Below are 57,671 nucleotides of genomic sequence, written 5' to 3' on the forward strand. Positions count from 1 at the left end.
AAGATATCGGTGCAAATCTTCAATTCTGGCCTGCGTATCTTTTATAAGGTCGTTGCTGATCACGGTTTTTTATTTCTTTACTGCAAAATTAAGGTTAAAAACTGAGAGTTTTCTCTTTTTGAAATGACATCATATCATGGTTTAATAAGGGTCCGGCTAAAATCTCTTTTATCCTACATCTCCTTCATTATGAGAAAAACCAATGGATTTTCTTGGCTGCTCGACCGATTTGTAACTTTCGAGTTCCTTTTTTAAATTCTCAATTCTGCCTTTAAAATCATCAAAATTATAGGTTGCGACATCGATTAAGAATTTGGTCATCTGATCAAGATATTCCCGCGTGAGTTTGGCGGCGGAATCCCGAAGCGCACTTTCCAGGAGTTCGGCGTCTATCTTTAAACTTTCATTATGATTTTTCTGATACAGATTCTTGATTTTCTTTCGGAGACTTTGTGTAAAATCAATCAGCATCGTATTGCTGAAAGCTTTCATTCTTTCTGCAATCGGTTTCCAGAAAGGTGTTTGATCTGCTTTGTTGTTTTTTAAAATCTTCATCAGCAAAGAATCTGCCTCGAGATTTTTGGTCATCGCATGACGGATGAGTTCTGCACGTTCATTCGCATTTGGCGGAAAAACCGGAATAAAAACGTCAAATCTTCCCGGCGCCAGCATTTCGTTATCGATATCAGCCAGCGAAATCGCAGAACCTACCATCAGCACATTCTCTTTGGTAAATCTGCCAATCTGATGCATGACCGACGACTGAATTTCCAAATTGCAGGCTTCCACATCACTTTCGGGTTTACGCTCCATCATAATCTGATCAAAATCATCGAGGAAAAGCAAAACTTTGTCCTCTTTCAAAACCGTATTTAAATAATCATTAAAGTCAGTTTTGCCGCCATCCACAAACGAGGTTCCAAGAAAATTGCGCTTTACTTCCTCAAAACGGTAACCGATGATCTTCGCAATTTTTTCTGACCAGAAAATTTTTCCGCTTCCGGGCGCGCCGTAAACGATGATGCCCGCAGGTTTCGAAATTCCCCAGTCTTTCACCTGTTTAGGATCTAAAAACGGCTCCAGCATTTCTGAAATATAAAAATACAGATCGCGGTAACCCACAAAATCGATGTGTTCCAACGGGGTTTTCTGATCAAAATAACGGTAAACGAAACGGTAATCGCCACCGAGATAATGATCAATCCCATAGCTGGAAACCGATGTTTTAAAAAAACCATTCTCCAAAATCGGAAAGTTTTTATCTTTTGCCGCTTTTTCCACCAGTTCTTTCGGCTGACTTATCTTTTCAGCCAGTTGGTCTGCTGTTTTTTTCTCGCCGAGATCTTCTTCATATTTTTTAAGGAAATCGATATTGTCCGTTGCAAATGCTTCAAAATGAGCGGCCACAGAATCTTTTTCAGCATTAATTCCGTACCGTCCGAGTTCGAAATCCTGAATAAACTGTTTCATGCTTTTCGTAGAAACCTGAATCTGTTTGGCGAGTTTGGTAAGCTTCATAAGTCGTCTTTACGGTAAATTTAATGAATTTTATATTTAAAGGAAAACCCCGCGAAGCACAAATTTTGGTTTTTCAATTACTATTTTACCCAATCAATAACTCTTAACTGCCCGTTTTCTCTTATAAATTTCGAAACTTCTGTAAGAATTCAAGAAAAAGGGAAACTTACCTGGCTTACAATAAAAAATAGATGGAAAAAATTTTATCAGTTAAAAATCTGACTAAAAAATTCAAAAGAGTTGTTGTAAACAACATCTCTTTTGATGTAGAGAAAGGCAATGTCTACGGACTTCTCGGGCCAAACGGCAGCGGAAAATCCACAACCTTCGGAATGCTTCTTTCCACTATAAATCCTACATCAGGCGACTGGTTTTGGTTTGGAAAGAAAGGCACCGATACCGATACACTGAAAAGAATCGGCGCAATTATCGAGCAGCCCAACTTTTATCCGTACCTCAGCGCAGAAACCAATCTTAAAATCGTCGCGGAAATCAAGGGAACTCCATATTCACGAATTGACGAAGTGCTGCAACTGGTCGGTCTTTCAGAAAGAAAAAAAGACGCGTTTAAAACTTTTTCTCTGGGAATGAAACAGCGTCTGGCAATCGCTTCGTCGCTTCTGAATAATCCTGAAGTTTTAATTTTAGATGAACCGACTAATGGTTTGGATCCCGAAGGGATTATTCAGATCCGTGAAATCATCGGGGATATTTCCAAAAAAGGAATCACCATTATTATCGCGAGCCACCTTTTAGACGAGATCGAAAAAATCTGCAGCCACGTCATTGTTTTGAAAGAAGGAAACGCACTTTTCTGCGGCCGTGTCGACGAAATGACGGCCAACGCAGGATTTTTCGAACTGAAAGCCGATAATAATTCTGCTCTATCAGCTGCTTTAGAAAAACTGCATTGGTTTTCGTCGGTGAAAACCGAAGGAGAATTTATCAAAGCAATTGTTCGCGCGGATGCAACAGTTTCTGCATCCGGATTAAATCAAAAACTTGCAGAAAAAGGCATTTTCCTTTCGCATCTTTCCAGGAAAAAAGAATCTCTGGAAAGCCAATTCCTCGAACTCGTAAAAAACAACAGATCATGACCAAACTTTTAAAACTCGAATATTATAAAAACCTGAATTATTTACCTTTCAGAGTTTTCACGATTCTCTATTTTGCCATTTTAATTATTTTACTTTTCATCGGGCTTGCCGATCTCAACGTTTTCGGCGGTTCTGTCAATCTGAAACAGCAGGGAATGTATGATTTCCCGGGAATATGGAATTTTACGACGTACATCGTAGGACTTTTGAAAATATTTCCAGGCCTGATTATCGTTTTTTCTATCTCGCAGGAATTCAGCAACCGGATGTTTAAGCAAAATCTGATCGACGGATTGAGCCGCGAAGAATTTATCAGTTCAAAACTTCTTACAATAACGATTTTTACTTTAATTTCTACGGTTATTGTTTTTGTAATCACCTTATTTTTAGGAAAGTCGTATTCGAAAGTGACCGATTCGGCAATGATTTTCAAGGAAATATTTTTTGTCGGAAACTATTTCATTAAACTTTTTTCATTCTTCTGTTTCCTGCTATTCCTCTCGGTTTTACTGAGAAAATCGGTATTTGTTTTTCTGGCTTTTTTCGTTATCTGGATTGGCGAATCCATCATCGGCAGCGTTGAAACGTGGACAAAAATCTCTGCGACAAAATCTCCTGAAAATATACAGATGGTAAAAAGTCAGTTTCTGTACAGCAAACTTCTGCCTTTGAAAAGCATGTCGAGCCTGATTCCCAACCCGATATTAAGACTGAATATGATGAAAGCGATGGGCGGAAAATACGAATTTACGTACCCGACAGAAAGCCTTATTGCATGCATCGTCTGGTGCGTGATTTTTATCTTAGGTTCTTACTGGATTTTAAAAAGAAGAGACTGGTAATTTTTCCTATGATTAAAGGATTAAATTTAAGTGGCTCGGTTTCGGGTCACTTTTTTAATTAATTTTAAACCAATGATTTCAGGAAAGAATATATTTGTTCCCGAGGTTGACCAATGCCTTGCTGATCCATCTTCAGCATTAAAGGTTTTTAAACTAAAAAAAGCTGCCTTCCGGCAACTTTTCTTTTCTATTTTTTCGCTTTTGGCGGGTTTGCTTTTTTAGCTTCTTCGAACAATCCCGGTTCGATGTGGCAATATCCGCCAGGGTTTGCATTCAGATAATCCTGATGATAATCCTCAGCTCTGTAGAAGTTTTTTAAAGTTTCGACTTCTACTACCACCGGTTTAGAATAATTTTTAGCCAGCTTCTGCACCTCAGCTTTTACGATGGCTTCTGTATTTTTATCGGTAAAATAAATTCCGCTTCGGTAATTGTCGCCTACATCATTTCCCTGACGGTTTAACGTCGTTGGATCAATCGATTTAAAATAAAGACCGATCAACAGTTTCAAATCCACTTCATCGGCATCATATTTTACCTTTACCGTTTCTGTAAAACCCGTGCTGTGGCTGATCACTTCTTCGTACGTAGGATTTTTGGTTTTCCCATTAGCATAACCCACTTCTGTTCCTACGACGCCTCTCACCTGCTGAAACAGATGCTCGGTTCCCCAGAAACATCCGCCGGCGAAATAAACTTCTTTTACATTTTTAGACTCCATCATTTTTTCATTTTCTTTTTTGGGTTCTGTTGATTTAGTTTTTGCTGAATCTCCGCAGCCTGCTGCAAAAACAGCGATACCGAGAAAGAGCCCGAATAGCATTAAAATATTTTTCATTTTTTCTTTATTATTATTTTTCATTTCAGTTTACATTTTCCGTAGACAAAGTTTTAGATGCAAATTTCACGCAAAGATTAAATCTGATCTGAATCTCCTTTAATTATCTAAATCTCCTTTTATATACGAAAAGTACGGTGAAAAAGTTTGGTAAGTGACATGATGCAATTTAAGTTTAAATATTTTCCCGTTGTTTCCTTCTCAAACATTGATATTGCCATCAAGTGTAGCCTTTCAATCACTTAAAAATATTAAATTTGCCCATCAAAAAAAGCTGAAAGCCAAAAGCAATTAGCCAAAAGCAACCACTATGACTTCACAGGAAATAAGACAACAGTTTTTAGACTATTTTAAAAGTAAAAACCACCTCATCGTTCCCTCAGCGCCGATTGTGCTTAAAGATGATCCAACGCTGATGTTTTCCAACTCAGGAATGACGCAGTTTAAAGATTACTTTTTAGGATATAAAGAGCCTAAAGCCTCAAGAATTGCTGATACTCAAAAGTGTTTAAGGGTTTCCGGAAAGCACAATGATCTGGATGATGTAGGTCGTGACACGTATCACCACACGATGTTTGAAATGTTGGGGAACTGGTCTTTTGGCGATTATTTCAAAAAAGAAGCCATTACCTGGGCTTGGGAACTGTTGACGGAAGTGTACAGAATTCCTAAAGAAAATCTTTACGTGACCATTTTTGAAGGGGACGAAAAAGAAAATCTTGAAAGAGATACCGAAGCTTATGATTTGTGGAAACAATTTGTTTCTGAAGACCGAATTATCAACGGAAACAAAAAAGATAATTTCTGGGAAATGGGTGCCAGCGGACCTTGCGGGCCTTGTTCAGAAATTCATGTAGACTTGAGAACTCTCGAAGAGAAAGCTAAAATTTCCGGTTTGGAATTGGTGAATAATGATCATCCTCAGGTTGTGGAAATCTGGAACTTGGTTTTCATGCAGTTCAACAGAAAAGCAGACGGTTCTCTGGAAAATCTTCCTGCAAAACACATCGATACCGGAATGGGCTTCGAGCGTCTCTGTATGGCTTTACAGCAGAAAGAATCCAATTACGACACTGATGTTTTCACACCTTTGATTGCTAAGGTTGAAGAACTTTCAGGAAAAAAATATACAGGAATTTTAACGGATGAAAAAGACATTGCCATCCGTGTTGTGGTAGACCACATCAGAGCGGTTTCGTTTGCCATTGCAGACGGACAGCTGCCTTCCAACGGAGGTGCCGGTTATGTGATCAGAAGAATTTTGAGAAGAGGAATTTCTTACGCTTACCGATTTTTAGACAGAAAAGAACCTTTCCTTTTTGAACTGGTTGCCGTTCTTCAAAACCAAATGGGGAAATTCTTCCCAGAGCTTGAAAAGCAAGGTAAATTAGTTACTGAAGTCATTAAAAGCGAAGAAGAATCTTTCTTAAAAACCATTGAAAACGGTTTATTGAGAGTTGAAAAATTAATCCAGCAGACATTTGCTGATGGTTCTAAAGTTTTACCAAGTGTAGAAGTTTTCGAACTGTACGACACTTATGGTTTCCCGGATGATTTAACGAGAATTATCGCAGAGGAAAAAGGTTTGACCATTGATGAAGCCGGTTTCGAAGCTGAAATGGCAAAGCAAAAACAACGCTCCAAAAAAGACTCTGCTTCAAAAGTGTACGACTGGGTTGTTTTGGAAGAAAAGCCTGAAAACTTTGTAGGTTACGACAAAATTGAATCTGAAACTTACATTACAAGATACAGAAAAGTAGAAAATAAAGACGGCGAATTTTATCAAATCGTATTGAGCAACTCCCCTTTCTATCCCGAAGGTGGTGGACAAATTGGTGATAAAGGCGTTCTGGAAAATGCCGTTGAAAGCTTCGAAGTTCTGGAAACTAAAAAGGAAAACGGATTAATTATTTCCCTTATTAACGGACTTCCGAAAGATGCCGGAGCAGTTTTCTATGCTAAAGTAAATGCAAGCGAAAGGAAAAATTCTCAGGCCAATCACTCTGTTACGCACTTATTGCACGAAGCTTTAAGAGAAGTTTTGGGAACTCACGTTGAGCAGAAAGGTTCATTCGTCGGTCCTGATTACCTTCGTTTCGACTTCTCGCATTTCAGTAAAATGACGGAGGAAGAATTGACTTTAATTGAAGAGAAAGTCAATGCTAAAATTAAAGAAAATATTGCTTTGCAAGAGTTCAGAAATATCCCGATTCAGGAGGCGATTGACAAAGGTGCAATGGCATTGTTTGGCGAAAAATATGGCGACAGTGTGAGAATGATCCAGTTTGGAACTTCTAAGGAACTGTGTGGCGGAACGCATGTGAAAAGCACGAGCGAAATCGGTCATTTTAAAATCAATTCTGAAAGTTCAGCTGCGGCAGGAATCAGAAGAATTGAGGCGATTTCCGGAGACCAATCTGAAGAGTATTTCAAGAGTCTGGAAAAGCAGGTTGCTGAACTTTCTCAATTGCTGAAATCTAAAGATATTGTCAAATCGATTGAGAAATTAATCGAAGAAAATTCAGCTTTAAAATCTGAAGTGGAATCTCTGAAAAAAGAAAAAGCAAAAGGCGAAATCGGCGACTGGAAGACCGCGTACGAGCATAAAGGCGACAAACAGCTTCTGGTAAAGAAAACATCGCTGGATGCGGCTTCGGTGAAAGATATTGTGTTTCAGCTGAAGAGAGAAATCCCGACTTCGGTAACGATTGTCCTGTCGGATTACGACGGCAAACCGATGATTACGGTGGGCATTTCGGATGATTTGGCTACAAGTTATCAGGCAGGAACCATTGTGAAAGATTTAGCCAAAGAAATTCAGGGCGGCGGCGGCGGCAATCCGGGTTTTGCTACGGCTGGAGGAAAAAACCTCGACGGTTTGGAGAATGCGTATCAGAAGGCGCTGAATGTGTAGCATACTTTATTAATATCAATATAAAATCCCTTTCATTTTTTGAGAGGGATTTTTTGTATGTAAAGTATCAGGGAACACATTTAAATTGTTTTTCAGTACATTTTTTTACCGTGTAAATATATTCCGTGAAAGCTTTCTTTTTTAATTTTCCGGATGTTACCAGTTTGCTGTTGAGAAAAGATTTTTTGGTCCTGCTCTGAAAATCGTTGATTATGACTGAATCACTTTCTAATTTCCCTGAACGGCCGGCGGTTTCTCCACCATCATTACCCTCAAAAATCTCGATATGTTCAATGATTTCAGATATCGAATCATCTTCAAAATAAATTAAACTTTCTGTAGAGGTCAGTTCTCCATGGCTTTTAATGCTTAAAAATTTTAGCTGACAACCGACAAAAAAGGAGGTTTGCGGCATCAAACCATCGAACTGATATTCAAATTTTTCAGCTCCTGTATTTTTTGCTGCTGAATAAAAGTCATCTTTAAATTTACTAAATATGCTTTGCTCGTTTTTGGCACATGAGTGCAATAGATTCACTACAACAAACAGTTTAAGTATATCTTTCATTAGTTCCGATCCATGAAATTTCTTATTCATTTGTTTAAATTCTTAAACAAGATCATTCTTTTATCACATGCGATTTTATGGAAATTATTTCCTGCCCTTTGGCGTTTTTAAAAATATAAAAATCTGAAAAGGCATATCGCTCGCCACTGGTCATCAGTTTTACACCACATACTGCGCCTTCTTTACCGTGTGATAAAATCTGTTCAATTATGAGTTCAGAAATTTCCTTATCAGCCTTCGTTTTTATCACCGATAAAAATTCATTTTTACCTTTAATTTTTTTATCACCAACCCATGTGCATACTACATCTTCAGAAATACAATCAGAAATAAAATTATGATCCTTTTCCGCGATGGCGATGGTCAGGTTTTTTAAGACTTCCATTTTAGGAGAATTTCCGCAATTTATTTTTTTGATAATTTTCATCATTTCACCTGTACTTAATCAGTTTTAAATAAAGATAAAATTACCTTTAAATTCCCATAGTTTCACCGGTAATAAGTGAATATCTAAAAGAAACTTAATCTTAAAAAGATCACTCCAATACCACAAAAACTCACATTTTCTGCAATAACACCACTTTTGGAATAATTAGTGTTAAACAGATTACATCTTATCACAAGTTTTTACAATAAACTAGTAAACTTAATATAAACTAAATATCCTAAAATTATGAAAAAGTCAAATTTTCTTTCAAAAATCCAAGTTGCAGTACTTGCATTAGTGACCAATTTTGCTGTCGTGATGGCGAATGCTCAGGAAAAAGCTGCGGATCTGAATGTCGACGTTAATGTAGATAAAGGAGGCTCCGCAGGCTGGATTTCGAATCCGATTGTGTGGATCGCGGGCGTGATCATCCTAGTTCTGATTGTTGCTCTGGCAGCGAGAGGCGGCGGAAGTAAGGCGTAAGAAATTTATATTGATACATGAAGGTTGTCTGAGAGATTGGGCAGCCTTTTTTGTTTGGTGTGTTTCCGTTTGTGGAAGTGCTCAATATATTTTTCTTTGCTGTATTACGAAAAACACGCGAAGTGACGAATTGTTGAATTTTAACAGTCTTTAACAAAATTTCTTAAGCTAGATCACTACTTGCCAGAGCTAGATCACTACCCGCCGGAGCAAGATCACTGTTCGCAGGAGCGAGATTACTACTCGCCGGAGCAAAAACACTACCCGCTGGAGCAAGAACACTACCCGCTGGAGCAAGAACACTGCCCGCCGGAGCGAGATTACTGTTCGCCTGAGCAAGATTACTATCCGCACAAGCAAAATGTCTGATTGCTGGAGCCGGATTTCTGTTTGCGAGTGGGATTTTCAGCGTCTGATTGGCGGCCTCCCGGTAATAAATAACAACGTGTTACCTATACTATGATTTAATAAAAGGGTTGCCCAATGACTTAAGCAACCTATTTCGGTCTGATGTATTTTCTTTTTTACAGATTACTCCTTCAGTTTCATAGATGCAGCAATCCATTCGTGTTCGATATCGGTCATCAGCAAAGCGTTGTCAAACTGTATGCTTCCTGCCGGAAAAATTTCGGGATCCTCAAAAAAGCTCGATTTCACAGACTGTACATTCAGCGGACGCACTTTCCAGCTGTATGCTTTCAGTCTGAGCCCTTCGAAGGTATTTCTGTTTGGTGAATACCCCAGATCACCGCTTTCAAAAAACTGAGACGCGTTATCCAGCGTTTTGAATACAGATCCGGAAGGAAATACATCTGTTTCTGCGGCATCGATCACAATCTGCGTTCCGTCTGTACTCGTAAAGCCGACATGATATTTTCCCTCAGCTTCTTTCACCTCAAAATCTGCCTGCTCATGTTTGCCGGGAAATATGCGGCCACCCACCAGCGCATTCAATTTCAGTGACGTATCGCGGCGCGGTATATAGACACCTGTTTTAGTTTCGCCGTCTTCATCCCACTCTACGGCAATCCGATGTGCACCGTTCTCAGAGTTTATGCCCATAAAATCGGGGAAACCTTTCGGCTTTATATCTTTCAAGCGAATGAGGCATATTCCGACAATGGCTTTGTTATTAAAGAGTTTCGGACGAAATGGTTTGGGAAGAATGTTTTGCACTACGTGCGGCTCGGCGGTGAAGTTGATTAAAATTCTGCGCTCGATGTAGCCGTGTATTGTCGGGATTTTCATGGATGTTTTTTTACGATTTAAATGTTAACGTTAAATCACAGACAGATCATTTTTTAATCAGCGAAATCTGTCCCGGATGATAATAGCTGTGCTCAATCACGCCTTCGTATTGCGCAGGAATTTTCCTTATTTTGCATCGATAAACGGTTTATCGAAATCTTCTTCGTAGTCAATATCTAATTACTCCAAAGCGACAGCATTTTTAACCTCACTGATCAGTTTATCATAACACATGCTACAGATTCTGTACTGTGGAATCATAACCTTTCCGTAACTAAGTGTTTTAGACTTTTCGTTTTTCCAGTCGTATACATAGATTTCTTCGGACTGCTTATAGGGTTTAGATTCCTCACCACTTTCCCGATTATAGGTGATCACCGCATCTTTCTTTTCTAAAATAAAAATTGGTATATCATTTTTCAAATACAAAGTGGTCGTTCTCTTCCATAGGCGGTAGCCTATATTGATCTCCTCATACTCCATTTTTACAATCCGCTCTTTCTCACGGTAGATTCTGTATCTTTTTTCATCGGCAGTGCTTCCCAGATTAAAATCTTCTCCACGAATCTGTATAACGCTGTCTTTCTTTAGATTTTTTAAATGTTCAATTCTCTGATATTCTTTCAATATTTCCTTATCTGTATTCTGCGCATACGCAACGGAGAAAATACCGATTACAAACAAGAGAAAAAAAATATATAATGCTTTTGACATACGGTAAGATTGGATAATTCTGTGATCGATCTGACTTTTGATAAAAGTATGAAAAATAAAAATTCAGCTATCATTAATTTAGCCAAAGACATTTGCTGTTATTAAGCATCAACATAAATAGATTTTGTAAAGCAGTCTTTCAGTTTAAGAAGTTATCCAGATTACTGTGATTTATTTTAACAAAACATTATACATTCACCACATCGATTGTATCGGGCGTTTTGATAGTTTTGTGCGAAACTAATCTACTTTCATGAAAAAACTTTTATCCGCTCTTTTTCTTTTGTGCGTCGCGCTGGTTTTTGCACAGAATCAGCTGAAGGTGGTGCACAAGAAAACGGGGAAACCGGTGTACAATGCTGCCGTATACTGCGATGATGCGCTGCTGGGAAAAACCAATACGGCAGGCACTCTGAGCTTTAAAACGAAATGCGGCAAAGTGGAAATCATTGCCAGCAATTTTGCGGATGCCATCGTGGATGTGAAGAAATCGATGGAAGTAGGACTCAGTCCGCTTTCGGAGAAACTCGACAACATCGAAAAGGTCATTATTACCGATAAAAGCGACCCGCGCGCCCTGAAGATGCTGGATGAGGTGAATAAACGCGCGAAAGAGAATTCCCCAAAATCGCTGGAGTCGTATGATTTCAAATCGTATTCTAAACTGTCGCTTGATGTAGACCAGGATTCTGTGGATGCCTACACCACGTTTCTCGCGCGCAGGAAAGATTCTCTGACGGCGGTGAAAAGGGAATTTAAACAGGATGCCAAAGAGAAAAAAGACTCGCTGATGGGCGAAGAACTGTTGACATCGGTAGAGAATGCGCAGAAGTTTCTCTGGGAACGCGCAACAGAGCATAAATTTTCCCAGAAATACGGCGAGAAAACCAACATTATAGACAACAGAATGTCGGGATTAAAAAATCCGGTTTATGAAGCACTGGCTCTGAATATTTCGAGTCTCAACCGGGTTCCGCGACAGCTCCGCCCGGAAAACAGGAAGCTCTATCATTATTACATGAGCGACACGATACAGCTGGAAGGCAGAAAAACATACGTGATCAAGTTTAAAGAAATCACCGATCAGAAAAAGCAGAACCCCAGAAAATTCAACGGGAAAATCTATGTGGATGCCGAAAATTTTGCACTGAAAAAATTTGAAAGTACGAGCAAAAAAATCAACGACGGAAACATCGTCTCTGTATGGAAACCCATCGAAAACAAATGGTTTCTGGATTACGAAGATCTGCGCCTGAAAGTGGGCTCTGATGCTTTTGAAACGTCAAAAAAAGACAGCATAAAACCGGGAGAAAAACCGAAATTCAACAGGAAAAAATTCGGAAACTATCTGTACGTAAAAAACCGGTTTTTTGATTTTAACCCGAACAGCGAGCAGAAAGCCGCCGACTATAAAGGCTATTCTCTTGAGATGAAAAATGCCGACGGAAGCCTTCTAAATCAATACCGAACCGACAGCCTGACGGCCAGAGAAAGTGCCACGTATGTGAATCTCGACAGTTTTGTGGAAAAGCATGATTTTGAAAAGAAACTTTCTTTCTTCACCCAGCTTCTCCGTGGAAATCTGCGCTACAAGATGATTGATTTTGATATTACCAAATTTTTCAGCTACGATAAATACCAGGGTGTACGTCTGGGAGCCGGACTGAAACTGAACGAGACATTCAGCAAAACGTTCTCGCCGGATGCGTATTTTGGGTACGGTTTTAAAGACCATACCTGGAAGTACGGTTTTGGTCTTGATGTGAAGCTTTCGCAGAAGAGAACTTCCATTTTCAGAATCGATTATGTGGATGATGTCTTTGCGGCAGGAAGATTCAGCAATCATCTCTGGGACATGCCGATGAAAATCACCGACCTCGGTTTGGATCTTCACAACGACCGTTTTTACAGCAGTCAGAAATTTGGCGCGTCGTATCTGTATGATGTTTCGAATTCATTTACGGTGAAAATCGCTTTAAACAGAGAAAAACAGGAAGCTCTTTTTGATTATCAGTACCGAAATCTTGGTAATGTTTTTGAGAATGCGAGTGCCACTTTATCTTTAAAATATTCACCGAACGATAAAAACATCATGACGCCGAGCGGGAAATATACCTTTGAGAAAAAGTTTCCGCAGTTTTTTGCCAATTTTGAAAAAGGAGTAAAGGCTTTTGGTAGCGACCTGAATTATTACCGAGTAGACGCTTTGATGATTCATCAGTTTAAATCAAAACTCGGGACGACCAACATCAAACTTTTCGGAGGTCTTTCTTCAGGCACGGCGCCTATCTGGAAGAATTTTGAAATTGCCGGCCAGCGCGACTTCAGCGCAGAAAAAGTGACTGATTATCTCAGCACGCCTTCCAACCTGGGATTTGCCACGATGCCATCGGGAACTTTCTTTGCCGATAAATTTGCCGCGTTTAAACTTTCTCAGACACTGCCCTTCAGATTCAGAACGATCGGAAGAAGTCTCTCCAGCATTGATCTCGAATATCAGGGAGCGATAGGAGATTTTAAAAACAGAACTGACCATCAGTTTACTTTTCGGGCACTGGATCATTATTATCAGGAAGTCGGTCTTGTCTGGAACCGATTTTTGGGCACCAGTTACGGGATCGGATTTTCGTACCGACTCGGGCATTATCAGACGGATGTGTTTAAAGAAAATATCGGTGTGAAAATTAAATTCAATTTCACGAACTAATCGCTACCACATTACATCACACGCCGCTGATTTTTGGTATCTTTCAAAAAAAATTCTATGAAAAACTTTGTCTTTATTTTAATGACTGCCCTGCTGCTTTTCTCGTGTAAATCGAAAGAAGATAAGATCAATGATTTTGTGGCGATGTACAACCGTTCATCCGGCATGATCAACAATCCGATGATTTCTTCGACCAAAGCTGAAAAATCTGCGGACGGCGTGATCGATATCACCATCAACACCACGCTGCAGAAAGATGCGCTGGAAACCCAGTTGGTCGGCTCTTCTATTCCTGATCTGATCGGAAAAGTAATCGAGTCTGACAACACCGGGAAAGAACTGGTAAACGAAGGCGTGAAATTTAACCTGAGAATACGTGATGTGAATCAGAATATCATCAGCGCAAAAACGCTTGACAAAAGCAATATCGAAAAATCAAATGTTGATCTAAAGGCTATCGGAAAAGGTGAAAAACCGACGACGAGCCAGCTGAATGAGCTTCTTGAAACTTTTAATAAAAATCTTCCTATTACAGATCAGGCAACTGGTGTAAAAATCCTAAGCATTAAAGCAGATGCCGATAACAATATCGTTTATACGAATGAGGTTCCTGATGCGATTATCCCCGGCTTGAAAACAGCGGGTGCAGAAAAGATGATGAAAGACGAAATGCTGAGATCTCCGGAAATCCGTAATATTCTGAATAAATCTTCGGTTCTTGGCGTGAGCAAACTGAGATACGTGTACAACGACAGCAAGGGGAATCTTGTGAAAGAAATCGTGATCACGAAAGAAGATCTAAAATAAAAATGGAAAGCAAATCATTCTGGCGAACCGTTCTCACCGTCGGACTTCTGCTTTTCGCGCTCATAAGAATTGCCATGATGTGTGGTAAATCTTCCTACCGCAGTCTTGATCATGATGAAAATTACCAGCGGATGGTAACAAGTTTGCAGGAAGGCAGAAGGATTCAGGAGAAAACTAGAGAGAAGGCATCGAATAATCTTTTTTATCAAAATTATGACAGCATCAGCAAGCTAAATGATTCGCAGATGAATTTTTATAAGGTTATGAAAACAGATAAAGATTCGCTGCTTTCATTAGATTTAACGGCTTCTCTAAAGGTTGATAAAAACAGTTTTATTCAGAAAAATTACGATGACACGCTGAATCTTGCGGTGAAAATGCCGGATAACACGACGATTTTAATGCACAGTTATGAAGGCAGCGGCGATCTTACCGACAATTTTAAAGCCGTAAAAAAGAGCAGAGAACTCAGCAACATCAAAAATATTATTGATAAAAAAGATGTCAAATACATCAGTTACAATTATCTGAATGAAGGCATAAAGAAAACCGGTTTTGCACTTCTCACAGAAACTGACCGCTATTTTTCGTTTATTGAGATTGAAAACAGCCAGATCCCAAAATCTCAGCTGGAGAAGAGAGCCATGCAGGTAATGATGCAGCTAAGCAAGTAATACGTTCATCCAAATAGAAAGCCGACATTTATCTGTCGGCTTTTTTTATTTGAAACCATTCTAATTATTACGATTGGCGTAATGTTCAGCATTAATTTAAGGCTAAAAATTAATTTTATAGTATTGCCGGCGTAAAGTTGTGTTCATATCAGACGTATAGTTTTGCATCAAATTAAAACTATAAAAAGTATATGAAAATTAAGTATTCAGTAGCTGTTTTGTTTTTATCGGTAATAGCGCTTCAGAGCTGTAAAGATGAAACCGAAGTTGCAGAAAGCAACATCAACGAAAACATCAAGTTTGACAATTTCTCTAAAGAGCCGGCTTTTGCCTATCCAATGAGCGGTTTTGAAAGCATGAACATTTCAACGCTTATCTCCAGCTCAGACGTTCTTCCGCAGTCGCCGAATTTTGTCTTTGCCGGTCAGCCAGACGGTATGGGAATCATGAAAGATCCCAACTCAGACGGTTACCTGATGATCACCAACCACGAAATCACCCAATCGGTTTCGCGCGTTTATTTAGATAAAAGTTTCAAGCCTGTAAAAGGCGAATATATCCTTAACGGGATCGGCGGAATGACAAGACTTTGTTCTGCAACTTTGGCTACACCTCAGGAACACGGTTTCAGTGCATTTCTTACGGCAGGAGAATCCGGTGAAGAAAGTATGGTACATGCGATCAATCCTATGTCTCCGGCTTCTTCCGCTTCAGACCAGACGCGCGTAAAACCGGCACTTGGAAAAGCTTCTATGGAAAATGCAGTGCCTTTGCCTAAAGACGTCTCCAACGGAAAAACATATGTGCTGATCGGTGAAGATCAGTCGTACTCTACTTCTCACCAGTCGGCAGGTCAGTTGATTATGTATGTTGCCAACACACAGGGCGATCTTGATAACGGAAAACTGTATTCTCTAAAAAGAACCAACAACAATACAACGGAAACCAATATGACAAAGGGGTCTCAGTACGACGTAGAGTTTGTGGAAATCCCAAATGCCAAAAGTTTAACAGGTGCACAGATCAACCAGAAAAATCTTGACATCAATGCGATCCGTTTTTCGAGAGTTGAAGATGTAGATTACCGCAAAGGTGCCGGAAAAGGAAGAGAAATCTACTTCACTGCAACCGGAGAATCTTCTGACGGTGTAAATCCAAAACCGGGACTGACGATGTGGGGACGTGTGTACAAACTGGTTTTAAATGAAAGCAATATGCTGACCGGCAAACTTGAGGTGGTGGCAGAAGGCGATTCTGATCCCGGGAACAATCTTACCAATCCTGATAACCTTTGCGTAACGGAAAACTACGTGTATATTCAGGAAGACGGAGATTCTTATTATCCGGGAGCAAAACATGATTCTTACATCTGGCAGCTGAATATCTCGACAAAGCAGTATAAGCCGTGGCTGAATATGAAGCACAACCGTACCGATTCTGCATGGCAAACCGCTTACAACCAGTCTGGAAATTTACAGAAATTCGGATCATGGGAATATGGCGCGATGGTCGATGTATCAGACATCATCGGTGTTCCAAATACCTTCGCGGTAAATATTCACTCTCACACATGGCAGAAAGATGCATTTAAAAATGCAGACGGCGCAGGGGTGAATACCAACAAAGAAGGCGGACAGATCATTTTGATCAGAAACGTACAGAGATAATTTATTTTAATGTTAATTAAACAAAGGTATCAGCAGAATCTTCTGCTGATGCTTTTTCATATCCTATGAAAGTGATTGCTAAATATCCGTTCTGCATTTTTCTTTTAAGCCTTTTTTCTCTTTTTGGCATTCTGCAGTGTGAAAAAGCCCAGAAACCTATAGAAAACGACCTTATTTCCGTTAAAAAAAATATTTTTGAAACCAACCGTATTTTTTTAAGCGAGATTAATGAACTTGAAAGTCTGGTCGCTAAAGATTCAGAAGAGAAAATTCTTCAGCAGAAATTCGATGCCCTGCGGATTACCTACAAGAAAATGGAATGGGCCGTAGAATATTTTCTGCCGACCACTGCACGGTTTATCAACGGGCCGGCGCTTCCTGAAATAGAAATGGAGGAACATACCGTTTTGGAGCCTGAAGGATTACAGGTTATTGAAGAGATGATGTATCCGTACGATGCTGAAAATAAAGATGAACTTCTGCGCATTCTGAAAAAACTCACCAATAAAAGCAATACCGTAAAAGCCAATTTTGCGGTGATATCGGTGAGCAGAGATCAGGTTTTTGATGCGGTGAGACAGCAGGTTTTCAGAATTTCAAGTTTGGGAATTGCCGGATTTGATACGCCGGTTTCGGGCAATTTTCTCCGTGAAATGCCTTTTGCTCTTGAAAGTGTGAAGTCTGCTCTGAAAATGATTCACCATGAAAATTCGGATGGAAATTCTTTACAAAAAATCAGTCAGCAGATTGACGCCGCTATTCTGGAACTGAAGAAGAATCCGGATAAAAACAGTTTCGATTATATTGGGTTTATTCCGGAGTATCTGAATAAAATTTCTGAGGCGCTTCTCGAATTTAAAAAAGAAGAAAACATTCCGGATGTTGAGGTGACGACGGCTCTGAAGAAAAATGCGTCGAGTTTTTATGCTAAAAATGTGTTTGATGTAGACGCTTTTGTTCCCGGAAAAGAATACGCCATGTCTGACGAAAAAGTGCAGCTTGGAAAACAACTTTTTAATGATAAAATTCTTTCCAATAACAATACGCGAAGTTGTGCAAGTTGTCACGATGCAAAAAAAGCCTTCACTGACGGCGAAGCCAAATCGATGTCTCTGGAAAATGTAGCTCTGGCAAGGAATACGCCTTCGCTCAACTATTCTTCGCTGCAGCACGGCCAGTTTTGGGACATGCGGAAAGACGATCTTGAAGGGCAAAGCAGCGATGTGATCACCAATAAAGAGGAAATGCACGGCGACATGCAGACGATTATTGCAAAAATCAATAAAAACAGTCGCTACCGGCAGTTTTTTACGAAAATTTTCAAGTCTAAAAATGTCGAAAGCTGGCAGCTTCAGAATGTTCTGGCGAGTTATATCCGCTCACTGGCCACGTTCAATTCTGATTTTGATGCGTATATGAGAGGTGATCAGAACGCACTTTCAGAAGATCAGAAGAAAGGTTTTAATCTGTTTATGGGAAAAGCGCAGTGTGCCATCTGTCATTTTCTGCCAATTTTCAACGGAACTGTTCCCCCGAATTATTCGAAAACCGAGCAGGAAGTTTTAGGAATCGCAACTGACGGCAGCAATAAAAAAGCAGACAGCGACCCCGGCCGCGGAAAATTTCATCAGACTGTAGAATTTCTCCAGCGTTCTTTTAAAACACCGACCCTCCGAAATATCGCCAAAACGGCTCCGTACATGCACAACGGCGGTTACAAAACGCTCGAAGAGGTCATGAAATTTTACAACGAAGGCGGCGGAAAAGGTTTGGGATTAGCCGTAGAAAACCAAACACTGTCTGACAGCAAACTGAATCTTACGGATAAGGAAATGAAGCAGATAATCAGCTTTCTGAATTCGCTTACCGACCGGTAATTTTAAGGTAAATTAAACATTTAAGCGTCTTTCAATCCTGGGGACGCTTTTTTGATGTTTTAAATCATTAAAATTTAAACCTGAACTGTCTTTGAAAAAATTATAATTGACTAATTTTGAATGGAATTTCAGTTATGAAAAAGGTTTTTGCCTTACTTTTTACCGTTATCATCTTCTTTGGTTTTTCGCAGTCTAAAATCCTTACCGGTCGTGGTGAACAAAAAATTCTGACCTCCAAAAATGATTCTAAAAAAAGCCGAACAGCAGACGACACCATTAAAACAACGAACATTGAAACTGTTATCTTACGCGACCAAAGCGATCCTCAGGCACTCGAGATTCTGAGAAATGTAGAAAAAAACTACACCTACAATTCTCCCAAAAGTCTCCCATCCTACGCTTTCCGTTCGTATGAAAAAATCTCTCTCGATCTCGATCAGGACAGTATTTCTGATTACCGTAATGCTTTTAATGAATTCGGAATTTTCAGAAGAAACCCGAAAAAAGATTCGATGAATGAGGTTTCGGCAAGAAAAATCTTTGCGCACAGCAAACTATTTCTCTGGGAACGCGCTCAGGAATTTCTGTATTCGGAAAAATATGGTGAAAAAATCAACATTCTCGACAACCGTATTTCCGGTCTGAAACAGCCGGTTTACGAACTGATCGCGCTACAGGGAAACCGCGAAAAAATTCCGGATCAGATCAAACAGGAAAACCGCGGTCTTTACCGTTTTTATCTTACCGATACGATTGAGATCGGCGGCCGGCAGAATTTTGTCATTCGTTTCCGCGAAATTTCTTATAATAAAAACGCTAAAAAAAGAAAGTTCAGCGGGTATATTTACGTAGACACAGAAACCTACGGTATTAAAAAAATTGAAAATACGAGCCGCGAAAAAAGCGAAGCCAACATCTCCAGTACCTGGATTTTTTTCGAAAACAAATGGTTTCTCCAGGAAGAAAATGTAAAAATCCGGATGAGCCGTATGGTTCTGGAAAAAAGCAGCGATTCGCCGGAGAAAAGACTTTCCGACCGAAAAAACTTTGGAACGTACGCCTATCTTACATCACGCTATTTCGATTTTCAGTCGCCGGTTGATCGAGACAGAAGCCAATTTGGAGGCTATACTTTTACGGTGAAAAATGCGAACGGTCATACGCTGAATCAGTACCGGACCGAGCCGCTGACCCTCCGTGAAAGAAATACCTACAAAACCATCGACAGCCTCGGAAAAAAATTTAATATCGACCGCAAAGCGCGAATTCTCACTGCATTATTCAACGGACAACTGCGGGCGGGAAGTATCGATTTTGATATTGGTGAGGTTGTCAATTATAATATGTACGAAGGTTTCAGAGTTGGTTTGAAGGCAAAACTGAATGAAAATTTTGACCGCTATTTCTCGCCAGATTACTACATTGCTTTCGGTACAAAAGACCAGACGTACAAGTACGGAATCGGGCTTGATATGAAAACGAGGCTTGATAAAAATGAGTTTTTCCGTCTTGAATATTATGATGATGTAAACGCTTCAGGCGAATTTTACCGCCGACTGTGGACGTTTAAAATGAGAATGATGAACTACGGAAATAATCTGAACAATGATAACTATTACGGTTTTCGCGGCGTTTCGCTTTCATATCTCAACGACATTACAAATGGTCTGACACTCGTGGTTGCAGCCAGCAGAAACCGCGAAGATGCAAAATTCAATTATTCATTTCGGAACGTGGGAAGTGAATTTGAGAATTTCAACACACTTGTTACGCTAAAATATTCTCCGAAATCGACCAACATTATGACGCCGCAGGGAAAATCAGTCGTCGAACAGCGTTATCCCGAACTGTATTTTAATTACGAACAAAGTTTCAGACTGTTTGGCGGGGATTTTAATTACACGAGATTTGATGCGCTTTTTGTTCAGAATTTTAAAACATTTATCGGAAATACAGGCGTGCGCTTTTACGGCGGAATCGTTTTGGGAAATGCACCAATCTGGAAACATTTTACAACAAACGGACTTGCCTCACCGAGCCGCGATCTCAATTTTAACCTGACTTCGTATCTCGGTTTTGCGACACTCGAAGGCGGAAAATATTATAACGACCGTTTTATGGCGTATTACGTGACGCACAAAATTCCGTTCTATTTTAAAAGTTTCGGAAAAAACATTTCGAGTTTTGATTTTGTTTTGCGTGGCACAATCGGCGATATGAGACATCCGGAATATCACGATTTCCGCTTTCAAAAACTCGATCATCTTTATCAGGAAGTTGGCGTGGAATGGAATAATTTTCTATCTTCCTACTTCAATCTCGGCTTTTTTTACCGCGTGGGACATTATACAACCAGCACTTTTGCAGAAAATTTTGCGGTACAGTTTAAGCTGAAACTTTTAGAATTTTAAATATAAACACATGAAAACCATAGAAATACAGGCACAGCCTTTTTTTGAACTGCTCAGATTAAAAGACACCTCGATGTGGGAAATTTTTGCACAGATGATTGACGGCGAAGAGAAAGAACTTATTTTTCTGGATGAGGAAAATCTGGTTTTATTCAGTTACCTACTGCCAAAAGACAAAGAAAAACTGGAAGAAGACCGCGTGACCTTTTCTAAAGAATTTGCTGAAAAACAATCAAGAATGAACTGATTTATTCGGCTCACCTATTATAAGATTACATTCGCGGCACTTTTTTTGCGATGCCTAATTTTGTTAAAATTTAGTTAAAGACAAACCCGCTTTAGCGCGATTTTAAACTGATAATCATTGCAAACACGCTTATGAAAAAAATACTCTCTCTGATGCTTTCCACGATCTGCATCAGTGCATTTTCTCAGTCAAAAATCATTGTAAAAACCACCGGAGACAATCTTCCCGTCGCTAATGCCACCGTGAGCTGCGACAAGAAAACATTAGGAAAAACAGACGCTTCAGGTGTTTTCAGTTTCCGTGATAAATGTCAGCAGATGAAGGTTACCGCACGAGGATTTTATCCGGAAGATGTGGTGCAGGACAAGCTGATGGAAGTTTTTCTGGCAAAGGAAGTTGCTAAGACGCAAAACATTGAAACAGTTGTTTTAAAAGATGAAAGTGATCCGCGCGCTCTTGAAATCCTCAGAAAGGTTAACGAAAATTACAAACAGAATTCTCCTTTAAGTCTAGATTCTTATTCGTTTAAATCGTACGAAAAAGTTTCACTGGATCTAGATGAAGACAGCATCCGCGCCTATCAGCGTTTTATGGCGAATAGAATTGATTCGCTTCGAAAACTTCCGAAGCAGCCGATGAAAGCGCAGGAGAAAAAAGATTCTATCGATGCTTTAAACCTGATGAAACTTTCGGGTGAAAGCAAAATCTTCCTTTGGGAACGTGCTGCTGAGAATTTATATTCAAAAAAATACGGCGAAAAAATAAATATCCTCGACAATAAAATTGCAGGTCTGAATGAGCCGATTTATGAGCTTATCGCTTTCAGATCCAATAAAAACAAAATGCCGAGGGAAATTCAGGAAGAAAACAGAAATCTGTACCGGTTTTTCCTGACGGATTCTATAGAAATTGACGGCAGAAAAAACTATGTCATCCGGTTCCGTCAGGTTGACTACAAAGAACCGGTGAACCGCAGAAAATACAACGGCTATCTTTACATTGATGCTGATTCTTATGCGGTGAAAAAGATTGAAAGCAACAGCAAAATAAAAAGTGAAGGCAGCATTGTAAGCATCTGGAAACCGGTAAACAACAAGTGGTTTCTGGAAAAAGAGAATTTTAAAATCAAAATGCCGGCTTCTATCTTCGACCGAAACAGAGACCGCAAGGGAACAGATAAAAGCGAAAGGGAAAAAGAAAATGCAGACCGCAAAAAATTCGGGATCTATGCATTTGTGAACGCTGATTATTTTGATGTAAAAACACCGATTGATGAGAAAGCAGCAGAGTTTCGTGGTTATACCATAAATGTGGAAAAAGCTGACGGAACTTCTATAAATCAGTACAGAACTGAGGAACTGACGGAGCGGGAAAAGAATTCTTATACGGTGATCGACAGCGTGAGCGGAACGTACAAACTTGATCAGCGGGCGAGATTTCTCAGCGGAATTCTTAAAGGAAAATACCGAAAAGGTATGGTTGATTTTGATCTTGCGGAAGTGATTGGCTACAACAAATATGAGCACCTGCGTTTTGGTCTGAATGCCAAACTGAATGATCAGTTCAGCAAATATATTTCACCTGATGCGTATGTTGCATACGGAATTTACGACCGTAAATTTAAATTTGGAGCAGGAGTCGATATCCGCACGACTTTAGAAAAAAACTCTGTTTTCAGAGTGGAATACTTTAATGACGTTGCGGTTGCCGGACGTTTTTCTGAAAATCTATGGAACTTCAGAATGAAACTTATGAATTCGGGTGTGGCTTTGAATAACAGCGTTTTTTACGGTTATGAAGGATTCAGAGTCAGTTACGAAAACGATCTTACCAACTCACTGACGGTAAATGTGGCTGCACGCCGCACAGAAGACGACGCAAAATTTGCATACAACTATCGCGGTTTGGGAAGAGAATTTGAAATGACGACTTCGACCATTACTTTAAAATATGCTCCAAACGCGAAAAACATCATGACACCAAACGGAAAATATACGTTTGAAGATAATTTGCCTCAGTTTTTTGTAAACTACGAACAGGGCTATAAAACGCTGGGTGGAGATTTTAATTTCAGCCGTTTTGACGCTTTGGTAGTGACTAATTTTAAAACTACTTTAGGTGTTACGGGCGTTCGTTTATATGGTGGGATCGTCATCGGTGACGCGCCGATCTGGAAAAACTTTACGATGAACGGTCTTGGAAAAGGCAATGAAGGACTGAACTTAAATCTCGCTTCGTATCTGGGCTTTGCCACCATGCAGGGCGGAAAATATTTTAACGATAAAGTAGTCGGCGCTTATTTTACACACAGAATTCCGTGGTATTTTAAAAGTTTTGGAAAGAATGTTTCCAGTTTTGATTTGATTTACCGTGGGACAATCGGCGACATGAAAAACCCGGAATATCATCAGTTTGAATTCGAAAAACTGGATCATCTATACAACGAAGTCGGTCTGGAATGGAATAATTTCCTTTCTACACAGTTTAATCTCGGCTTTTTCTATCGTGTAGGACATTATCAGACGCCGCGATTTAAAGATAATTTTGCAATACAGTTTAAGCTTAAACTTCTTGGATTTTAAATATAAATGCCTTTCATCTGAAAGGCATTTTTTTTATGAATTAAGATAAATATCAACCGTTTTTGCGGCTTCTGCCACGTCGTGCACGCGCAGGATTTTTACGCCTTGTCTGAGAACTTTCAGGTGAAGTTTCTGCGTAATGCCGTTGATTTCCAAAGGCGATTTATTCAGCGGTTTGTAGATAAAGGATTTTCTCGAAATGCCGATCAGCAATGGATATTCGCCGAATCCGAGGAACTGTACTTCATCAATCATTTTCATCTGTTCATCAACCGTTTTTCCGAATCCAAAACCCGGATCGAGAATAATATCATGAATTCCTTTCTGTAATAAATCTTTTATTTTTTTTGAAAAATACTGATTGAGTTTCAGCGTGATATCAGGGAAAAATTCTTTGTGATGCATTTCATTATATGACTGATTGATATTCATCAAAATGTAGGGAAGCTTTGTCTTTGCGACAACATCAAACATTTTTTCATCAAACTGTCCGCCGGAAATATCATTGATGATGTCAATTCCTTCATCAAAACCAAATTTTACTGTTTCAGAAAGAAAAGTATCCAACGAAATTAAAACTTCAGGAAACTCTTTTTTAATGTCACTTATTACGGTTGAGATTCTCTCAATTTCCTGCTGACTGGTGAGAAATTCGGCATTTGGCCGTGTAGACTGGGCGCCGATATCGATGATAGAAGCTCCGGCATTTACCATTTCCTCAGCATGTTTCAAAGCTGCATTTTTATCATTAAACTTTCCGCCATCCGAAAAAGAATCAGGCGTGAGATTGAGAATTCCCATAATTTTTGGCGTAGAAAGATCGATTAATCTGCCGCGGCAACTGATGGAATGAAATGCTGGCGAAATATTTTCAGGAGGCATTGAAAATGAAATGTTTTTAGAATAATTCAGGCAAAAATACTGAAATATTACCTCTGAAAAAACAGAATATTTACTGTTGAAAACGGTCGTATTTTCAGATAAAAAGGTTTAAAAATTAATTAAAATGCTGAAAATCTCCGGCGCAAAACGGCTCGGCTGAAACGTAATTTGTATATTTGGGCTATTATCAAAATTATGCAGCAAACGACGGAGCAGTACAGCCGGATTATCTCAGAATGCCGGGACCTTTTTTCTAAAAAACTTCAGGATTATGGTGCGGCATGGCGTGTTTTGCGGCCAAGTTCTATTACCGATCAGATTTTCATTAAAGTAAGCAGAATCCGGACGCTGCAAATGACCGAACTGCAGATGATCGATGAAAGCGAAGAAAGTGAATTTATTGCCATCGTCAATTATTCCATCATCGCACTTATTCAGCTTGAAAAAGGTTTTGCTGATCAGTTTAATGAAAATGCTGACGAAATTCTGAAACTCTACGACCGTTTTGCAGCAGAAGCGCAACAACTGATGGAGAAGAAAAACCACGATTACGGTGAGGCTTGGCGCGAGATGAGAATTTCATCCATTACCGATCTTATCTACCAAAAAGTGCTGCGTACTAAGCAGATTGAAGATAACGCCGGCAAGACGATCGTGTCTGAAGGTTTGGATGCAAACTATTTTGACATGCTGAATTACGCGGTTTTCTGTCTGATTAAATTCAGTGAAAAACCTGCTGATTTTAACTAAAAAAATTAAAACTATGTTTAAAAATATCCTTCGAATCGCTGTTGCCATCATTTTTATCCTTTCCGGGTTTGTAAAAGCGGTCGATCTGGTCGGTTTTTCTTTCAAGATGGAAGAATATTTTTCACCATCGGTTTTTAATCTGCCGTTTCTGGAAAAATTTGCGCTGGCTTTTTCGGTGATTGTTGTTGTGCTCGAACTTTTCCTTGGTTTTATGCTTTTGCTGAAACTGAAACTTCGTGCTGCGATCACTTCGCTGATTGTTCTGTGTATATTCTTCGGGTTTCTGACATTTTACTCAGCGTATTTCAATGTTGTGACCGACTGTGGATGTTTTGGCGACGCAATAAAATTCACACCGTGGGAAAGTTTTGCCAAAGACATGGTGCTTTTGGCAGCTCTGATTGCGTTATTTATCATGTATAAGGACGAATTTAAACCTGAAAATCTTTACGGTGAAGAACGCCAGAAAAACAACACCGCGAAATCGCTTGTCTTCGGAATTTTTATCGGTATAATGATTTTCGTAATGGCAAGAGGAATTTTGTCTGAACCGATCATCGATTTCAGAGATTATAAAGTGGGGACTGATTTAAAAGCGGAGAAGCTAAAAATCCAGAAAGATCCTGCAGAATACAAGACTTTTTATTCGCTGAAAAACACAAAAACCGGTGAAGTGATTAAGGTAAATCAGGACGATTTTGTGAAAGAAACGAAATACTGGGAAGATGGTACACCCTGGAAAACCGAAGAAGGTAAAAATGAAACCAAGCTTGTAAAAGAAGGTTATAAATCTGAAATCGCCAAGTTTAAAATCGAAGATCCGACGGGACAGGATCTTACCGATCAGATTCTTGCAGCGCCAAGAGCGGTTTTGATATTTTCTTATGCACCAAAAGCCGCTTCGCCCGAACTTTTAACACAGATAGAAACGAAAGCTTCAAAAGAGAAAAACGCTGTGATCTACGGCATCTCGACCGATCAGAATACTTTTAAAAAACTGAAAAACATGATGATGGACGGAACGGCAATCAAGACTATTGCAAGGAGCAATCCTTTTGTTTTGATTTTAGAAAACGGAAAAATTACCGGGAAAATTACCGGGAAAGACTACGTTGATTAAGCTTTACATTTAATTAAGAGTAAAACCAAAAATAAAATTAATATTATGCAAAAATCTAATAAATCAATCGCAGGCTATCACCTTTTAATGATTCTCTCATCTGTAGACGGTGAATTTGCCCCCGCTGAAGGAATGCTTGTTCAGCAATATCTGGCTGATGAATTTCCTTTTAAAATTGATCTTGATGACGAACTGGATACCATTGCGCTTCTGAAACCTGAAGACTGGAAAAGCCATTTTGAGTTTCACGGACAGTGTTTTCTGGAAGATTCGACTGAGGAAGAACGCAAAAAATTTATCAGGTTTGCCAAGACACTCATTAAAGCTGACGATGTGGTGAGTGATGAAGAACATACGTACTACACATTGCTGAAGAAGCTTTGGAATATGAACTAAAAAATTAAAATAATAAACTCATGCGAAAAAAAATAGTTGCCGGAAACTGGAAAATGAACAAAAATGCCGCCGAGGCAGAGGAACTGATGATTCAGCTTCTGGAATATAAAAAGCAGCATAACACGCTGTGTGAGGTGTGGATCGCGCCGCCTTCTCTGTATTTAATGATGGCTAAAGATCTGTTTAAAAATAATGAAATCGGTGTATTCTCTCAGGATATGAGCGCTCAGGACAGCGGTGCCTACACAGGAGAAATTTCGGCAGATATGCTGAAATCGATTGACGCTGACGGATCACTTATCGGGCATTCTGAAAGACGTCAGTATCACCAGGAAAACGACAAAAGCTGCGCGGTAAAAATTAAAAAAGCTTTGGGGAAAGGTTTGACACCGGTTTACTGTAACGGTGAAACGCTTGATCAGAGAAAAGGCGGACAGCATCTTGATGTGGTAAAAACGCAAACTGAAACAGCACTCTTTGATCTTTCGGCTGAAGAAATTAAAAAAGTGGTAATCGCTTATGAACCTGTCTGGGCAATCGGAACGGGTGAAACGGCATCTCCGGAGCAGGCACAGGAAATTCATGCGCACATCAGAAAAATTATTGCTGAAAAATACGGAGAGGAAGTTGCTGACGAAATTTCGATTTTATACGGCGGTTCTGTAAAGCCTGATAATGCCAAAGAAATTTTTTCTCAGCCTGATATCGACGGCGGTCTGATCGGCGGTGCGGCTTTGAAAGTGGAGGATTTCTCTAAAATTATTGAGGGATTTAACGCTTAAACTTAATCAAATAATGTTGAAGAAATTTCTCTTACTATTTTTCGGAGTTTTGTTATTTGATTTGATTTATGTTTTTATTTACGATCAGTCTTTAATTGATATTCAAATTCAATTTTTAAAATATCCGCTTTTGATCATCAAATTTATAGCAAGTGCTCCGGCAATATTTTTCAATAAATTATTTCCCTTTTATGCACCAATACCTTTGTATCAATCTATTTTGATATTATTAGGAAATACTTTTTTGCAGGCGTTATTGGTTTACCCTATATTTTTTAAAAAGAGGCAAATTAAAACCTGATTATCCCATTAGAACAAAAAAAACACGTCAATTGACGTGTTTTTCTTTGTAATTATTTTAGAAAATTATTTCTCTTTCTTGGATCGCTGCAAAACCTCATCTACCATTCCAAAATCTTTCGCTTCAGTAGAAGTCATCCAGTAATCACGGTCAGACGCCTTTTCTACCCATTCGTAGGTTTGTCCGGAATGCTCAGAAATGATGTCGTACAACTCTTTTTTAAGCTTCAACATCTCTCTCAGGTTGATTTCCATATCAGAAGCAACACCTTGCGCGCCACCTGAAGGCTGGTGAATCATCACTCTCGAGTGTTTCAGTGCCGAACGCTTTCCTTTTTCTCCGGCAACCAAAAGAACAGCGCCCATAGAAGCAGCTATTCCGGTACAGATGGTCGCAACATCAGGTTTGATGATCTGCATCGTATCATAAATTCCCAAACCAGCGTACACGCTTCCGCCCGGCGAATTGATGTAAATCTGAATGTCTTTAGAAGAATCTGAACTTTCAAGGAATAAAAGCTGAGCCGTTACAATGTTGGCAACCTGATCATCAATTCCTGTTCCCAGAAAAATGATTCTGTCCATCATCAGACGCGAAAAAACGTCCATCTGCGCCACATTCATTCTGCGCTCTTCCATGATGTATGGTGTAAGGTTGGTCGGCATCTGCAGACCCATATATTGATCGGTGGCCAGGCCACTGTTTCCCATGTGTTTTACAGAGAAATCTCTGAATTCTTTTTTAATGTCCATAGTGTATAATCGTATTTCTATGTAACCTAAATTACAACTTTTATTCCTAAAATTTTATAGGACTTTTTGTCACAGGCGACCAGCCAATTTTCTCAGCGATTTTTGCCGAAAACTCATTCAGCATCATGATTTTTTTGATCGTTTCATAATATTTCTGATCGTCGTTTTCACGATATTCTGCCAGACTTTCGTTCAGCTGTTTGATCATGAAATGAATGTAATAAAACTTGTGAATCAGAATATCACCTTCCACCTGCGGGCTGATCATGTCGCCGAAATTGGGCGGAAAAATATTTTTCGAAGACCAGTTGTCGAGTTCGTTTTGCGGCATCATGGCGTTTACCGCTTTTGAAGTCAGCGATTCATCCATCATATTCAGGAAAAAACTTCCGTCGCGCAATTCTTCATTCTGAATGCCTTCTCTGATTGATTCGATGATTTTCTGATTGATTTCAATCTGAAAACTGTAATTTTCTTCCTCAAAATGGAGCAGAATTTCTTCAATCACTGTGATCTGATAGTCTTCCATCTTATCATTTTGACGCTGCAGAACCACGTCACCAAACATCAGCATGAGATCGAGCAGTTTATTTTCCTGATGAATGATGTTAAAAACCGTAGAGTCTATTTCAATTTCCGGCTTTTTTACAATTTCAAGCTTCGCGGCGGGCGCTTCTTTTACCGGAGTTTTCTGATTTTGATTCTGTGTGATCTGACGCTGAATATCAAGTTCATTAAAAAGCGTCTGCTCTGAAAGTCCGAATTTGCTGGAAACTTCTTTCAGATAGACTTCCTTTTTCAGCGCATTCTGCACAAAAGAAACCGATTTTACAATGTTTCTGATCGCTTCCGCTTTTTTTATCGGATCGCTTCCGGCATCTTTCAAAAGAATTTCTGCTTTGAAATCGATAAAATCGGTCGCCTCTTTTTCAATGAAATTTTCGACGTAATCCTGCGGATGTTTCCGGGCAAAAGAATCCGGGTCGTCGCCTTCCGGGAAAAGCAAAACACGGATGTTCATGCCTTCTGCCAAAAGCATATCGATGCTTCTGAAACTCGCCTTGATGCCTGCATTATCACCGTCAAAAAGAATTGTTACGTTTTCTGTAAGCCTTTTAATCAGTTTAATTTGCTCCGTCGTAAGTGACGTTCCCGAGCTCGCGACCACATTTTCAATGCCTGATAAATGCAGGGAAATCACATCCATATAACCTTCTACCAAAAGGCAGACGTTTTTTCTGGATATCGCCTGTTTGCTTTGATTTAAACCGTAAAGAACATTCGATTTGTGATAAATTTCTGTCTCCGGCGAATTGAGATATTTGGCGGTTTTAATATTATTCCTGAGAATTCTTGCGCCAAAACCTAAGATTCTACCCGAGAAACTGTGGATCGGAAACATCACACGTTCACGGAAACGGTCGATGCCGGCAGGCGAGTTTTCCGGGAAAATCGACAGTCCGGATTTTTCTAAAATATCTTTGGAATACCCTTTTTCAATGGCAAACTCGGTGAACGCATTTTTTTTCTCCGGCGAATAGCCAAGCTGAAACTTTTTGATAATCTCATCTTTCAGTTCGCGCTCTTTGAAATACGCCAGACCGATTGATCTTCCTTCCTCAGAATCCCAAAGCTGGTTTTGATAGAAGTCATTGGCAATCTCATGAATTTTATAAAGAATATCCCGTTCCGTCTGCGCCAGTTTGGCTTCTTCCGAAAACTCTCGCTGGTCTTCCTCGATCTCGATGCCGTATTTTTTGGCGGCGTGGCGGAGCGCTTCGGGATAGGTGAAATTCTCGATTTCCATTAAAAAAGAAATGGCTGTTCCGCCTTTTCCAGTCGAAAAATCTTTCCAAATCTGCTTGCTTGGTGATACCACAAAACTCGGCGATTTCTCATCATGAAAAGGGCTCAGACCTTTAAAATTAGATCCGGCGCGCTTCAGTTGTACGTATTCACCGACGATTTCTTCCACGCGGATGGTAGAAAAAATCTTGTCAATGGTCTGCTTGGAAATCATAGCGCAAAAATACAAAAACTGAACTTCCGGCGGGAAACTGTTTTGGTTTATGTTAAACGGCCGCCGGATTGAGCAAACCACTTTGGGTTTATGCCAATCGGCCATCGGACTGGGCAAATGACTTTTGATTCAGGCAAAACGGCCGCCGAACTAAACAAACGAGTTTAGAATTAGGCAAATCGACCGTCAAATGGGTCAAACTACTTTAGGTTTAGGTTAAACGTCCACCGAATTAGTCAAATTAGTTTTTTGAGGCTAAATCCTGAGTATCTGAGGCAAACCTTTTTGGGTTTAAGCAAGATACCGCGCTTCCGTTATGACCTGTTTATTTTAAACGAATACTGAGTATTTTACAACTTCATTCTATTTCTCTACCGTTTTTTATATCGTTTTAAGGTGCTTTACTGAAATGTTCTGCAATTATTTAAAACGCTTTTTTATTTTTGTACAAACAACGCAATGAATTTTAAAATACATAAACTCAGCGACTGGCAAACCGTAGCCGATGAGATTTTGCCACATCTGAAACACAGTGTTCTTCTGCTGAAAGGCAATCTCGGCGCCGGCAAAACAACTTTCACGCAGGTTCTGCTTAAAAAATTAGGCAGTACCGATGAAGTAAATTCTCCCACCTACTCTATCGTCAACGAGTACAGTACGCCGAAAGGCAAGGTTTTTCATTTTGATCTGTACCGCATGAAAAATATCGACGAGGTGTATGACATCGGCATGGAAGAATATCTCGATCATTCTTACCTGTGCATTATTGAATGGCCGGAAGTGTATGAGGAAGAACTTTCGGGCACAGATTTTCATACGATGACGATTGAAAATACTGGTGATGAACGCGGGATTGTTTTCGACTAAAAATTATATCTTTGTCTGGCTTTACATTCAAAAATATTTTCTGTAAGACCAATAGAGAAAAATGAGTACGACTAATATTTTCACCCCGTTTTCTGAGGAAGAACTGATGCCGAAAGAAGAAAAACTGGAAGTCATTAAAAAAGGCAAACAATTCAGCATCGGTGTACCCAAAGAAACCTGTCTTAATGAGCGCAGAACGTGCATCACACCAGATGCCGTGCAGGTTTTGGTGCAGCATGGCCACGAGATTATCATCGAGGCCGGCGCCGGTGAAGGTTCGTTTTTTACCGATCTGCAGTATTCGGAATCAGGTGCCGTAATTACCCAGGATCCACGGGAAGCTTTCTCGCAGGATCTGGTTTTAAAAATAAATCCGCCAACGGATGAAGAAATTGAATATCTGAAACCGAGTTCGTATCTCGTTTCTGCTTTGCAGATCAACCTTCGGGATAAAGATTATTTCATAAAACTTGCAGAGAAAAAAGTAAATGCCATTGCATTTGAATTTATTGCTGACGAATACAAACAACTCGCACTTGTACGCCTGATTGGCGAAATTGCAGGAACAGTTTCTATATTGTACGCTTCAGAACTTTTAGCTTTATCAAACGGCTTAATGCTCGGTGGAATTACCGGTGTTCGTCCGTCTGAAGTTCTTGTTCTCGGTGCCGGAATTGTGGGTGAATTTGCCACAAAAGCGGCCATCGGTTTGGGTGCAAGTGTAAAAGTTTTTGACAATTCGCTTTCGAAACTGAGAAGATTACATACGGTAGTTGACAGCCGCGTGCCGACAAGTATTATCGATCCTAAAGAGTTGGCTAAAAGTCTCCGCCGGGCCGACGTCGTAATCGGCGCGATGCCACGACTTAATATGATGCCGATTATCACTGAAGAAATGGTGATGAATATGAAAAAAGGCAGTGTCATTATCGATATCGCGATCGATAACGGTAAAGTGATCGAGACGTCAGAACTCACAACGATGGAAGATCCTTACGTGATCAAACACGGTGTAATTCATTGCGGTTTGCCAAATCTCACGTCGAAAATGCCGCGTACGACGACAAAAGCGATTTCAAATTTCTTCCTTTCTTATATTCTGAACTACGATGAAGTCGGCGGCTTTGAAAATATGCTGCTCAGAAAAAACGAGATGAAACAGAGTCTGTACATGTACAAAGGCCGGCATACGAAGAAAATTATCTGTGAGCGTTTCGGGCTTACGTATCACGATATCAATCTTTTAATTTTTTAAATGAAAAAAATAAAGTTTTTTCTCATCGGTCTCATTCCCGGGCTTGCCATCGTATTTTTCATTTTAAATAAAAAAGGAGCCAGCTGCAGCGGATATCTTCCAAACAGCCGCGTGATTGCCGAAACCCTTTCTAAAGATTTTGTGTACAGCGATTCTTTTAAGAATGAAATGACTGCGCACAACGTTACAGACAAATTTCTCCGTGACAGCATTCTTACCGAAGGCAATGTAGATTTTGACCGCAGTCATGCGCAGAAAAAACCGTGCCCGGACTACGTGATAACCTATCCTTCAAAAAAAGCGAAATACGAAATTGCTTTCGAAAAATGCGCCGAAAAGGTGAACTTCACGTCGCTGAAAAAATTAAAATAATCATTTTTACCACTCAGTGTATCTATGAAATACCGCAATGTTATTTTTTATATTTCCACAATAGCCGTATTTTCATCACTGATGTACTGGTTTTTTATTGAAGGAAAAACACTCGAAATAAGCGAGAAAATCATCCGGAAAACCACGACCGGCGACACGATGTGGGAGAATTTTTCCGATTCTTTTATGGTGAATCTTCATCATCCGCTCGCACTTTTACTGGCGCAGATTATCACGATCATTCTGGTTGCCAAACTCTTCGGTTTTATCTGTACAAAACTAAAACAGCCATCGGTAATTGGTGAAATGATTGCTGGAATTGTGATGGGACCTTCCCTTTTTGGTCTTTATTTCCCTGAACTTTCGGCATTTATCTTTCCTAAAGAATCTCTGCCCAACCTTCAGTTTCTCAGCCAGATTGGTTTGATACTCTTCATGTTTATTGTCGGGATGGAACTCGATCTCAGTGTTTTACGGAAAAAGGCGCACGATGCGGTGGTGATCAGCCATGCGAGTATCATCATTCCCTTTACGCTTGGTATTGGTCTATCGTATTTCATTTATCAGGAATTTGCGCCGGAAGGAATTCAGTTTGCCTCGTTTGCGCTTTTTATGGCGATTGCGATGAGTATCACCGCGTTTCCGGTTTTGGCAAGAATTGTTCAGGAACGGAATTTACATAAAACAAAAATCGGAACCGTTGTCATTACGTGTGCAGCAGCTGACGATATTACCGCGTGGTGTATTCTGGCTGCGGTAATTGCGATTGTAAAAGCAGGATCTTTTTCAGGATCTATTTTCGTGATTTTAATGGCCATTCTCTACGTTTTCATCATGATCAAAGCAGTTCGCCCGTTTCTTTCCCGTATTGCGGAATCTCAGCGCGGAAAAGGTTTTATCAGCAAAGGTTTTGTTGCCATTTTCTTCCTGGTTTTAATAATTTCATCATACGCAACAGAAGTTATCGGTATTCATGCGCTTTTCGGAGCATTCATGGCCGGCGCGATTATGCCTGAAAATGTAAAATTCAGAAATCTTTTCATCGAAAAAGTAGAAGATGTCGCGCTTGTTTTACTTCTTCCTTTATTCTTTGTTTTCACAGGTCTCCGCACGCAGATCGGTTTGCTTAATGATATCCATCTCTGGAAAACCGGTGGGTTGATTATCCTTACTGCGGTTATAGGAAAATTCGCCGGAAGTGCGTTTGCCGCAAAATTCCTGAAGATGAGCTGGAAAGACAGTCTCACGATTGGAGCCTTAATGAACACGCGCGGACTTACCGAATTAATTGTTTTGAACATCGGTTATGATCTCGGCGTTTTAGGTCCGGAGCTTTTTGCAATGCTCGTGATCATGGCGCTTTTCACCACATTTATGACAGGGCCATGTCTTGATCTGATTAATTATTTATTTAAAAAATCGAAAAATATTGACGACGAAGATGTTGATGAAATGGAGGCCAAATATAAGGTTTTGCTGTCTTTTGAAACAGCAGATTCCGGGAGTACTTTGCTGAAACTTGCCGATAATTTTACCCGAAAAATGAACGGGAATAAAACGGTAACAGCGATGAATATTACTTCTGTAGACGAACTTCACGCATTTGACATCGAAAATTTTGAGCATCAGCAGTTTAAAAAAATCATGCAGACTTCTGATGATCTGCAGATTGAAGTGAACACTTTATTCAAAGCTTCTACAGATATTGAAAGCGATCTTACCAATATTTCAAACCGCGGAAATTACGATCTTTTGCTCATCATGCTCGGAAAATCGATGTATGAGGGCAGTTTACTGGGCAGACTTTTAGGTTTTACCACAAAAATCATCAACCCTGAAAAACTTCTGAATACCGTAAAAGGAAAGAGTTCGATTTTTACGAGTTCACCGTTTGACGATTTTACGCTGCAGATTTTAGATAAAACCAATATTCCTGTTGGAGTTTTGGTGAACCGGAATTTTGAAAATGCGCAGAAGGTTTTTGTCCCGATTTTTAATTTGGGTGATTTTTATCTTCTGGAATATGCAAAAAGACTGATTAACAATAACAATTCTCAAATTATTTTACTTGATGTTGCGGGACAAATGCGCAGTAATATTGAAGTGAAAGAACTCATCCGAAGTATCGAACAGGTTGCCCCGAATCATATTACGGTTTTAAATGAGCGGAAAATTGAGAAGGAATTTCTGGGATCACAGGATCTGATGCTTATCAGCAGCAAATCTTGGCGCGGACTGATCAATACGAAAAGTCTGTGGCTTTCTGATATACCCTCTACTTTAATCATCTCAAATCCTAAATTTTAATTCAACAAGAATTTCAGCAATAATTTAAATACCTGATACCATATATCAGGTATTTTCCGTTTTTACTTAAATAATATGCTAATTTATTAAATATAAATCTATACTTTTACTTCACAATCAAATGACATGAAGCGAAATTTACTGATTTTTATTTTGGTACTCCTATTTTCTATTACCAAAGCACAGGGCGAATTTATCACAACCTGGAAACCAGCCACTATACAGAATGCATCCAATCAAGGGACAGTACCCTCAACCAGTACACAGATCTGGTTTCCTGTACTCGGCACCAATTTTACAATTTACTGGGAAGAAGTGGGTTATCCTGCACACAATGCTACATTAGATAATGTGACATCTACAGATAATGTACTGATTGAGTTTGGTATACCTCATAATCCTAATACCGCTTCTGCGATGTACACCGTGAAAGTGAGCCAGGGAAACGGCAATTTTCACCGGATCAGATTTAAAGACAACGATCCGGGAAATATGTTCTACGGGGATTCCTCCAAAATTTTTGAAATTAATCAGTGGGGAAATACCGTTTGGTCGTCCATGCATGGCGCATTTACTTCATGCCAGAATCTGGACATGCTGGCGACTGATGTGCCTGATCTTACAGAATGTACAACCATGTACAGCATGTTCAGCGGCTGCGAAAAACTGGTTGGAAATTCATCAATGAACAGTTGGGACACTTCTCGTATTACGGATATGACGGCAACATTCGGGGGATGCAGGGTATTTAATCAGAACATCAGCAACTGGGATACCGGAAACGTTACTATCATGGCAATCATGTTTCTTCTGGCAGAGAAATTTAATCAGCCGATTGATAACTGGAATACATCAAATGTTCAGTATATGAATGCGATGTTTCAGAATGCAAAAGTCTTTAATCAGCCTATCGGAAACTGGGATGTTGGCAATGTAGAAGAATTTGAGCTTACTTTTATGATGGCAAAGGCGTTTAATCAGGATATCGGAAACTGGAACACTTCATCTGCAATCGAAATGAACAGTATGTTCACCGGTGCCTCTGCATTTAACCAAAACATCAGTAACTGGAATACGTCTAATGTTACCAAGATGCAAAACATGTTTCAGTCTGCCACTTCTTTTAATCAAAACATTGGTAACTGGAATACTTCAAATGTGATGTATATGAATTCTATGTTTCAGAATGCCACAGCTTTTAACCAAAATCTCGGCAACTGGAATCTAAATTCGGTGACCAATGCTTTGACTATGCTTCTTAACTCGGGTCTAAACTGTCAAAACTACGATTCCACTTTATACGGATGGCGAATGAATCCGGTAACACCAAATAACATCAATCTTGGAAGCGTATTACCACTGGTTTATGCTACCGACGCAGCAGCAACCGCACGCGATTATTTGATCGGCATAAAAAACTGGACGATTTTAAATGATGTAAACGACCGCGAGTGTTCTTCTTTCCTGGCGACTCAGGAAAATGTACAGCAAACCATCATAAAAATATATCCAAATCCGGCAAGTGACTATCTGTACGTAACCGATTCTGGAAAAATACTGCAGTTTCAAATTACTGATCTCAGCGGAAGGCTTTACAGAAGAGAAAAAATGATTTCAGATAAAATAAATATTCAGGATCTTTCGACAGGAAACTATATTCTCCAGCTGGAAACTAAAGAGAAAACGCACACTTTTAAATTCCTTAAAAAGTAAAAGACACTGTTTAAATAAATTGTAAACATTTTAATATGAAGCACAGTTTACTGATTTTACTTTTACTGAGTTTTTTCTCTTTTACCAAAGCACAGGGCGAATTTATCACAGTGTGGAAACCCTCGAATGTTTCTACCCAGAATATATCCGGCGGTATACCTTCTACGAGCAGTCAGATCTGGTTTCCGGGAACTGGGAACAATTTTAATGTAACCTGGGAAGAGGTGGGATTTCCTGCGCACAACGGTACCTTATCCAACGTAAATTCTGCTGTACATTTTCTCATTGATTTCGGAAATCCGGAAAATCCTGTACCGGCAAATGCCACTTACAGAGTAAAAATAAGAAATGGAAACGGAAGTTTTAATGCTGTTAAATTTCCCAGCATCTTTGTTATTCTACCAAGTGATTCTCCTCCAATTGTTAATGAATATGCTGGCGACGCAAAAAAAATCACTGACGTTTCACAATGGGGAAATACCAGCTGGACGACGATGGAGTTTGCTTTTTTTAACTGCAGCTTTATGGATGTTTCGGCAACAGATGTACCGGATTTATCCAATGTTTCAAATACAGAAGCTATGTTTTTTACAACAAATCTAACGGGTAACAACAGCTTTGCCTCGTGGGAAACCTCAAACATTACTACTATGGCTTATATGTTTGGGCACACGCCTTTCAATCAGCCAATAGGAAGCTGGAACGTCTCAAATGTTACAGACATCCGGTGGATGTTTCACGGCTGTAACAATTTTAACCAGCCTCTGAAGAACTGGAATACATCAAATATGACCAATATGGATCATACGTTTCACTACTGTAATACTTTCAACCAGGATATTTCCAACTGGGATACTTCAAACGTCACCAAAATGCGTCTTTTTCTTGGCGCTGCCACAATATTTAACCAAAACCTCGGCGACTGGAATCTTAAATCTATTGTTGACGGCAAACAAATGTTATCGGGGACAGCATTAAGCTGTATTAACTGGGATAAAACGCTTTACGGCTGGGCAAACAATCCGGAGTCGCCTGTTAATTTTGATTTGGGTAATGTTTCAGCGGCGGTGTATTCTCATCCTGCGGCAGTTGTTGCCAGAAATTATCTGCTGAACACAAAAGGATGGTTATTTTCAGGAGATATTTACAATCCGATGTGCGAATCGGTATTGGCTACTGAGGAAACGAAGTGGAAAGATGATATTTCAATATATCCAAATCCTGCAAAAGATTTTATTTATCTTAAAAATGTAAGAGCCGACCGCTACACAATTTTTGATATCAACGGAAGAATTGTTTCACAGGGCAAAGTGAATGATGATAAAATTGATCTGAAAAATTTGCAGAATGGAATGTATTTTCTTCAGATTGAAAACAAATACAATGTCAGGAACTTACAATTTCTGAAGAAATAAACTTACATCAGGAACGTAATTAATAAATTTTTTAATCTAAATTTTTCTTAAATGATACGAAATCTACTCATTATTTCTTTACTGATATTTTTCTCCATCACGAAGGCGCAGGAAGAATTTATCACGGTCTGGAAGCCTGGCACAGCACAGGAAATTCATTTTCCCGGGAAAGGTAATAATTACAATATTTTTTGGGAAGAAATCGGTTTTCCACAGCATAACGGATCGTATCTCGGAATAAGTTCTGTGAACGAATATATAATCGTTTTCGGAATGCCTGTCAATCCAAATGCATCACAGGCGACATACCGCGTAAAAATAACAAACGGCGCAGGAAGTTTTACCCGGTTTCGCGTATTTAATAATGAAATAACTCCTGTCTATTTATGTTCCGACAGTAACAAGCTGTTTGATGTTGCACAATGGGGAAATATACAGTGGCAAACTTTCGACAATGCTTTTACTCTTTGTATGAATATGAATGTTTCTGCAACGGATGTTCCAAATCTTTCTGGCGTCACAAGCACCAAAGAAATGTTTTATATCTGTCCGGCATTTACCGGAAATCCCAGTTTCAATAACTGGCAGACCTCTACGCTTACCAATATCATTTCAATGTTTTCTGCCTCATCGTTCAACGCGCCTATCGGAAACTGGGATGTTTCCAATGTTACCAACTTCAAATATGTTTTTGACGAAAGTACATTTTTTAACCAGCCATTGAGAAACTGGAATACGTCTTCTGCACAAACAATGGAGCATATGTTTCATGCGGCTCTTGCTTTTAATCAGAATATCGATTCGTGGGATACATCAAATGTTACGAATATGGATATGATGTTTGCTCTGGACGGCAACTTTAATCAAAATCTCGGAAACTGGAACCTTTCAGCACTTACTTCTGCAGTTGATATGTTTATCTCATCCGGAATGAACTGCCAGAATTACGACAGTACATTATTTGGCTGGAACAACAGCAGTTCTACACCTCCGAATATTAACCTTGGAAACGCAGCACCGCTTACCTACAGCCATTCTGCTGCCATAAGTGCGCGTAGCGAGCTGATTACTTCCAAAAACTGGCAGATCACGGGAGATGTTTATAATCCCAACTGTAATTCTTTTCTTTCGCTAAATGACATTAAAAAGAATACTGCTTTCGGTATTTATCCAAATCCCAGCAGCGATTTTATTTACCTGAAAAATGTTGATGATTTTAAAAATTACAGCATTATCGATCTCAGCGGAAAGATGATACAGAAGCAAAACTCGAAATCCCAGATCATCGATATCCGAATGCTGCCATCGGGAAATTATATTCTTCAGCTGGAAACTAAAGATAAACTGCACCAATTCAAATTCATCAAAAAATAAAAAAACTGCCTCGTTGATGAGGCAGTTTTTGTTTTTATAAATCAAATCCGTTGGGATGTTTTTCTTTTATTGTGCTTACCGTTCCCAAAACTTTTTCTTTTAAATGATCCTGATACTGCTGAAGTTTTTCGGAGACAGCTGTATCTGCAATTCCGATGATTTTTGCTGCTAAAATCCCGGCATTTAAAGCGCCGTTCAATGCAACAGTCGCTACAGGAATACCTCCCGGCATCTGTAAAATTGATAAAACGGAATCCCAGCCGTCGATAGAATTGCTCGATAAAATAGGAACACCAATTACCGGAAGTGTTGTACAGCTCGCAACCATCCCCGGAAGGTGGGCTGCGCCACCTGCACCGGCTACAATTACATTTATTCCGCGTTCTTTAGCTGTTTTTGCATATTCAAACATTCTTTCCGGTGTTCTGTGCGCAGAAACTACGGTCAGTTCGTATGCAATATCCATCGACTTTAAAAAATCTGCAGCCTGCTCCATGATGTGAAGATCGCTCTGGCTGCCCATTATAATTCCTACCATTGGTCAGTTTTTGATGGTCTCAAAGGTAAGAATTTTAAACATAAATCCAGATTTTACGCTTATTCTGTGACAACAGCGTCACGCTCACCGTCTTCTTTTATTCCTTCATCGATAATTTCTTCGGCTTCTGCTTTTTCTTCCGCATCTGCACGCTCGATAAGATCTTCCTGCTCATCATTATGATGATCGATAAAAAATTCGCAGTATACCGGAAGATGATCTGAGCCAAAATTTTCAAGAGTTTTCAGTTCTTCTATAAAAATATCATCAGAATGAAACATAAGGTCAATTGGAAATCTCAGCAATCTCGATTTTGCATGAAAAGTGGAAACAAAAGCACGACCGACACGCGGATCAATCAGATGACTGGTTTTACGGAAAAGAATGGAAGATTTAGACCAGGCAACATTATTAAAATCACCAACAACGATGACCGGTTTAGTCAGTTCCTGAACTCGTTTTGAAACACTGAGCAAATCGCCGTCGCGCTCTTTTGAAGTTTCTTCCTCCGTTGGACTTGGCGGTGGCGGATGCACGCCAAAAAAGATAAATTCATAGCCATCTTTCGTCTTCATATGCGCTTCAATACTCGGAATATCATCAGCTACAAAAAAATGGGTGTGTGCTTCGGTGATTTCAAATTTAGAATAAAAATGCATCCCGTACGTATTTTCAAGCGTCACTTTCTGCGTATAAGGATACTCTTTTTCTAAAACCTGAAGTGCTTTTTCCCAGTCGCTGTTGCTTTCCATGGTCAGAAACATATCTGGTTTGCAGTCCTTTACAAGTTTTATGAAATGATCATATTCTTTATTAAACTGATACACATTGGCAGAAATAAAATGGCATTTTTCTGAAGACCGGCTGCTTCGTTTATGCCTTTTTACTTTGTAAAGCTTGGTATATTTAATTAGAATCACGGCGTGATAAACGAACATAACGAACAGAAAACTCTGCCAATACCAAAAATTATCGAGTTCATTTTTAATGAAAAATCCTAAAGCCAAAGTGATTAAACTGAAATAAGTCACCTGTATTTTCGCAAAATCAGGAACGCGGAAAACCCAGTGCGAACTCGGTATTTTTGGCAAAACCGTAAAGAGGAAAATGAGTGCGGTAAGAATAAAATAAGTGGTTATCATCTGTTTTTTTGGTCGGTTAACACTATCAATAAATTTTTTATTTTTTATAGTGAAAACTGTTCCAAATTCAGATTTTAGTAATTTTACATTTTATTTTAAAAGAATTTAAGTCTAAAAGTTGTTCCATGAAAAAAAATCTACTCTTTATCTGCCTCATTTACAGCGTCATCGCATTTGCCCAAACGAAGGATGAAGCTCTTTTAAAAGAATGTATCAGTAAAATGTTTAACGAAATGAAAAATTCCGACGGAAACGCCATTCTTGAGACTTTTCATGATAAAGCAATTCTGCAGACCATCACAAAAGACGGCGAAGTAAAAGATGAAAATCTGTAAGAATTTGCTGCTTCCATCTCGAAAGTGGGAAAAGGAAAAATCGACGAGCAAATTGAATTTTCATCAATACAGATCGATGGAGATCTGGCGAGCGTTTTTACGCCGTATCAGTTTTATTATGAAGGAAAATTAGCGCACTGTGGCGCCAACAGTTTCCAGCTCGTTCGTAAAAACGGTATCTGGAAAATCCAGTATCTGATAGACACCCGAAGAAAAGACAAATGCAAATGAAAATTCATCATATCGCCATTATCTGCTCAGATTACGCAGTTTCCAAAAAGTTTTATACGGAGATTTTGGGCTTAAAAATTCTTCACGAAGTCTATCGGGAAGAGCGAAAATCTTACAAGCTCGATTTAGGAATAGAAAGTCATTATGTGATCGAACTGTTCTCTTTTCCAAATCCGCCAAAACGGCCTTCACAACCTGAGGCTTGCGGACTGCGCCACTTGGCATTTTCTGTGGGAAAAGTACGTGATAAACGAGAAGAATTAATTCAAAAAGGTTTAAAATGTGAAGAAATCCGCACGGATGAGTTTACCGGAAAAGATTTTTTCTTTACACAGGATCCTGATGATCTGCCGATCGAGTTTTATCAGGAATAAAATCAGTGCGCATAACCTGTGAAAAAACTCACAGCCATAATTGCAAGCACAATCGCTGATATCCCGACGTACAGATAATCTTTTTCTTTAAGATAACCGATCAGCGCAAAAATAATTCGCATGAGCGGCGTAAAAATCAGAATTAAAATACCCAGCTGGATGATCGCCATTCCGTCGAATTTCTGAATGGAATTCCAAAATTGCGTCCAGACTTTCTCAGATGAATTGCCCATTTCGAGCATGGTATATTTTTTTGGCATTTTAAAACCTTCCAGGAAAAGCTTTACAAAACCAATCAGCGAGATAATTACCGAGAAAATTACGCCGAGCCTGAGAAGATTTCCCACACTGCGGTTCAGGTCTATATCTGTGAAATCTTTTTTCATGAGAAATTATTTCTGATTCCGTTATACATCATATACACCGATAAAATCGTGATCACCACAGCAAAAAACGTTTTCAGTTTCTTGGTTTTGGAAACCATCAATGTTTTTGAGCCGATAAAACTTCCGACTACAACGCCTACCAAAACCGGCGCTACGATCACAGGAATAATTTCGCCCCGCTGAAAATATATCAATGAACTCGCCACTGCGGTCACGCCAATCATAAAATTACTCGTCGTCGTAGAAACTTTAAACGGAAGCTTCATCATATTATCCATCGCCAAAACCTTCAGTGCGCCGGAACCGATTCCTAAAAGTCCGGACATTGCACCTGCAAACATCATCATGAAAAATCCGGGAACGGTATTTCTTGCAGAATAATCTTTTAAAACACCTTTATCTGGAAACGTACCGTACATTTTGAGTTTATTCTCCAAAGAATTGGGAATCAGCTTTTCCTGATGATCAGGTTTTCCTTTAAGATTTAAAATAACGGTGAGAAGCAAAATGCTGGCAAAAATAATCCCTATCGTATTCGGGTTGAGCATTCCGCTGACCAAAGCTCCGGCAATCGCACCTGTCGTTGTTGCGATTTCCAGAAACATCCCGATTCTCATGTTGGTAAAACCTTCTTTAACAAAAGCTACGGCTGCACCGCTGGAAGTTCCTATTACTGAAATTAAAGAAGCACCGATGGCATAATGCATTGGCACACCGAAGCCCAGCGTAAGCAGTGGAATGATGATAACTCCGCCGCCCAAACCCGTAAGTGAACCTAAAAGACCTGCTGAGATTGCGCCAAGAAAGAGAATAATGATTTCTGACATGAGACAAAGATAAAACCTTTGCTCTTTTCGGACAAACTTTCGCTGTAGATATTTTTCGTGTATTTTTGCAGAAATATTGTGAGAATGAAGCTATTTTATGTAATACTCGGAGCCACACCGAAGGGAAGAAATATTGAGCAGCACGATGTGTTTTTCGGGATTGCAGAAAGACTTGCAGATCTGGTTCCGGCAATGAAAAGCTTCTGGATGGAGGCCGCAGGAAAAATTCACCTTGATGCCTATCAGGAAGTAAAATTCGTCGATGGTTTTGAAATTAAAATTGTAGAAAAGACGGATGCTGACCAGGAAAACCAACTCTACTTCATCAATCTTGGTGGATATAAAAGAGGATCTTTTGCTGAATTTCATGAGCAGCATTTAATGGTCGGAACATCGATGGGCGAGGTGGTAAAACGTGTTAAAAAAACAGAATTTTACCGAAATATGGGTTTCGAAAAAGCTACGAGCCACATTGATGATAAATACGGCGTAGACATCGACGATATTTTTAAGGTAAATGATATTTTGCCGGATGACATGAAGGCGCACTACTCGATCGTTCTGGAAAAATCTGACGCTGAACATCAGGAAAACATTCTGGATGTAGGATATTTTAAAATTGACAAACTGGAAAAAATTTAACACTGAATCAATGAAAATAGGAATTTTAGGTGGCGGACAGCTCGGAAGAATGCTTATACAGGAAGCACTGAAATATGATGATGAATTTTACACTTTGGATCCGGCTGCCGACGCACCTTGCAGCAACATCTCATATTTTACGCAGGGTAATTTTAATGATTTTGAAACGGTTTTGCACTTCGGACAAGATAAAGATGTGGTTACCATCGAAATCGAACATGTGAATGCTGATGCACTTGCCGAGCTGGAAAATCAGGGCGTAAAAGTAGTTCCGAATTCATCGATTATTAAAACCATTCAGCAAAAAATCCTTCAGAAAAAATTTTACGAAAAGCACCAGATTCCAAGTCCGGAATTTGAGGTTATGGATGGCAGTTCAGACGAAATAAAAATGCCGCTTCCCTTCGTTCAGAAGCTGAATACCGGCGGATACGACGGAAAAGGCGTTCAAGTAATCCGTACCAATGCAGACCTGAAAAATCTTTGGACACAGGATTCTGTTCTGGAAAAACTCGTCGATATCGACAAAGAACTTTCGGTGATCGTTGCGCGTAACGAAAAAGGCGAAACCAGAACTTTCCCTGTGACAGAAATGGTTGCCGACCCAAAACTGAATTTGCTGGATTTTAATATTTGTCCCGTTGATCTGAATGAAAATATTGAAGCGCAGATTGATTCAATTACAGATAAATTTCTTGCTGCCGTAAACTCTCCCGGACTGTTCGCGATTGAATTATTTTTAGATAAAGACGGAAAAGTCTGGGTGAATGAAACGGCGCCACGGCTTCACAATTCCGGGCACCAAAGCCAGGAAGGCAACGCAAACTCACAGTTTGAGCAAATGTACCGCGTGGTAAAAAACCTTCCGTTGGCGGATACTGACGCCATTATTTACAGCGGAATGCTGAATCTTGTGGGCGCTGAAGGCTATTCGGGAAAAGTAATTTATGAAGGTATGGAAGACGTTTTGAAACTTCCGGAAACCTACATTCATCTCTATGGAAAAACAGAAACCAAACCCGGCCGGAAAATGGGACACATCAATGTTCTAGCCGATTCGCAGGAAGAACTGATGGAAAAACTGATTGAAGTGAAAGCGATGGTAAGAGTGATTGCTTAAAACTTCGAAATACATTGAAAAAGACTGCTTTTGAGCAGTCTTTTTACTTAAATATACTTTTGATTACATTTCCGATCTCGGTAAAATCATCATGATTGCCGACAGATCGACGCTCGGCATTGTTTGCGGGAAATTCTGAGTATGGGAAAATCAACAGATAGTTTTTATCCGACAGTTTTTCGTTGAGTAAATCCGGAATCAGTCGCATTTCAGTTACATAAGACCGCATACCACGTTTCGCCATAAAAAGAATCAGTGCTTCATTATCTTTCAGTCTGGCTGAAATCTGCTCGCCTTCTTCCCATGATTTTATCGCTGAAAATTCGGCTTCGATATTGACTTTTACTATGATTTTCTTTAAGATATCCAACGTTTTTTCAAAAGCATAAAACGAAATCGTCGCACCGGAATTTCTTGCAATATTCCAGACACGCAGAAGCGAATGGAAAAACCCTGCTTCATTTTCTGCAAAACGTGGAATAATTACGGCATATTTTTTCACCGTAGAAAGCGGTTGCGCTGCGTGATAGACAAGAACATTCACATTCTTACTGATCAGATAACCGTTGTACAGATTGTAAACGAAAGAAGGCGAAAAACCTTTCCCCGGACCAATTCCTATAAGAAGATCGGTGATTTTCTGTTCTTTAATAACGTTATTTACACCGTTTATGACATCATTGTCGTACCGTTTTAAACTGTTGATCTGGAGATCAGAAGCGGCGGCAATTTCGGTGGCATGAAGAAGAATTTTTTCGGCGTTTTTTACTGAAGATTCATTTTTATCTTCATTAATGATGTTCAGTGCAAAAAGATGATCTTTATTGTCGTGCGCTTTGATTAAAATCCCGAGATTCACCATTTTATCAACGGTTTCTTCATAATTTAAAGCCAGCAGAATATTTTCACGCTCGTGATTATTCCCGGAAACCGTGTCTTCGTGATCAGCTTCCGCAATTTTCTGCGCACTTGCCATAGAAACAAACGACGAAACCGTACAGGAAACCAAAATCAGCAGAATACTTCCGTTCAGCACGTGCTCGTTTAGCAAACGCACCGGTTCACCGGTTTCGCTTTCAGATAAAATAATATTGTAACCTACTAGAACGGCCGCCAAAGTTGCTGCTGCAGAAGCCGAACTTAAACCAAAAATTAATTTTCCTTCTTCTTTTTTAAGTTTAAATGTTTTCTGAGTTAAAACAGCAGAAATATATTTTCCGACAATCGAGGCAACAAGCATTACAGCGGCAACTTCGATGGTTTCCCAGCTTTTAAAAAAGACTTTAAAATCGATCAGCATTCCTACACTGATCAGGAAAAACGGAATAAAAATCGCGTTTCCGACAAATTCGACACGGTTCATCAGAGAAGATGTGTGCGGAATGAGTCTGTTTAAAGCCAATCCGGCAAAAAATGCTCCGATAATTGCTTCGACACCGGCCAGTTCGGCAAGCAAAGCAGCGAGATAAATCATTACCAAAACGAAGATATACTGCGAGATTTTATCATCAATATTTTTGAAAAACCAACGCCCGATCATCGGAAAAATAATCAAAACGATTAAACCAAAAACGAGAAAAGAAACCGAAAGTTTAACCCAGAAAACCGTTCCCACATCGCCCTGCGACATTCCGACAATCACGGCGAGAACCAATAATGCCAGGATATCGGTAATCATCGTTCCGCCAACTGTAATATTTACTGCCAGATTTTTTGCAACGCCCAGTTTGCTCACTAACGGATACGCAATCAGTGTATGCGACGAAAATAAACTGGCGAAAAGTATCGATGTCAGTATAGAAAAATCAAGAATATAATATGCGCCGGCAAGACCTAAAACGAAGGGCACGATGAATGTGTAAAGACCAAATGTCAGACTTTTCCATTTGTTCCTTTTGAAATCGCCCATATCGATTTCCAAACCGGCGAGAAACATGATATAAAGCAAACCTGTGGTTCCGGTCACTACAATGCTGCTGTCGCGCGAAAGAACATTAAAACCATTTGGGCCGATAATCGCTCCGGCAATAATTAATCCCAGCAGGTGCGGAACTTTTATTTTATTAAGAAGCAAAGGTGCGGCAAGAATGATAATCAGGACCAAGAGAAACTTCAGCACCGGATCTTCGATGGGAAGCGATAGGTTGTGTATACTTAAAAGCATGATTTAGTTTTTTGGTCGGGTAAGTTCTACAGAAAATTTCGCAGTGCAGTTATTGTCTACAGTGATTGTTCGCACACCACGTATTTTCTTATCGCCAAACTCATTAAGCAAAACATTCATTTCCACTTTTTTCTTTGATGTAGAATCGCTGCGATAGGTAAGATTAACATCGCCGTTGCTCATTTTTGCATTATATACGCGCACCAGATTGTTATTGTTGATGATTTTGCTGACCAACTGAGTGGAATCGCTGCTGAACTGCCAAACGTCGGTCCGCTGGTCGCCGATTACATAATCGCTGCAGTTTGATTCTGTGCAGACAACCTTCCCGTTCCAGTCTCCGACAATATCTGCGGGCCATTGCTGAACGACAATCTGAGAATCTTTTTTTGCAAAAATACTGTCGCGCATTCTCAGAAGATTTTTATAATCGAGCTCCTTTTTAGCAAAAATTTTTTCTTTTTCTAGAAGTTCCTGCTCACGTTTGGCCAGCATCTCAGATTTTTCTTTGTCGTCGCAGCCGATTAGAATTAAAGAAAATAGCAGTAAAAGGGAAGGAAATTTTTTGAGCATAAGAAAGATTTTGCCTTACATTGAAGCAAAAATCATGTCAGACGTGACTTTCTATAAAAGAGCGTGAGGTTTAGAACTGGAAATAAAAAGAAATTACTGCGATAATTTTTTCCTTTTAAAGAATTCCGGCTTGTAATTAATCGTGAAAACTCCTGCAATGATGAGCACGGCCGCTATGATGAACTGAGAAGAAATATGTTCGCCTAAAATCAGCCAGCTCAAAAAGATAGAGATGATCGTATTGATGTAAGAAAGTATAGAAACCTGCACTGGAGAAATTTTCGTTAAGGCGTAATGAAACGCAAAAAACGCAGCAACAGAACCCAAAACCGCAAGGTAAACCACAGCAGAAAAACTTTTTATACTCCAGCTTTCAAAGTTGTAGTTTTTAACCGTTGTGAAGGCAAAAATGAGCTGTAATACACCGGCAAAGGCAAACTGGTAAAAAAGATTAAGGACTATATTTCCTTTAGCAAGACTTACTTTCTTGGTGAAAATAGTTCCGGAAGCCCAGCCGAAAACAGCAAACACAAGGCAGATAATTCCTAAAAAATATTCCGGATTTTTTAAATCGAGCAAACCGTCGCCAAAGATGAAAAGAATTCCGGCAAAGCATAAAATCAATCCAAAAAAAGCGCGTGCCGTAAACTTTTCAATTCCAAAAGCAAGACTTCCGAGAAAAACCAGAATGGGCGAACAGGCGCTGATCAAAGAAGTCAGACTGCTTGTTACGTTCTCTTCTGCAACGGTCGTCAGACCATTGGCAACAATCAGCATTAATGAAGAAAGAATGATCTGATATTTGAAATTTTTCCAGCCGATCCACTTCAATTCTTTTTTTGACAATAAAATAACCAGCATAAGAATGGCTGCCAAAAACTGCCGGATTCCCGCTACAAACCAGGCTGGTATTGTCTCTACCGCTACACGAATCATCAGGAAAGTAGTTCCCCAAACAACCGCAACCGTGAAGACTGCAAAAGGAAGTTTATAATCTTTCATCAGAATTTCAGAAAGACATCTGATCTTTTACGACGCCGTTTTCCTGTGTGTGAAGCATTAATTCTGATTCAATAAATGATTTAATCTGATCTTCGGTGCCGTTATTCGGGAAAAGTAAATGAACGTTTGCTCCTGCATCAAGCGTGAAAAACAGCGGCAAAGCAGTTTCTCTCCGGAAATCCCAGATCTTATTAATGACTTCCAAAGTTCCGGTTTTCATCAGAATAAAAGCAGGATCACTCATCATCATCATCGCGTGAAGTGTGAGTGCTTCATGCTCCGTAAGTTTTATAAAAGCTTCAAGATCACCGCTTTCAAGAATATCCTTTAGCGGAAGAAAATTCTCACGGGCTTCCAGAAACCGCCGTTCCGCGTAAGGATTCGATTTCATCAAACCATGGCCAACTGTTGAAGAAACACTTTTTACGCCTTCATGAATAAGCAAAACCCAATCATTAAAATTTTTGAAGACAGGCGCAATTTTACTATTCGGATACGGTACTGCAAAAAGATCCGAACTCCCAGCGACTGTTTCAGTTTCTCCCCAAACGACCAGTCCATTATAGAGACTTCTGCACGCGCTTCCGCTTCCCAATCGCGCCAGGAAAGAAGCTTTCTGTGTAGATTTTTCTTCGTTTAATTCGATTCCGAAAGACTGATCGAGCAACATCAGACATTTGGCAACCGCGCCAAAACCTGAAGCCGAACTCGCAATTCCGGAACTGTGCGGAAACGTATTTTCTGTTCGTATTACATATTTACCTTTTAAAATCCATGGTAAATACTGCTCTATATTTCTGAAATATTTTTCGATTTTCTCTGCAAACTGATTCTCTTCTTTCCCAGCCAAAAAAGTCTGAACCGAGAAAGTTTCACCTGCAAAAAATTCCATGGAAGTTTCTGTACGGCAGTTTTTTAACGTATAACTTATGCTCGGATTTGCCGGCATCTGCTCATCATATTTCCCCCAATATTTAATCAGTGCAATATTTGACGGGCAGGTTGCTGAAACAGTTTCTGACCTGATTTTAAAATCGCTGTTTCCAATAAAATCTTCTTTTTTCATTGTGTATTTTTTGAACCTTTACTGATACATTTTCTCAATGAGACCGGCGTAATTTTTCAGTACGGTATTTCTTTTAATTTTTAGAGTCGGTGTGATTTCTCCGCTTTTGATTTCAAATTCTGCAGGCATCAGCGTAAATTTTTTCACCTTTTCGTAGTCTGACAAATCTTTCTGAAGGTCTTTCAAAATCTCTTTATAAAAGTCCACAACCTGTTTATCATGCACGGTTTTTTCCCAGTCAGAATTAGGGATATTATTTTTTTTCGCAAACTCTTTAAGAAAGTCGAAATTCGGGACAATCAGTGCAGAAACGTACTGTTTTCCGTCGGCAATCAAGACAATCTGCGAAATATAACTGTTGTTGGTCAGAAGATTTTCGATCTGCTGCGGCGCAATATATTTGCCGTTTGAGGTTTTCATTAAATCTTTTATACGGTCGGTAATGTAAAGATTTCCTGCCTCATCAAATTTTCCGGCGTCACCGGTTCTGAACCAGCCGTCTTCGGTAAAAACCTGTGCTGTTTCTTCCTGTTTTTTATAATAATCCTGCATGATGCCGTTTCCTTTGGCTAAAATTTCGTCATTTCCGCCGATTTTTATTTCAACACCGGGAAGCGGTTTTCCACAGCTTCCATGAACAAAATGTTTGAAAGGAAAAGCTGTGAGCGTCGCTGTCGTTTCCGTTAAACCGTAGCCAACCGTGATATGAATTCCTGCTGCTTCAAAAAACTGTGTCACTTCAGCTGAAACCGATGCGCCACCACAAGGCAAAAACCAAAGTTTACCGCCCAATCTTTCTTTTATTTTACTGAAAACCAGCGAATCTGCCACCGAATTTTTTATTTTTAAACCTAAAGGAATCGATTGGTCAGTTCTTTTTAGTTCTGCAACGTCATTTCCGACGCTAAAAGCCCAGTCGAAAATTTTCTTTTTGAACGCCGAACTTTCTTCTGCTTTATCCAGAACTCCGGCGTACACTTTCTGCAAAAACCGCGGAACCGTGCACATCATGGTAGGTTTTACCTCAGTCAGCGCGTGAGCGATATCTTTGGTATTTTCAAGGAAATAAACACGTGCACCGCCATAAAGACAAAGCAAAGTCCAGCAGCGTTCGAAAACATGAGTTAAAGGCAAAAATGCCAATGAAAGTTCATTTTCAAAATCTTTAAACTTAAAAAATTCGAAATGTGCGAGATATGCTTTCTCAAAATTCCCGTGATTGAGCATGATGCCTTTCGGCGTTCCGGTTGTGCCCGATGTATAGATAATCGTTGCCAGATCCTCCTGATTTTTCGGTTTAATAATTTGTGTAGAGGAAGCTCTAGCAATAAAATCCTCCAGATAAAAAGTGCTTTCTTTCTTTATCCAGACTGCTTTTTTAGAAACAATAATCGACTGCAAAGTTTCATTATTTCTCAGAAAATCCAGGCAAATATCGTATTGTACCTGATTTCCTACCATCACCATTTTCGCTTCCGAATCTTTCAAAACATAGGCAGTCTGTTCAGCATTACTTGTTGCATAAATCGGCACCGTGATCGCGCCAATCGACATCGCCGCAAGATCAAAAATGAGCCATTCAGCAGAATTGTCTGCATAAATTGCCACGCGGTCGTCTTCCAAGATACCGTTTTCAAGCATGGCATTTGAAGTTTTTGCGACAAGTTCAGCCAGCTTTTTCCAGCTGAGTTCCTTCCAGATTTCTTTTTTCTTATATCCTACGGCAGATTTGTACGGATGTTTTTCCAGATTTCGTGTAATGATGGCCTCGGCAATATTCATGTGCGGTCTTTCACGTTTTTGTCGTTGATATAATTTTTCAGATGAAAATCTATGCTTTCAGAAACCGGAATAAATTCATAATTCAGCGTTTCTTTTATCTTTTTATTTGAGATTCTTGTTTCTGCCAAAACAGCTTCAATGTTTGATTTGCTCGCCATTCTCAGCGGCGGAATCAGCCATCCAAAGAACACATTCAGCCATGTTATGGCCTGCAGAATCCATTCAGGTAAGATTTTCGGTTCACTGAGATTTAATTCAGAACGAACCTGCTTTGCCAAATCGCGGTATTTTTTAGTTTCGGATATCAAAATAAACCGTTCCCCGAAAACTTCTTTTTCCATTAAATCCACGGAAATTCTTGCCACATCACGAACATCAACATAGCTCGTGCCGCCGGAAAAAGTAAACGCTGTTTTTTCAAACGTCGGAAAAATTTCTCCTGAGCTTTTACCCCAGTTTCCACTTCCGATGATCATTCCAGGATTTATTATAATTACAGGCAAACCTTCGGCAGAGGCACGCCAAACCTCCATCTCAGAAAGATGTTTGGAAAGCGCATATTCAGAATGGTCATCTTTTGGATTAAAATCTGACGATTCATCGAGTTCGCCATCTTCATTGAGCAAATCGAGCACGGCAATCGAACTTACCTGAAGAAACTTCTTTACTTCAGAATCTTCGCAGGCGTATAATAAATTCTCGGTTCCTTTTACGTTTGTTCTGTAAATTTCCTTCGAATCTTTCGGGTTGAAACCTACTTTTGCAGCGCAGTGATACACTTCTGAAACTCCTTTTAAAGCATTTTGAAGCGATTCTATATCTTCAAAATCAACATCAACCCATTCTATTTTCTGAAAAAATTTATCAGGATTGTCAGTGTAAAACTGATACGAATGTTTAACGTCTTTCAGATCACTTCCATCCCGTTTTGCGGCACGCACAGCCTTCCCTCTTTTCAAAAGTTCGAGAACGACAACTCTGCCCAAAATTCCGGTAGCACCTGTTACTAATATCATTTTTGAAATATTATGTGATCTCTGAAGAAGCGGAGTTCACTTTTTCGAGCTAAATTTTACCTTCGCAAAGGTGCGATTTTTATGCCGTAAAGAAAAAGCATTATGACTATAATATGTAAAAGCGATCAGTTTTAAATCATCCGTTTTTCAGATCTAAAAACTCTCTCACCGCAATGCTGAAATCAACCGGATTATCTGCCTGAACCCAATGTGCAGCATTTTTTATTTTTACAAATTGCGCTTTCGGAAACTGCTGTTTGATCGCAAACTCGTCCTGCGGCAAAATATAATTTGACTTCGCTCCTGAAATAAAGAGTGTTTCGCCTTCAAAAGTTCCGAATCTAATGGCGTTCGAGACAAATTCACTGTATTTTTCAGAAAGCGTTTTCAGGTTAAACCTCCAGGCGAGTTTTTTATCATCGGTCCAGTACAGATTTTTCGTTAAAAACTGGATCGTAGAACGCTCCGGAATGTACTGTTCCAAAACAGTTTCTACTTCACTTCGGGATTTCACCTGATCAAAATTGACCGTTTCCAGCGCTTTGATAATTCCCTGGTGATGCGGCGGATAGGCTTTTGGTGCAATATCCACAACGATTAATTTTTCGACCAGCTCAGGAAAATTTAATGCGAACTGCATCACTGCTTTTCCGCCCAGCGAATGACCGAGAACATGCGCTTTCGCTATAGAATTTTGCTGCATGTAGTTTTTAATATCTTCTGCAAGATCATCGTGTGACATGTTTTCATCGTGGAAACTTCGTCCGTGATTTCGCAGATCGATCAGATGCACCGGAAGAAATTCGCTGAGTTCTTTCCCGAAGCTTCCCCAGTTATCGAGCATGCCAAAAAGACCGTGAAAAACAAGCAAAGGCGTTCCCGAAAGGTTTTCGCCAAATATTTTTGAGTGTAAAACTTCCATATTTAATTTTAAAAAATTATCAGAAAAAGCATTCCGAGAATCTGATTACCATTTGGCAAGTCTTTTCAGATACGCCTGCACCGTATTTTCCATTCCCATATACAGCGACTCAGAGATTAGCGCGTGACCGATGGAAACTTCGAGAAGATTCGGAATGTGATCTGCAAAGTATTTTAAATTTTCAAGACTGAGATCGTGCCCGGCATTTACGCCAAGATTAAACTCACCTGCTTTTGCAGCAGTTTCTGCATATTTTTGTATTGCAGATTCTCTATCGTGACGGTAATTTTTCGCATAATCTTCTGTGTAGAGTTCGATTCTGTCGGCACCGGTTTTTGCTGCATATTCCACAAGACCGGTTTCAGGATCTAGAAAAACGGATGTACGGATTCCGGCATTTTTAAATTCAGAAATAATCTCGCTAAGAAAAGCCTGATGCTTTTTTGTGTCCCAGCCTGCGTTTGAAGTAATCGCATCGTCTGCATCAGGAACCAAAGTCACCTGCTCAGGCTTCACTTTTAAAACCATATCGATAAAATCGCGGTGCGGATTTCCTTCAATATTAAATTCCGTCGTCACCACAGGTTTCAGATCAAATACATCTTTTCGTGTGATGTGCCGCTCGTCTGGCCGCGGATGAATTGTGATTCCGTGTGCACCAAACTCCTGAATTTTTACCGCAGCTTCCACCACACTTGGCAATTCTCCTCCGCGCGCATTGCGGAGCGTCGCTATTTTATTGATATTTACACTCAGTTTTACCATGTCATTTTTTGTTTAAAATAAATACAGCAAGCGCTAAATCTTAATACTGATCTGCGTTACCTGAAGATCAAATTCTTTTGAAGCAACCAGAAGGTGATCAAAAATATCGGCCTGAATCTGCTCAAAACGTTCCCATTTCGAATCGTTGGCAAAACAGTAAATCTCTAGCGGCAAACCTTGCGGCGTAATCTCTAGCTGGCGCACCATGATCGGATTTTCCTGCTGTACATCAGGATCATTTTCAAGATATTTTTGCGCATAATGACGGAAAACACCAATATTCGTCAGTTGTCGCCCGTTGATTATTTTGTCGCCGTGAGCAATTTTACCTTTTTCCAAATTAATTTCGGATGTTTTTTCTTCAAGATAAGAAGAGATTAAATTGATTTCTTTTAAGCGTGCAATATCTTCTTCATTCAAAAATTTAAACGAATTGATATTGAAGAAAATCGATTTCTTCACACGTCGCGTATTCGACTCAGACATTACCTGAAGGTTTTTAATTTCGGTCGTCAAAAGATCATACGTCGGAATTGAAGAAATGGTTTTGTCGAAATTCATCACTTTCGTCGTCAGAAGGCTGATGTCTAAAATATTTCCTTCGATACTATATTTCGGGATGCCGATCCAGTCACCCACTTTTAAACTTCGCGAAGTGGCCACATGAATTCCGGTAATAAAACCTAAAATGGTATCGCGGAAAACGAGAACCAAAACCGCAGTAATCGCTCCCAGACTTCCGACAATCGTAGTCCCTTTAATACCAAAAATCACACAGATTCCTACAATTGAAAAGATGAAAATTCCCAGGATTTTTACCGTTTCAGAAACAGCATTGATGGCCATTACTTTATAGAAATCCTGTTTTATTGCGAAATAATTCCTGAATGCCGCCAATGCGCGGTACAGCATTCCTGCAATAATCAGCACAAGACCAAGATCGGCAGATCTCTCAACAAAAGTGCTTGTTTTTTTCAGCGCTCCTACAAAAATAGAAGGATGAATTCCGGCTACAATCGCCAAAGCGATTAGATGTGCAAAAGAATTGGTAATTCTCGACTGATAAACCGAACGGATAACTGGGTATTTTTCTTCGTTTCTGTAAAATTTAAAAACAGAATTAATGATGATTTTAAGAAGAATATCAACGATAAAAAATACCGCCAAAAGTATAGCAAGCTTTACAATCATCAGGAAAAACCAGTCAAAACCCGCCGGTGAAAACCTCGAAATATACTGCGCCAGCTCTGCGCTGTAATCCTGTATAAAATCTTTTGTGCCTAATAAATCGTCTTTCATCACAACAAATTTACAAAATATAAAAATTTGAGCGAAGCTGGATTTGAGATTAATCAATATTCAACGATTTAAATTAATTACCACATAAATGTAAATTAATTACTGTTTTTTATCTTGATATGATAATTATTTTTTAAATTTGATACAGAATACACATTTAAAAATTTTAATTATGAAAAAAAGCTACTTATTTATTTTAATGTCCCTTTCTACGCTGCTCATCAATTGCGGCGGTGAAGACATGGCAAACATTCCGCAGCAAACAGGTACACAGGCCGTGCAGAAAGGAAAAGTTTCCGGTAAAATTATGTCGCAAAACGGCAGCAAAGCGATTGGCGGCGCGTCTGTCTTTACGTTCGACGAAAAGTACAAGATTTATCACACCGTTTCAGATGCAGACGGTAATTTTAATCTTGAAGCTCCGGCAGGAAACCGTACGATCTATATCCAGACCGGTAACGGAAGCAATTTCCGCACGCAGATTACGGCAGATATTAAAGCGAATGACATTACCCAGCTAAATTTAACACAGACAAAGCTGACGCAGGTGGCGAAAATCGGCTACATTAAAGGAAGCTATGATAAGATCGAAGACATCATCACCACACTTGGCTACACAGCGACAGAACTCACGCATGCCGATCTTGCTAATATGAATACGCTGGCGCAGTATGATATTGTTTTCCTGAATTGCGGCTCCAGAAAATATTCTCAAAACAGCCTTACAATGCCTGTTGTCGAAAATAATCTGGCCATTTTTGTAGCAAATGGAGGCAGCGTTTACGCTTCAGACTGGGATGTTTCTTATCTATTGGGTGGCGGCGAAAATACCAATAACTGTAATCTTGCCGGAGGTTTTGTTCCTGATTCTAAACTTTGCTCAAAAAACCTTGGTAACAGTGGAAATTTACCAGCAACCGTGAACAGTACCGCACTATCATCTGCATTAGGTTTCAGCACGTTGAATATTGATTATGATTTGGGCTCGTGGCAAAAAATAAATACCTACGATCCTGCTTATTGGGAAGTTTTGGTTAAATCTACAGCTACTAATGAAGCATTGATGTTGAGAACCAATAACTTTACCGCAACAGGACTTCCAAATTTACCGATCGGAAATGCATCAAATCTTACGTTTGTACCGGTCTGTATCACGCTTCCGAATAATATTCAGATCACCGTTTCTGTTCCTCAGGCAACTGTACCGTTTTTGGTAGCACTTGGCGCAACTGTTGGCGCATGTTCCGGTAACGCCGGCAGCGGAAGTATCTATTATACAACCTTTCACAATCATGCTTCCGGAAATATCGGAAACGCAGGTATAATCCTTCAATATGTGATTTTGAATCTTTAAATATTCGGCTTAAAAATTGATTATCGAAGAGTGGCGCATGCGTCGCTCTTTTTATCTTAAAACTATGGATTATACCTTAATTTATCTGCTCTGCATCGTGCTTTTGGTTCTTGGAATTCTCGGAACATTTTTACCTGTTTTGCCTGGATTAATTTTAAGTCTTGCAGGCCTACTCATTTATAAATACGGAACTGATGCAGATCTTT

At 39.6% G+C, this 57,671-nt stretch carries 52 protein-coding genes and 1 pseudogene (2 of these 53 cut by a window edge); 30 read left to right on the top strand and 23 right to left on the bottom strand.

Going from position 1 to position 57,671, the window contains the following annotated elements:
* Both prfB and ASG01_RS11370 read right to left on the bottom strand, forming a co-directional pair.
* Positions 1–63, bottom strand: partial view of a peptide chain release factor 2 gene (gene prfB, locus ASG01_RS11365; RefSeq protein WP_055863712.1) — the 5' end (the start) only. The gene continues 1,050 nt to the left of window position 1, outside the view; 63 of the gene's 1,113 nt are visible here — the first part of the coding sequence; its start codon is at positions 61–63; the stop codon falls past the left edge of the window.
* Between the two features lie 105 nt (positions 64–168).
* Positions 169–1,518, bottom strand: a complete 1,350-nt coding sequence (locus tag ASG01_RS11370; RefSeq protein ID WP_055863715.1) for an AAA family ATPase — start codon at positions 1,516–1,518, stop codon at positions 169–171.
* 191 nt (positions 1,519–1,709) lie between these two features.
* Between ASG01_RS11370 and ASG01_RS11375 the strand changes: the two genes are divergently transcribed.
* Together ASG01_RS11375 and ASG01_RS11380 are read left to right on the top strand one after the other, a co-directional pair.
* Positions 1,710–2,615, top strand: coding sequence for an ABC transporter ATP-binding protein (locus ASG01_RS11375; protein WP_055863717.1), 906 nt, complete (start codon positions 1,710–1,712; stop codon positions 2,613–2,615).
* Complete coding sequence (locus ASG01_RS11380; protein WP_055863719.1) at positions 2,612–3,457, top strand: ABC transporter permease subunit; 846 nt, start codon at positions 2,612–2,614, stop codon at positions 3,455–3,457. The genes ASG01_RS11375 and ASG01_RS11380 overlap by 4 nt, the downstream gene beginning before the upstream one ends.
* Positions 3,458–3,653: 196 nt before the next feature.
* Here ASG01_RS11380 and msrA read toward each other — a convergent pair.
* A pseudogene (msrA, locus tag ASG01_RS11385) lies at positions 3,654–4,181 on the bottom strand (peptide-methionine (S)-S-oxide reductase MsrA); the annotation flags it as partial.
* Between the two features lie 424 nt (positions 4,182–4,605).
* Here msrA and alaS point away from each other — a divergent pair.
* On the top strand, positions 4,606–7,209 hold the full coding sequence (gene alaS / locus ASG01_RS11390) for an alanine--tRNA ligase (protein ID WP_055863721.1): 2,604 nt from the start codon (positions 4,606–4,608) through the stop codon (positions 7,207–7,209).
* A gap of 67 nt (positions 7,210–7,276) precedes the next feature.
* On the opposite strand, the gene ASG01_RS11395 is transcribed toward alaS, so the two are convergent.
* A complete protein-coding gene (locus ASG01_RS11395) occupies positions 7,277–7,777 on the bottom strand; it encodes a hypothetical protein (protein WP_055863723.1) in 501 nt (166 codons plus the stop codon).
* 52 nt (positions 7,778–7,829) lie between these two features.
* Positions 7,830–8,207, bottom strand: coding sequence for a hypothetical protein (locus ASG01_RS11400; protein ID WP_055863725.1), 378 nt, complete (start codon positions 8,205–8,207; stop codon positions 7,830–7,832).
* A gap of 243 nt (positions 8,208–8,450) precedes the next feature.
* Between ASG01_RS11400 and ASG01_RS11405 the strand changes: the two genes are divergently transcribed.
* On the top strand, positions 8,451–8,687 hold the full coding sequence (locus ASG01_RS11405; RefSeq protein ID WP_055863727.1) for a hypothetical protein: 237 nt from the start codon (positions 8,451–8,453) through the stop codon (positions 8,685–8,687).
* A gap of 531 nt (positions 8,688–9,218) precedes the next feature.
* On the opposite strand, the gene ASG01_RS11410 is transcribed toward ASG01_RS11405, so the two are convergent.
* Positions 9,219–9,935 carry a DUF2071 domain-containing protein gene (locus tag ASG01_RS11410; protein ID WP_055863730.1) on the bottom strand — a complete coding sequence of 239 codons (717 nt, stop codon included), beginning with the start codon at positions 9,933–9,935 and terminating at the stop codon, positions 9,219–9,221.
* A 180-nt stretch (positions 9,936–10,115) separates the two neighbouring features.
* Complete coding sequence (locus ASG01_RS11415) at positions 10,116–10,649, bottom strand: hypothetical protein (protein WP_055863732.1); 534 nt, start codon at positions 10,647–10,649, stop codon at positions 10,116–10,118.
* A gap of 253 nt (positions 10,650–10,902) precedes the next feature.
* Between ASG01_RS11415 and ASG01_RS11420 the strand changes: the two genes are divergently transcribed.
* From ASG01_RS11420 to ASG01_RS11455, 8 genes are all read left to right on the top strand, one after another.
* The gene (locus tag ASG01_RS11420) at positions 10,903–13,356 is read left to right on the top strand and encodes a DUF5686 family protein (protein WP_055863733.1); all 2,454 of its coding nucleotides are present in this window, start codon (positions 10,903–10,905) and stop codon (positions 13,354–13,356) included.
* A 57-nt stretch (positions 13,357–13,413) separates the two neighbouring features.
* A complete protein-coding gene (locus ASG01_RS11425; RefSeq protein WP_055863735.1) occupies positions 13,414–14,163 on the top strand; it encodes a hypothetical protein in 750 nt (249 codons plus the stop codon).
* A 2-nt stretch (positions 14,164–14,165) separates the two neighbouring features.
* Positions 14,166–14,837, top strand: a complete 672-nt coding sequence (locus tag ASG01_RS11430) for a hypothetical protein (RefSeq protein ID WP_055863737.1) — start codon at positions 14,166–14,168, stop codon at positions 14,835–14,837.
* 191 nt (positions 14,838–15,028) lie between these two features.
* A complete protein-coding gene (locus ASG01_RS11435; RefSeq protein ID WP_055863739.1) occupies positions 15,029–16,504 on the top strand; it encodes a hypothetical protein in 1,476 nt (491 codons plus the stop codon).
* A 65-nt stretch (positions 16,505–16,569) separates the two neighbouring features.
* On the top strand, positions 16,570–18,381 hold the full coding sequence (locus tag ASG01_RS11440) for a cytochrome-c peroxidase (RefSeq protein ID WP_055863741.1): 1,812 nt from the start codon (positions 16,570–16,572) through the stop codon (positions 18,379–18,381).
* 134 nt (positions 18,382–18,515) lie between these two features.
* Positions 18,516–20,792, top strand: a complete 2,277-nt coding sequence (locus ASG01_RS11445) for a hypothetical protein (protein WP_055863743.1) — start codon at positions 18,516–18,518, stop codon at positions 20,790–20,792.
* Positions 20,793–20,802: 10 nt separating this feature from the next.
* Positions 20,803–21,039, top strand: coding sequence for a hypothetical protein (locus ASG01_RS11450; RefSeq protein WP_055863745.1), 237 nt, complete (start codon positions 20,803–20,805; stop codon positions 21,037–21,039).
* A gap of 131 nt (positions 21,040–21,170) precedes the next feature.
* The gene (locus tag ASG01_RS11455) at positions 21,171–23,621 is read left to right on the top strand and encodes a DUF5686 family protein (protein WP_055863747.1); all 2,451 of its coding nucleotides are present in this window, start codon (positions 21,171–21,173) and stop codon (positions 23,619–23,621) included.
* Positions 23,622–23,654: 33 nt separating this feature from the next.
* On the opposite strand, the gene folP is transcribed toward ASG01_RS11455, so the two are convergent.
* On the bottom strand, positions 23,655–24,503 hold the full coding sequence (folP, locus tag ASG01_RS11460) for a dihydropteroate synthase (protein WP_055863749.1): 849 nt from the start codon (positions 24,501–24,503) through the stop codon (positions 23,655–23,657).
* Positions 24,504–24,698: 195 nt separating this feature from the next.
* Here folP and ASG01_RS11465 point away from each other — a divergent pair, with 195 nt between their 5' ends.
* From ASG01_RS11465 to tpiA, 4 genes are read left to right on the top strand one after another with little or no spacing between them, the layout of a single operon-like run.
* Positions 24,699–25,253: a DUF1599 domain-containing protein gene (locus tag ASG01_RS11465; RefSeq protein WP_055863751.1), complete on the top strand. Its 555-nt coding sequence runs from the start codon at positions 24,699–24,701 to the stop codon at positions 25,251–25,253.
* A 13-nt stretch (positions 25,254–25,266) separates the two neighbouring features.
* A complete protein-coding gene (locus tag ASG01_RS11470; protein WP_055864264.1) occupies positions 25,267–26,373 on the top strand; it encodes a BT_3928 family protein in 1,107 nt (368 codons plus the stop codon).
* A 45-nt stretch (positions 26,374–26,418) separates the two neighbouring features.
* On the top strand, positions 26,419–26,769 hold the full coding sequence (locus ASG01_RS11475; RefSeq protein ID WP_055863753.1) for a TerB family tellurite resistance protein: 351 nt from the start codon (positions 26,419–26,421) through the stop codon (positions 26,767–26,769).
* 20 nt (positions 26,770–26,789) lie between these two features.
* Positions 26,790–27,551, top strand: a complete 762-nt coding sequence (gene tpiA, locus ASG01_RS11480; protein ID WP_055863755.1) for a triose-phosphate isomerase — start codon at positions 26,790–26,792, stop codon at positions 27,549–27,551.
* Between the two features lie 366 nt (positions 27,552–27,917).
* Here tpiA and clpP read toward each other — a convergent pair whose 3' ends face one another.
* Positions 27,918–28,604: an ATP-dependent Clp endopeptidase proteolytic subunit ClpP gene (clpP, locus tag ASG01_RS11490; protein WP_055863759.1), complete on the bottom strand. Its 687-nt coding sequence runs from the start codon at positions 28,602–28,604 to the stop codon at positions 27,918–27,920.
* A gap of 46 nt (positions 28,605–28,650) precedes the next feature.
* Positions 28,651–30,624 carry a DNA primase gene (gene dnaG / locus ASG01_RS11495; protein WP_055864266.1) on the bottom strand — a complete coding sequence of 658 codons (1,974 nt, stop codon included), beginning with the start codon at positions 30,622–30,624 and terminating at the stop codon, positions 28,651–28,653.
* Between the two features lie 459 nt (positions 30,625–31,083).
* On the opposite strand from dnaG, the gene tsaE reads away from it, so the two are divergent.
* From tsaE to ASG01_RS11530, 7 genes are all read left to right on the top strand, one after another.
* A complete protein-coding gene (tsaE, locus tag ASG01_RS11500; protein ID WP_055863760.1) occupies positions 31,084–31,491 on the top strand; it encodes a tRNA (adenosine(37)-N6)-threonylcarbamoyltransferase complex ATPase subunit type 1 TsaE in 408 nt (135 codons plus the stop codon).
* Between the two features lie 61 nt (positions 31,492–31,552).
* Positions 31,553–32,746 carry an alanine dehydrogenase gene (locus ASG01_RS11505; RefSeq protein WP_055863762.1) on the top strand — a complete coding sequence of 398 codons (1,194 nt, stop codon included), beginning with the start codon at positions 31,553–31,555 and terminating at the stop codon, positions 32,744–32,746.
* Positions 32,747–33,118, top strand: a complete 372-nt coding sequence (locus tag ASG01_RS11510) for a hypothetical protein (protein ID WP_055863765.1) — start codon at positions 32,747–32,749, stop codon at positions 33,116–33,118. It begins immediately after the preceding gene.
* Positions 33,119–33,142: 24 nt separating this feature from the next.
* Entirely contained in the window at positions 33,143–35,425 is a 2,283-nt protein-coding gene (locus ASG01_RS11515; protein WP_055863767.1) for a cation:proton antiporter, read from the top strand.
* Positions 35,426–35,551: 126 nt separating this feature from the next.
* A complete protein-coding gene (locus tag ASG01_RS11520; RefSeq protein WP_055863769.1) occupies positions 35,552–37,138 on the top strand; it encodes a BspA family leucine-rich repeat surface protein in 1,587 nt (528 codons plus the stop codon).
* A gap of 35 nt (positions 37,139–37,173) precedes the next feature.
* A complete protein-coding gene (locus tag ASG01_RS11525; protein WP_055863772.1) occupies positions 37,174–38,553 on the top strand; it encodes a BspA family leucine-rich repeat surface protein in 1,380 nt (459 codons plus the stop codon).
* 51 nt (positions 38,554–38,604) lie between these two features.
* The gene (locus ASG01_RS11530) at positions 38,605–39,927 is read left to right on the top strand and encodes a BspA family leucine-rich repeat surface protein (RefSeq protein WP_055863774.1); all 1,323 of its coding nucleotides are present in this window, start codon (positions 38,605–38,607) and stop codon (positions 39,925–39,927) included.
* Positions 39,928–39,961: 34 nt separating this feature from the next.
* Here the strand turns inward: ASG01_RS11530 and purE are convergent, their stop codons facing one another.
* Entirely contained in the window at positions 39,962–40,465 is a 504-nt protein-coding gene (gene purE, locus ASG01_RS11535; RefSeq protein WP_055863775.1) for a 5-(carboxyamino)imidazole ribonucleotide mutase, read from the bottom strand.
* A 59-nt stretch (positions 40,466–40,524) separates the two neighbouring features.
* Entirely contained in the window at positions 40,525–41,607 is a 1,083-nt protein-coding gene (locus ASG01_RS11540) for an endonuclease/exonuclease/phosphatase family protein (RefSeq protein ID WP_055863778.1), read from the bottom strand.
* A gap of 125 nt (positions 41,608–41,732) precedes the next feature.
* Between ASG01_RS11540 and ASG01_RS16225 the strand changes: the two genes are divergently transcribed.
* From ASG01_RS16225 to ASG01_RS11550, 3 genes are read left to right on the top strand one after another with little or no spacing between them, the layout of a single operon-like run.
* Positions 41,733–41,942 (top strand): hypothetical protein, encoded by a 210-nt coding sequence (locus tag ASG01_RS16225; protein WP_238584547.1) that lies wholly within the window; start codon positions 41,733–41,735, stop codon positions 41,940–41,942.
* Positions 41,943–41,966: 24 nt separating this feature from the next.
* On the top strand, positions 41,967–42,173 hold the full coding sequence (locus ASG01_RS16230) for a hypothetical protein (protein ID WP_238584548.1): 207 nt from the start codon (positions 41,967–41,969) through the stop codon (positions 42,171–42,173).
* On the top strand, positions 42,170–42,547 hold the full coding sequence (locus ASG01_RS11550; RefSeq protein WP_055863780.1) for a VOC family protein: 378 nt from the start codon (positions 42,170–42,172) through the stop codon (positions 42,545–42,547). Before ASG01_RS16230 ends, ASG01_RS11550 begins: the two co-directional genes overlap by 4 nt.
* Positions 42,548–42,549: 2 nt before the next feature.
* Here the strand turns inward: ASG01_RS11550 and ASG01_RS11555 are convergent, their stop codons facing one another.
* A complete protein-coding gene (locus ASG01_RS11555) occupies positions 42,550–42,933 on the bottom strand; it encodes a DUF1634 domain-containing protein (protein WP_055863781.1) in 384 nt (127 codons plus the stop codon).
* On the bottom strand, positions 42,930–43,760 hold the full coding sequence (locus tag ASG01_RS11560) for a sulfite exporter TauE/SafE family protein (RefSeq protein WP_055863783.1): 831 nt from the start codon (positions 43,758–43,760) through the stop codon (positions 42,930–42,932). The genes ASG01_RS11555 and ASG01_RS11560 overlap by 4 nt, the downstream gene beginning before the upstream one ends.
* Positions 43,761–43,844: 84 nt before the next feature.
* Between ASG01_RS11560 and ASG01_RS11565 the strand changes: the two genes are divergently transcribed.
* Positions 43,845–44,402 (top strand): DUF1543 domain-containing protein, encoded by a 558-nt coding sequence (locus tag ASG01_RS11565; RefSeq protein WP_055863785.1) that lies wholly within the window; start codon positions 43,845–43,847, stop codon positions 44,400–44,402.
* Between the two features lie 10 nt (positions 44,403–44,412).
* A complete protein-coding gene (locus ASG01_RS11570; protein WP_055864268.1) occupies positions 44,413–45,522 on the top strand; it encodes a 5-(carboxyamino)imidazole ribonucleotide synthase in 1,110 nt (369 codons plus the stop codon).
* A 43-nt stretch (positions 45,523–45,565) separates the two neighbouring features.
* Here the strand turns inward: ASG01_RS11570 and ASG01_RS11575 are convergent, their stop codons facing one another.
* The 9 genes from ASG01_RS11575 to ASG01_RS11615 all read right to left on the bottom strand — a co-directional run bounded on the left by ASG01_RS11575 (position 45,566) and on the right by ASG01_RS11615 (position 56,111).
* Positions 45,566–47,686, bottom strand: a complete 2,121-nt coding sequence (locus ASG01_RS11575) for a cation:proton antiporter (RefSeq protein WP_055863787.1) — start codon at positions 47,684–47,686, stop codon at positions 45,566–45,568.
* Positions 47,687–47,689: 3 nt separating this feature from the next.
* Positions 47,690–48,259 carry a hypothetical protein gene (locus tag ASG01_RS11580; RefSeq protein ID WP_055863789.1) on the bottom strand — a complete coding sequence of 190 codons (570 nt, stop codon included), beginning with the start codon at positions 48,257–48,259 and terminating at the stop codon, positions 47,690–47,692.
* 93 nt (positions 48,260–48,352) lie between these two features.
* On the bottom strand, positions 48,353–49,261 hold the full coding sequence (locus tag ASG01_RS11585) for a DMT family transporter (RefSeq protein ID WP_055863791.1): 909 nt from the start codon (positions 49,259–49,261) through the stop codon (positions 48,353–48,355).
* Positions 49,262–49,268: 7 nt separating this feature from the next.
* Positions 49,269–50,327 carry a diphosphomevalonate/mevalonate 3,5-bisphosphate decarboxylase family protein gene (locus ASG01_RS11590; RefSeq protein ID WP_055863793.1) on the bottom strand — a complete coding sequence of 353 codons (1,059 nt, stop codon included), beginning with the start codon at positions 50,325–50,327 and terminating at the stop codon, positions 49,269–49,271.
* Positions 50,328–50,345: 18 nt separating this feature from the next.
* Entirely contained in the window at positions 50,346–52,109 is a 1,764-nt protein-coding gene (locus ASG01_RS11595; protein WP_055863795.1) for an AMP-dependent synthetase/ligase, read from the bottom strand.
* Entirely contained in the window at positions 52,106–53,125 is a 1,020-nt protein-coding gene (locus tag ASG01_RS11600) for an NAD-dependent epimerase/dehydratase family protein (RefSeq protein ID WP_055863797.1), read from the bottom strand. The genes ASG01_RS11595 and ASG01_RS11600 overlap by 4 nt, the downstream gene beginning before the upstream one ends.
* Positions 53,126–53,261: 136 nt before the next feature.
* Positions 53,262–54,047 (bottom strand): alpha/beta fold hydrolase, encoded by a 786-nt coding sequence (locus ASG01_RS11605; RefSeq protein ID WP_055863799.1) that lies wholly within the window; start codon positions 54,045–54,047, stop codon positions 53,262–53,264.
* Between the two features lie 45 nt (positions 54,048–54,092).
* Positions 54,093–54,812, bottom strand: coding sequence for a pyridoxine 5'-phosphate synthase (locus ASG01_RS11610; protein WP_055863801.1), 720 nt, complete (start codon positions 54,810–54,812; stop codon positions 54,093–54,095).
* 33 nt (positions 54,813–54,845) lie between these two features.
* Positions 54,846–56,111, bottom strand: coding sequence for a mechanosensitive ion channel family protein (locus ASG01_RS11615; protein ID WP_055863803.1), 1,266 nt, complete (start codon positions 56,109–56,111; stop codon positions 54,846–54,848).
* Between the two features lie 172 nt (positions 56,112–56,283).
* Here ASG01_RS11615 and ASG01_RS11620 point away from each other — a divergent pair, with 172 nt between their 5' ends.
* Together ASG01_RS11620 and ASG01_RS11625 are read left to right on the top strand one after the other, a co-directional pair.
* Entirely contained in the window at positions 56,284–57,465 is a 1,182-nt protein-coding gene (locus ASG01_RS11620) for a carboxypeptidase-like regulatory domain-containing protein (protein WP_055863805.1), read from the top strand.
* Between the two features lie 64 nt (positions 57,466–57,529).
* Positions 57,530–57,671, top strand: partial view of a DUF456 domain-containing protein gene (locus ASG01_RS11625; RefSeq protein ID WP_055864270.1) — the 5' portion only. 350 nt of this gene lie beyond the right edge of the window; the window shows 142 of its 492 coding nt (coding positions 1–142); its start codon is at positions 57,530–57,532; its stop codon lies beyond the right edge, outside the window.

Origin of the sequence: Chryseobacterium sp. Leaf180 (genome assembly GCF_001424585.1) — a bacterium.
In the GTDB taxonomy this organism is placed as follows: Bacteria; Bacteroidota; Bacteroidia; order Flavobacteriales; family Weeksellaceae; genus Chryseobacterium.

Bases quoted from the DNA above. Each gene is read 5' to 3' on its own strand.
- ASG01_RS11370 (WP_055863715.1), bottom strand. From the start codon at position 1,518: ATGAAGCTTACCAAACTCGCCAAACAGATTCAGGTTTCTACGAAAAGC.
- ASG01_RS11375 (WP_055863717.1), top strand. From the start codon at position 1,710: ATGGAAAAAATTTTATCAGTTAAAAATCTGACTAAAAAATTCAAAAGA.
- ASG01_RS11380 (WP_055863719.1), top strand. From the start codon at position 2,612: ATGACCAAACTTTTAAAACTCGAATATTATAAAAACCTGAATTATTTA.
- alaS (WP_055863721.1), top strand. From the start codon at position 4,606: ATGACTTCACAGGAAATAAGACAACAGTTTTTAGACTATTTTAAAAGT.
- ASG01_RS11395 (WP_055863723.1), bottom strand. From the start codon at position 7,777: ATGAAAGATATACTTAAACTGTTTGTTGTAGTGAATCTATTGCACTCA.
- ASG01_RS11400 (WP_055863725.1), bottom strand. From the start codon at position 8,207: ATGATGAAAATTATCAAAAAAATAAATTGCGGAAATTCTCCTAAAATG.
- ASG01_RS11405 (WP_055863727.1), top strand. From the start codon at position 8,451: ATGAAAAAGTCAAATTTTCTTTCAAAAATCCAAGTTGCAGTACTTGCA.
- ASG01_RS11410 (WP_055863730.1), bottom strand. From the start codon at position 9,935: ATGAAAATCCCGACAATACACGGCTACATCGAGCGCAGAATTTTAATC.
- ASG01_RS11415 (WP_055863732.1), bottom strand. From the start codon at position 10,649: ATGTCAAAAGCATTATATATTTTTTTTCTCTTGTTTGTAATCGGTATT.
- ASG01_RS11420 (WP_055863733.1), top strand. From the start codon at position 10,903: ATGAAAAAACTTTTATCCGCTCTTTTTCTTTTGTGCGTCGCGCTGGTT.
- ASG01_RS11425 (WP_055863735.1), top strand. From the start codon at position 13,414: ATGAAAAACTTTGTCTTTATTTTAATGACTGCCCTGCTGCTTTTCTCG.
- ASG01_RS11430 (WP_055863737.1), top strand. From the start codon at position 14,166: ATGGAAAGCAAATCATTCTGGCGAACCGTTCTCACCGTCGGACTTCTG.
- ASG01_RS11435 (WP_055863739.1), top strand. From the start codon at position 15,029: ATGAAAATTAAGTATTCAGTAGCTGTTTTGTTTTTATCGGTAATAGCG.
- ASG01_RS11440 (WP_055863741.1), top strand. From the start codon at position 16,570: ATGAAAGTGATTGCTAAATATCCGTTCTGCATTTTTCTTTTAAGCCTT.
- ASG01_RS11445 (WP_055863743.1), top strand. From the start codon at position 18,516: ATGAAAAAGGTTTTTGCCTTACTTTTTACCGTTATCATCTTCTTTGGT.
- ASG01_RS11450 (WP_055863745.1), top strand. From the start codon at position 20,803: ATGAAAACCATAGAAATACAGGCACAGCCTTTTTTTGAACTGCTCAGA.
- ASG01_RS11455 (WP_055863747.1), top strand. From the start codon at position 21,171: ATGAAAAAAATACTCTCTCTGATGCTTTCCACGATCTGCATCAGTGCA.
- folP (WP_055863749.1), bottom strand. From the start codon at position 24,503: ATGCCTCCTGAAAATATTTCGCCAGCATTTCATTCCATCAGTTGCCGC.
- ASG01_RS11465 (WP_055863751.1), top strand. From the start codon at position 24,699: ATGCAGCAAACGACGGAGCAGTACAGCCGGATTATCTCAGAATGCCGG.
- ASG01_RS11470 (WP_055864264.1), top strand. From the start codon at position 25,267: ATGTTTAAAAATATCCTTCGAATCGCTGTTGCCATCATTTTTATCCTT.
- ASG01_RS11475 (WP_055863753.1), top strand. From the start codon at position 26,419: ATGCAAAAATCTAATAAATCAATCGCAGGCTATCACCTTTTAATGATT.
- tpiA (WP_055863755.1), top strand. From the start codon at position 26,790: ATGCGAAAAAAAATAGTTGCCGGAAACTGGAAAATGAACAAAAATGCC.
- clpP (WP_055863759.1), bottom strand. From the start codon at position 28,604: ATGGACATTAAAAAAGAATTCAGAGATTTCTCTGTAAAACACATGGGA.
- dnaG (WP_055864266.1), bottom strand. From the start codon at position 30,624: ATGATTTCCAAGCAGACCATTGACAAGATTTTTTCTACCATCCGCGTG.
- tsaE (WP_055863760.1), top strand. From the start codon at position 31,084: ATGAATTTTAAAATACATAAACTCAGCGACTGGCAAACCGTAGCCGAT.
- ASG01_RS11505 (WP_055863762.1), top strand. From the start codon at position 31,553: ATGAGTACGACTAATATTTTCACCCCGTTTTCTGAGGAAGAACTGATG.
- ASG01_RS11510 (WP_055863765.1), top strand. From the start codon at position 32,747: ATGAAAAAAATAAAGTTTTTTCTCATCGGTCTCATTCCCGGGCTTGCC.
- ASG01_RS11515 (WP_055863767.1), top strand. From the start codon at position 33,143: ATGAAATACCGCAATGTTATTTTTTATATTTCCACAATAGCCGTATTT.
- ASG01_RS11520 (WP_055863769.1), top strand. From the start codon at position 35,552: ATGAAGCGAAATTTACTGATTTTTATTTTGGTACTCCTATTTTCTATT.
- ASG01_RS11525 (WP_055863772.1), top strand. From the start codon at position 37,174: ATGAAGCACAGTTTACTGATTTTACTTTTACTGAGTTTTTTCTCTTTT.
- ASG01_RS11530 (WP_055863774.1), top strand. From the start codon at position 38,605: ATGATACGAAATCTACTCATTATTTCTTTACTGATATTTTTCTCCATC.
- purE (WP_055863775.1), bottom strand. From the start codon at position 40,465: ATGGTAGGAATTATAATGGGCAGCCAGAGCGATCTTCACATCATGGAG.
- ASG01_RS11540 (WP_055863778.1), bottom strand. From the start codon at position 41,607: ATGATAACCACTTATTTTATTCTTACCGCACTCATTTTCCTCTTTACG.
- ASG01_RS16225 (WP_238584547.1), top strand. From the start codon at position 41,733: ATGAAAAAAAATCTACTCTTTATCTGCCTCATTTACAGCGTCATCGCA.
- ASG01_RS11550 (WP_055863780.1), top strand. From the start codon at position 42,170: ATGAAAATTCATCATATCGCCATTATCTGCTCAGATTACGCAGTTTCC.
- ASG01_RS11555 (WP_055863781.1), bottom strand. From the start codon at position 42,933: ATGAAAAAAGATTTCACAGATATAGACCTGAACCGCAGTGTGGGAAAT.
- ASG01_RS11560 (WP_055863783.1), bottom strand. From the start codon at position 43,760: ATGTCAGAAATCATTATTCTCTTTCTTGGCGCAATCTCAGCAGGTCTT.
- ASG01_RS11565 (WP_055863785.1), top strand. From the start codon at position 43,845: ATGAAGCTATTTTATGTAATACTCGGAGCCACACCGAAGGGAAGAAAT.
- ASG01_RS11570 (WP_055864268.1), top strand. From the start codon at position 44,413: ATGAAAATAGGAATTTTAGGTGGCGGACAGCTCGGAAGAATGCTTATA.
- ASG01_RS11575 (WP_055863787.1), bottom strand. From the start codon at position 47,686: ATGCTTTTAAGTATACACAACCTATCGCTTCCCATCGAAGATCCGGTG.
- ASG01_RS11580 (WP_055863789.1), bottom strand. From the start codon at position 48,259: ATGCTCAAAAAATTTCCTTCCCTTTTACTGCTATTTTCTTTAATTCTA.
- ASG01_RS11585 (WP_055863791.1), bottom strand. From the start codon at position 49,261: ATGAAAGATTATAAACTTCCTTTTGCAGTCTTCACGGTTGCGGTTGTT.
- ASG01_RS11590 (WP_055863793.1), bottom strand. From the start codon at position 50,327: ATGAAAAAAGAAGATTTTATTGGAAACAGCGATTTTAAAATCAGGTCA.
- ASG01_RS11595 (WP_055863795.1), bottom strand. From the start codon at position 52,109: ATGAATATTGCCGAGGCCATCATTACACGAAATCTGGAAAAACATCCG.
- ASG01_RS11600 (WP_055863797.1), bottom strand. From the start codon at position 53,125: ATGATATTAGTAACAGGTGCTACCGGAATTTTGGGCAGAGTTGTCGTT.
- ASG01_RS11605 (WP_055863799.1), bottom strand. From the start codon at position 54,047: ATGGAAGTTTTACACTCAAAAATATTTGGCGAAAACCTTTCGGGAACG.
- ASG01_RS11610 (WP_055863801.1), bottom strand. From the start codon at position 54,812: ATGGTAAAACTGAGTGTAAATATCAATAAAATAGCGACGCTCCGCAAT.
- ASG01_RS11615 (WP_055863803.1), bottom strand. From the start codon at position 56,111: ATGAAAGACGATTTATTAGGCACAAAAGATTTTATACAGGATTACAGC.
- ASG01_RS11620 (WP_055863805.1), top strand. From the start codon at position 56,284: ATGAAAAAAAGCTACTTATTTATTTTAATGTCCCTTTCTACGCTGCTC.